The sequence below is a fragment of the Nostoc sp. genome, from assembly GCF_036917455.1.
Taxonomy (GTDB): domain Bacteria; phylum Cyanobacteriota; class Cyanobacteriia; order Cyanobacteriales; family Nostocaceae; genus Nostoc.
On record NZ_JBALDK010000019.1, the window covers coordinates 1 to 57,671 of the forward strand.

Annotated in this window: 40 protein-coding genes and 1 pseudogene (1 of these 41 running past the window's edge); 22 read left to right on the plus strand and 19 right to left on the minus strand. The window is 41.8% G+C overall.

The window, feature by feature from the left end; all coding sequences use genetic code 11:
- From V7K42_RS01200 to V7K42_RS01215, 4 genes and pseudogenes are all read left to right on the plus strand, one after another.
- Positions 1 to 189 (plus strand): annotated as a pseudogene (locus tag V7K42_RS01200) (photosystem II D2 protein (photosystem q(a) protein)); the annotation flags it as partial.
- On the plus strand, positions 173 to 1,564 hold the full coding sequence (psbC, locus tag V7K42_RS01205; RefSeq protein WP_334912766.1) for a photosystem II reaction center protein CP43: 1,392 nt from the start codon (positions 173 to 175) through the stop codon (positions 1,562 to 1,564). The pseudogene V7K42_RS01200 and the gene psbC, both read left to right, overlap by 17 nt.
- A 130-nt stretch (positions 1,565 to 1,694) precedes the next feature.
- Positions 1,695 to 1,880 carry a PCP reductase family protein gene (locus V7K42_RS01210; RefSeq protein WP_334912768.1) on the plus strand — a complete coding sequence of 62 codons (186 nt, stop codon included), beginning with the start codon at positions 1,695 to 1,697 and terminating at the stop codon, positions 1,878 to 1,880.
- A 21-nt stretch (positions 1,881 to 1,901) separates the two neighbouring features.
- Complete coding sequence (locus V7K42_RS01215; protein ID WP_334912770.1) at positions 1,902 to 2,543, plus strand: Uma2 family endonuclease; 642 nt, start codon at positions 1,902 to 1,904, stop codon at positions 2,541 to 2,543.
- 81 nt (positions 2,544 to 2,624) lie between these two features.
- On the opposite strand, the gene V7K42_RS01220 is transcribed toward V7K42_RS01215, so the two are convergent.
- Positions 2,625 to 3,461 (minus strand): SWIM zinc finger family protein, encoded by an 837-nt coding sequence (locus V7K42_RS01220; RefSeq protein WP_334912772.1) that lies wholly within the window; start codon positions 3,459 to 3,461, stop codon positions 2,625 to 2,627.
- A 98-nt stretch (positions 3,462 to 3,559) separates the two neighbouring features.
- Positions 3,560 to 6,823, minus strand: coding sequence for a DEAD/DEAH box helicase (locus V7K42_RS01225; RefSeq protein ID WP_334912774.1), 3,264 nt, complete (start codon positions 6,821 to 6,823; stop codon positions 3,560 to 3,562).
- A gap of 121 nt (positions 6,824 to 6,944) precedes the next feature.
- On the opposite strand from V7K42_RS01225, the gene V7K42_RS01230 reads away from it, so the two are divergent.
- From V7K42_RS01230 to V7K42_RS01245, 4 genes are all read left to right on the plus strand, one after another.
- Positions 6,945 to 7,490 carry a GNAT family N-acetyltransferase gene (locus V7K42_RS01230; RefSeq protein ID WP_334912776.1) on the plus strand — a complete coding sequence of 182 codons (546 nt, stop codon included), beginning with the start codon at positions 6,945 to 6,947 and terminating at the stop codon, positions 7,488 to 7,490.
- Between the two features lie 101 nt (positions 7,491 to 7,591).
- Positions 7,592 to 9,748: a polyribonucleotide nucleotidyltransferase gene (locus V7K42_RS01235; RefSeq protein ID WP_334912778.1), complete on the plus strand. Its 2,157-nt coding sequence runs from the start codon at positions 7,592 to 7,594 to the stop codon at positions 9,746 to 9,748.
- Positions 9,749 to 10,971: 1,223 nt separating this feature from the next.
- Complete coding sequence (gene ovoA, locus V7K42_RS01240; RefSeq protein ID WP_334912780.1) at positions 10,972 to 12,321, plus strand: 5-histidylcysteine sulfoxide synthase; 1,350 nt, start codon at positions 10,972 to 10,974, stop codon at positions 12,319 to 12,321.
- 16 nt (positions 12,322 to 12,337) lie between these two features.
- Positions 12,338 to 12,832, plus strand: coding sequence for a DUF427 domain-containing protein (locus V7K42_RS01245; RefSeq protein WP_334912782.1), 495 nt, complete (start codon positions 12,338 to 12,340; stop codon positions 12,830 to 12,832).
- Between the two features lie 60 nt (positions 12,833 to 12,892).
- On the opposite strand, the gene V7K42_RS01250 is transcribed toward V7K42_RS01245, so the two are convergent.
- Positions 12,893 to 13,732: a sterol desaturase family protein gene (locus V7K42_RS01250; protein WP_334912784.1), complete on the minus strand. Its 840-nt coding sequence runs from the start codon at positions 13,730 to 13,732 to the stop codon at positions 12,893 to 12,895.
- A 994-nt stretch (positions 13,733 to 14,726) separates the two neighbouring features.
- Here V7K42_RS01250 and V7K42_RS01255 point away from each other — a divergent pair.
- Both V7K42_RS01255 and V7K42_RS01260 read left to right on the plus strand, forming a co-directional pair.
- Complete coding sequence (locus V7K42_RS01255; protein ID WP_094346921.1) at positions 14,727 to 15,668, plus strand: N-acetylmuramoyl-L-alanine amidase; 942 nt, start codon at positions 14,727 to 14,729, stop codon at positions 15,666 to 15,668.
- Between the two features lie 292 nt (positions 15,669 to 15,960).
- Positions 15,961 to 16,176, plus strand: a complete 216-nt coding sequence (locus tag V7K42_RS01260; protein ID WP_334912786.1) for a hypothetical protein — start codon at positions 15,961 to 15,963, stop codon at positions 16,174 to 16,176.
- Between the two features lie 2 nt (positions 16,177 to 16,178).
- On the opposite strand, the gene cas6 is transcribed toward V7K42_RS01260, so the two are convergent.
- The 4 genes from cas6 to V7K42_RS01280 form a co-directional block, all read right to left on the minus strand.
- The gene (cas6, locus tag V7K42_RS01265; protein WP_334912788.1) at positions 16,179 to 17,318 is read right to left on the minus strand and encodes a CRISPR-associated endoribonuclease Cas6; all 1,140 of its coding nucleotides are present in this window, start codon (positions 17,316 to 17,318) and stop codon (positions 16,179 to 16,181) included.
- Between the two features lie 729 nt (positions 17,319 to 18,047).
- Positions 18,048 to 20,264, minus strand: coding sequence for an EAL domain-containing protein (locus tag V7K42_RS01270; protein WP_334912790.1), 2,217 nt, complete (start codon positions 20,262 to 20,264; stop codon positions 18,048 to 18,050).
- Positions 20,265 to 20,760: 496 nt separating this feature from the next.
- Positions 20,761 to 25,029 carry an ATP-binding protein gene (locus V7K42_RS01275; RefSeq protein WP_334912792.1) on the minus strand — a complete coding sequence of 1,423 codons (4,269 nt, stop codon included), beginning with the start codon at positions 25,027 to 25,029 and terminating at the stop codon, positions 20,761 to 20,763.
- Positions 25,030 to 25,316: 287 nt separating this feature from the next.
- Positions 25,317 to 25,574 carry a helix-turn-helix domain-containing protein gene (locus tag V7K42_RS01280; RefSeq protein ID WP_334912794.1) on the minus strand — a complete coding sequence of 86 codons (258 nt, stop codon included), beginning with the start codon at positions 25,572 to 25,574 and terminating at the stop codon, positions 25,317 to 25,319.
- Between the two features lie 780 nt (positions 25,575 to 26,354).
- Here V7K42_RS01280 and V7K42_RS01285 point away from each other — a divergent pair.
- Positions 26,355 to 26,711, plus strand: coding sequence for a hypothetical protein (locus V7K42_RS01285; RefSeq protein ID WP_334912796.1), 357 nt, complete (start codon positions 26,355 to 26,357; stop codon positions 26,709 to 26,711).
- 12 nt (positions 26,712 to 26,723) lie between these two features.
- Here the strand turns inward: V7K42_RS01285 and V7K42_RS01290 are convergent, their stop codons facing one another.
- Positions 26,724 to 27,650, minus strand: a complete 927-nt coding sequence (locus tag V7K42_RS01290) for a phosphodiester glycosidase family protein (protein ID WP_334912798.1) — start codon at positions 27,648 to 27,650, stop codon at positions 26,724 to 26,726.
- A gap of 83 nt (positions 27,651 to 27,733) precedes the next feature.
- The gene (locus V7K42_RS01295) at positions 27,734 to 28,999 is read right to left on the minus strand and encodes a DUF4912 domain-containing protein (RefSeq protein ID WP_334912800.1); all 1,266 of its coding nucleotides are present in this window, start codon (positions 28,997 to 28,999) and stop codon (positions 27,734 to 27,736) included.
- A 655-nt stretch (positions 29,000 to 29,654) separates the two neighbouring features.
- Between V7K42_RS01295 and V7K42_RS01300 the strand changes: the two genes are divergently transcribed.
- Positions 29,655 to 30,038 carry a nuclear transport factor 2 family protein gene (locus tag V7K42_RS01300; RefSeq protein ID WP_094343267.1) on the plus strand — a complete coding sequence of 128 codons (384 nt, stop codon included), beginning with the start codon at positions 29,655 to 29,657 and terminating at the stop codon, positions 30,036 to 30,038.
- A gap of 274 nt (positions 30,039 to 30,312) precedes the next feature.
- On the opposite strand, the gene V7K42_RS01305 is transcribed toward V7K42_RS01300, so the two are convergent.
- On the minus strand, positions 30,313 to 31,011 hold the full coding sequence (locus V7K42_RS01305) for a rhomboid family intramembrane serine protease (RefSeq protein WP_334912802.1): 699 nt from the start codon (positions 31,009 to 31,011) through the stop codon (positions 30,313 to 30,315).
- Between the two features lie 96 nt (positions 31,012 to 31,107).
- Here V7K42_RS01305 and V7K42_RS01310 point away from each other — a divergent pair, with 96 nt between their 5' ends.
- The 3 genes from V7K42_RS01310 to V7K42_RS01320 all read left to right on the plus strand — a co-directional run bounded on the left by V7K42_RS01310 (position 31,108) and on the right by V7K42_RS01320 (position 37,473).
- Positions 31,108 to 33,237: a tetratricopeptide repeat protein gene (locus tag V7K42_RS01310; protein WP_334912804.1), complete on the plus strand. Its 2,130-nt coding sequence runs from the start codon at positions 31,108 to 31,110 to the stop codon at positions 33,235 to 33,237.
- Positions 33,238 to 33,754: 517 nt separating this feature from the next.
- Positions 33,755 to 36,181: a hybrid sensor histidine kinase/response regulator gene (locus V7K42_RS01315; protein WP_334912806.1), complete on the plus strand. Its 2,427-nt coding sequence runs from the start codon at positions 33,755 to 33,757 to the stop codon at positions 36,179 to 36,181.
- On the plus strand, positions 36,178 to 37,473 hold the full coding sequence (locus V7K42_RS01320; protein ID WP_334912808.1) for a hybrid sensor histidine kinase/response regulator: 1,296 nt from the start codon (positions 36,178 to 36,180) through the stop codon (positions 37,471 to 37,473). The genes V7K42_RS01315 and V7K42_RS01320 overlap by 4 nt, the downstream gene beginning before the upstream one ends.
- 65 nt (positions 37,474 to 37,538) lie before the next feature.
- Here V7K42_RS01320 and V7K42_RS01325 read toward each other — a convergent pair whose 3' ends face one another.
- Both V7K42_RS01325 and V7K42_RS01330 read right to left on the minus strand, forming a co-directional pair.
- The gene (locus V7K42_RS01325; RefSeq protein WP_334912810.1) at positions 37,539 to 39,302 is read right to left on the minus strand and encodes a serine/threonine-protein kinase; all 1,764 of its coding nucleotides are present in this window, start codon (positions 39,300 to 39,302) and stop codon (positions 37,539 to 37,541) included.
- A 615-nt stretch (positions 39,303 to 39,917) separates the two neighbouring features.
- A complete protein-coding gene (locus V7K42_RS01330) occupies positions 39,918 to 41,471 on the minus strand; it encodes a YcjF family protein (protein WP_334912812.1) in 1,554 nt (517 codons plus the stop codon).
- A 265-nt stretch (positions 41,472 to 41,736) separates the two neighbouring features.
- Here V7K42_RS01330 and V7K42_RS01335 point away from each other — a divergent pair, with 265 nt between their 5' ends.
- The 3 genes from V7K42_RS01335 to V7K42_RS01345 all read left to right on the plus strand — a co-directional run bounded on the left by V7K42_RS01335 (position 41,737) and on the right by V7K42_RS01345 (position 44,846).
- Positions 41,737 to 43,479 (plus strand): sensor histidine kinase, encoded by a 1,743-nt coding sequence (locus tag V7K42_RS01335; RefSeq protein ID WP_334912814.1) that lies wholly within the window; start codon positions 41,737 to 41,739, stop codon positions 43,477 to 43,479.
- 154 nt (positions 43,480 to 43,633) lie between these two features.
- The gene (locus V7K42_RS01340) at positions 43,634 to 44,158 is read left to right on the plus strand and encodes a DUF937 domain-containing protein (protein ID WP_334912816.1); all 525 of its coding nucleotides are present in this window, start codon (positions 43,634 to 43,636) and stop codon (positions 44,156 to 44,158) included.
- Between the two features lie 112 nt (positions 44,159 to 44,270).
- Complete coding sequence (locus V7K42_RS01345; protein WP_334912818.1) at positions 44,271 to 44,846, plus strand: pyridoxamine 5'-phosphate oxidase family protein; 576 nt, start codon at positions 44,271 to 44,273, stop codon at positions 44,844 to 44,846.
- 134 nt (positions 44,847 to 44,980) lie between these two features.
- Here V7K42_RS01345 and V7K42_RS01350 read toward each other — a convergent pair whose 3' ends face one another.
- The 3 genes from V7K42_RS01350 to V7K42_RS01360 form a co-directional block, all read right to left on the minus strand.
- On the minus strand, positions 44,981 to 45,160 hold the full coding sequence (locus V7K42_RS01350) for a hypothetical protein (RefSeq protein WP_334912820.1): 180 nt from the start codon (positions 45,158 to 45,160) through the stop codon (positions 44,981 to 44,983).
- A gap of 819 nt (positions 45,161 to 45,979) precedes the next feature.
- Positions 45,980 to 46,396: an alternative ribosome rescue aminoacyl-tRNA hydrolase ArfB gene (arfB, locus tag V7K42_RS01355; protein WP_334912821.1), complete on the minus strand. Its 417-nt coding sequence runs from the start codon at positions 46,394 to 46,396 to the stop codon at positions 45,980 to 45,982.
- Between the two features lie 47 nt (positions 46,397 to 46,443).
- Complete coding sequence (locus V7K42_RS01360) at positions 46,444 to 46,698, minus strand: RNA-binding S4 domain-containing protein (RefSeq protein WP_334912823.1); 255 nt, start codon at positions 46,696 to 46,698, stop codon at positions 46,444 to 46,446.
- Positions 46,699 to 46,895: 197 nt separating this feature from the next.
- Between V7K42_RS01360 and dpdE the strand changes: the two genes are divergently transcribed.
- Positions 46,896 to 50,207, plus strand: a complete 3,312-nt coding sequence (dpdE, locus tag V7K42_RS01365; RefSeq protein ID WP_334912824.1) for a protein DpdE — start codon at positions 46,896 to 46,898, stop codon at positions 50,205 to 50,207.
- Between the two features lie 225 nt (positions 50,208 to 50,432).
- Here dpdE and V7K42_RS01370 read toward each other — a convergent pair whose 3' ends face one another.
- The gene (locus V7K42_RS01370) at positions 50,433 to 51,305 is read right to left on the minus strand and encodes an S-methyl-5'-thioadenosine phosphorylase (RefSeq protein ID WP_334912825.1); all 873 of its coding nucleotides are present in this window, start codon (positions 51,303 to 51,305) and stop codon (positions 50,433 to 50,435) included.
- Between the two features lie 311 nt (positions 51,306 to 51,616).
- Here V7K42_RS01370 and V7K42_RS01375 point away from each other — a divergent pair, with 311 nt between their 5' ends.
- Positions 51,617 to 52,741: a metallophosphoesterase family protein gene (locus V7K42_RS01375; RefSeq protein WP_334912827.1), complete on the plus strand. Its 1,125-nt coding sequence runs from the start codon at positions 51,617 to 51,619 to the stop codon at positions 52,739 to 52,741.
- 76 nt (positions 52,742 to 52,817) lie between these two features.
- Here V7K42_RS01375 and V7K42_RS01380 read toward each other — a convergent pair whose 3' ends face one another.
- A complete protein-coding gene (locus tag V7K42_RS01380) occupies positions 52,818 to 52,943 on the minus strand; it encodes a hypothetical protein (protein WP_334912829.1) in 126 nt (41 codons plus the stop codon).
- A gap of 86 nt (positions 52,944 to 53,029) precedes the next feature.
- Here V7K42_RS01380 and V7K42_RS01385 point away from each other — a divergent pair, with 86 nt between their 5' ends.
- Complete coding sequence (locus V7K42_RS01385; RefSeq protein ID WP_334912831.1) at positions 53,030 to 55,684, plus strand: PAS domain-containing hybrid sensor histidine kinase/response regulator; 2,655 nt, start codon at positions 53,030 to 53,032, stop codon at positions 55,682 to 55,684.
- A 34-nt stretch (positions 55,685 to 55,718) separates the two neighbouring features.
- Here V7K42_RS01385 and V7K42_RS01390 read toward each other — a convergent pair whose 3' ends face one another.
- Positions 55,719 to 56,018 (minus strand): type II toxin-antitoxin system RelE/ParE family toxin, encoded by a 300-nt coding sequence (locus tag V7K42_RS01390; protein ID WP_334912833.1) that lies wholly within the window; start codon positions 56,016 to 56,018, stop codon positions 55,719 to 55,721.
- Positions 56,015 to 56,272 (minus strand): type II toxin-antitoxin system ParD family antitoxin, encoded by a 258-nt coding sequence (locus V7K42_RS01395; RefSeq protein ID WP_334912835.1) that lies wholly within the window; start codon positions 56,270 to 56,272, stop codon positions 56,015 to 56,017. Before V7K42_RS01395 ends, V7K42_RS01390 begins: the two co-directional genes overlap by 4 nt.
- A gap of 320 nt (positions 56,273 to 56,592) precedes the next feature.
- Between V7K42_RS01395 and V7K42_RS01400 the strand changes: the two genes are divergently transcribed.
- Positions 56,593 to 57,671 carry the 5' portion of a GTPase family protein gene (locus V7K42_RS01400; protein WP_334912837.1) on the plus strand. It continues 256 nt past the right edge of the window, so 1,079 of the gene's 1,335 nt are visible here — the first part of the coding sequence; the start codon lies at positions 56,593 to 56,595; its stop codon lies off the right edge, out of view.

Sequence of the window (57,671 nt, forward strand, 5' to 3'; positions counted from 1 at the left end):
CTCAACCTGCGGGCTTATGATTTCGTTTCCCAAGAATTACGGGCGGCGGAAGACCCTGAGTTTGAAACCTTCTATACCAAAAACATTTTGCTGAACGAGGGTATCCGCGCTTGGATGGCTCCTCAAGATCAACCCCACGAACAATTTGTATTCCCTGAGGAGGTATTACCACGTGGTAACGCTCTCTAATAGACCAAATATATTAGGCGGCACTGGACGCGACCAAGAATCTACTGGCTTTGCCTGGTGGTCTGGTAACGCGCGTTTAATCAATCTATCCGGCAAACTCTTGGGCGCTCACGTTGCCCACGCTGGCTTGATTGTATTCTGGGCTGGAGCGATGACTTTGTTTGAAGTCGCTCACTTTGTTCCTGAAAAACCCATGTATGAACAGGGCTTGATCCTGTTACCTCACCTCGCCGCGCAGGGTTGGGGCGTTGGTGCTGGTGGTGAAGTTATCGACACCTTCCCCTACTTTGTTGTTGGCGTACTCCACCTAATTTCCTCAGCCGTCCTTGGCTTTGGCGGTATCTATCATGCCGTCCGTGGGCCAGAAACCTTAGAAGAATACTCTTCTTTCTTTGGTTACGACTGGAAAGACAAGAACAAGATGACCAACATCATCGGGTTCCACCTGATTATTTTGGGATTCGGTGCGCTACTGTTGGTAGCAAAAGCAATGTTCTTTGGTGGGTTGTATGACACCTGGGCACCAGGCGGTGGTGACGTTCGGATTATTACCAATCCGACATTGAACCCAGCAGTTATCTTCGGTTATGTAATCAAGTCTCCCTTCGGTGGCGAAGGCTGGATTGTTAGCGTTGATAACTTAGAAGATGTGGTCGGCGGTCACATCTGGATTGCCTTTATCTGTATTGCTGGCGGCGTTTTCCACATTCTTACCAAGCCTTTTGCTTGGTCACGTCGTGCATCCATCTGGTCTGGTGAGGCTTACCTCTCCTACAGCTTGGGCGCTCTTTCCTTAATGGGCTTTATTGCTTCGATCTTTGTTTGGTTCAACAACACCGTTTATCCTAGCGAATTCTTTGGCCCTACTGGCCCAGAAGCTTCTCAAGCTCAGGCTTTGACCTTCTTGATTCGTGACCAACGCTTAGGTGCTAACGTCGGTTCTGCTCAAGGCCCTACAGGTCTAGGTAAATACTTGATGCGCTCTCCAACTGGTGAAATCATCTTCGGTGGTGAAACCATGCGCTTCTGGGATTTCCGCGGCCCTTGGTTGGAGCCTCTACGTGGCCCCAATGGTCTTGATTTGGAAAAAATCAAGAACGATATTCAGCCTTGGCAAGCTCGTCGCGCTGCTGAATACATGACCCACGCTCCTCTGGGTTCTTTGAACTCCGTGGGTGGTGTGGCTACCGAAATCAACTCCTTCAACTACGTATCTCCTCGTGCTTGGTTGTCAACTTCTCACTTCGTACTAGGATTCTTCTTCCTAGTTGGTCACTTGTGGCACGCTGGTCGCGCACGGGCTGCGGCTGGTGGTTTTGAGAAAGGAATTAACCGTGATACTGAGCCAGTGATGTTTATGGACGACCTAGATTAGGTTGTAAAGTTTATTTCATCACTGACAACTAAATAATTTAAAAGCTCTTGCGTAAAAGCAAGGGCTTTTTTTATAGGAAAATTAGTAATCGATTGATTAAATTGAGGAACTTACCAAGGTCATTAATACCATGAACGATTCCAATTTTATTGAGACTTTGCGATGGACATCGGAAGCTAAAGAAAAGTTACAAAATATTCCCTTTTTTGTCCGCACTCAAGCTAGAGCTAGAATTGAACAATTGGCTCGTGAAGCTGGCCAAGAGATTGTGACAGCTGATTTGGTAGAACAGGCTAGGCTTGAGTTTGGACAATAAAACATTCTGGAGGTCGTAACAATGACAGTCGCCAAAAATCGAGCAGACCGAGTAATGCTTTATGACATTAGCTGGCAACAGTTTGAAAATCTTCTAAAAGACTTGGGACATCGGGCAGCACGGTTAGCTTACGATCGCACCGCTTTAGAAATTATGACACCTTTACCTGAACACGAGTATTACAAAGAGGTAATTAGTATTGCAGTTCAAGACATCGCTGAAGAGTTGGCTATAGACTATGAAAGTTATGGTTCGACTACCTGGAAACGAGAAAGCCGAATGGCAGGGTTAGAGTCAGATAACTGCTTCTATTTCCAGAATGAAGCTACGGTTCGGGGTAGATTAGATTTGGATTTGAAACAAGATCCACCACCTGATTTGGCACTGGAAATTGATATTACCAATAAATCTCTAAATCGTTTTCCCATTTATGCCCGTCTGGGAGTACCAGAACTCTGGTGTTATGACTCTGGCGAACTCAAGATTTACCACCTGCAAAAGGGCGAATATGTCGAATCAGAGAATACTTTAGTGTTTCCTACTTTAGAAATTCGATATCTGCCAAAACTGATTGAACAAAATCGGGCAGATGGCAGACGGGCAATTCGTCAGGCGGTGCGTGAATGGGTAAGAAAAGGCGGAAAAGGTGAACTACCCAGTTAACCTAATTACGAATTACGTTAGCGTTCGCGCAGCGTCTCGTAGAGAAGCGGGGTATCGCCCATTACGAATTACGAATTATTATCAGCTTCCTCCTACATTCATTGCTGCTAAAAAAGCCTTCTGGCTCACATCTCTGTAAACTGTATTCAAATACTTCATTACCACATCACTCGAAGTTGAATTTACTGCATTTTCTTCTTCCTTAGCTAGGGGGATTGCTCCTAATACATCTAAAACCATTTCGCTAGTAGATGGTGCAATCACTACCAAGGATGACTCTAGTGGTTCATTATATTGCCAGAAAGAATCAATTTTTACCGAGTATTTATTATTAGGAACTGACTGTTGAATATCGGGCGTTTCTATGGTATTGGGTTGAATTTTGGCGCTACGTAATTGGCGTAAATCGCTGATAATTTGCTTTTTAGTGCGTCCGCGTAATTGAAACAATACAAAGGGGTCTTCACTGAAGCGATCGCCTAACTGATAGTACAATGCACCAATATGCTTACAGGGATTTGCCTTATCAGGACAAGAGCATTTACTTTGGACATCACCAAGGGTAAAAGGAAATATAGAAAGACCATTCGCTGTGAACATTTCTTCTATGTTTTGTGGCATTTCTCCTGCTAGTAATTTTGCGGCAAAAATTGCCCTTTGGGACATGGTTTCAATTACATAACCCCACTGTTCATCGCTAAAAGGTTCAAGGGAAAGGGAAACTTTATAAGGTTCTACTTCACTACCTTGCACCCTAGCTAATACTTTTGCACCTTTAAATTCGATGCTCAAAACGTTTCCTTGACGAGCATAGTTTCTCGCACGTTCTAAACGCTTTTTAAAGCGATAGGAATCTAGCAAATCTAGCCATTGTTGTGACCACCATTCTCGGCTTGCTTGTAATGTGTAATTAGTCATAATTAATTTAAAAACTTAGTAGTGTGCCGCACTAGTTTTGAGGGTTTGTAGTGAGCGCTTTAGCGCTCAAATCAAGGACTTTAGTCCTTACTACAAACTTATTCTGCATCATCGTCAATTACTGCACTGCGATCAAGTATTAGTAAGTTGCGAAGTTGGTCTGTATCCAGTTCTGTCAACCATTCTTCACCAGCACCTACAACTTGTTCAGCTAGTTGTTTCTTACTTTCAATCATGTCATGAATTTTTTCTTCTAAAGTGCCAGTGCAAACAAATTTATGTACTTGCACATTCCGGGTTTGACCAATCCGAAATACTCTATCTGTAGCTTGATTTTCCACGGCTGGATTCCACCATCTATCAAAGTGAAATACATGATTGGCGCGTGTTAAATTCAGTCCTACTCCACCCGCTTTCAGAGAAAGAATCATAATTGGGGGACCTTGGGGATCGTGTTGGAAACGGTCGATCATTTCCTCCCGTTGTTTTTTACTGGTGCTACCATATAAAAAGAATATTTCTCGCCCAAGCTGTTTTTCTAAATAGGGTTTAAGTAATTTACCCCACTCAGCAAATTGTGTAAAAATTAAAGCTCTATCGCCTTCAGCTAAAACTTCTTCTAACATTTCTTCTAGCCGCAGAAGTTTGGCTGAATTATGTTGCTCTAATGTCGCTTGTTTCAAATATTGGGCTGGGTGATTACAGATTTGTTTAAGTTTGATTAGTAAAGCCAAAATCATTCCCCGGCGTTGCAATCCTTCAGCAGATTCTATCTCTGCTAAAGATTGTTCTACAATTTGTTGATAAAGTGTGGCTTGGTCGCCAGTTAAACCGCAAAATACAGTCATTTCTTGCTTATCTGGCAAATCTTGAATGATGTCGCGATCGCTTTTCAATCGCCGCAGTATAAATGGCTGAACTAATGAACGTAATTGACCCAATGAAGCCGTGTCTCCATACTTTTCAATTGGCATGGCAAACCGACGCTGGAAAAATTGCTTATTTCCTAAATATCCGGGATTTAAAAAATCTAAAATAGACCAGAGTTCTTGCAGTCTGTTTTCTACAGGTGTACCCGTCAATGCAATGCGAAACGTTGCTTGTAATTGCCGTACTGCTTTTGACTGCTTCGCTTCTGAATTTTTCACATTCTGGGCTTCATCTAAAACAATTATCTGCCAAAATACACTTTCTAATGACTTGATATCTCGATGAAGCAGTGAGTAGCTGGTAACGATTAAATCGTGTTTTTTTACTGCTTCTAAAAATGCTTTACCTTTTGGGCGTTTGTCACCGTGATATTGTAAAATTTTCAGGCTTGGTGCAAATTTATTGACTTCCCTTTCCCAATTGCCTAAAACAGAAGTTGGACAAACTAACAGTGTTGGATTTTCTAGTGTATACTGTTCTTTAAGGTGTAGCAAAAAAGCAATAAACTGAATAGTTTTACCGAGTCCCATATCGTCTGCGAGACACGCGCCTAAGCCCCAACGTTCTAAGAATGACAGCCAAGCAGCACCTCGTTCTTGATACGGTCGCAACTGCCCTTTAAAGCCCGTTGGTGTGGGTAAAGGTGCGATCGCTTGATTATTGCTTAACGCCCCAATCAACTCTTGCAATGCCCCAGATGCCTCAAAGCTGACCACTGGTAATTTTTCAATTACCTGGGTATCCCCTGTACTGAAACGCAGGGCATCTTCCAAGGAAAGCGCCATCTGATCTTTGCGAGTGGTAAAAAAAGTTTGGGCTGTTTTGATATCTTGCGGCCGCAATTCTACCCACTCGCCGTTAATTTCCACTAACGGACTATTTAAAGCCACAAGTCTATCAAACTCGGCTTTGGAAATAGTTTGTCCACCAATTGCCAATTGCCATTGGAAATTTAGCAGACTTTGTAATCCTAAACGTCCCTGCTTTTTCTTTGGGGTTTCGGCAGTAATTTTCAAACCCAAACGGTTCGCCCATCCTTCGCGGTTTGCCAAACTGGGAGGCAAAATTACTCCTAAACCACTGTCTTCCAACCTCCAAGCTACAGCCTTGATAAATTCATAAGCTTGGATAGGAGTGAGATGAGAAGATTGGGGATATTCGGATTCAAAACTGGGTGCGATCGCAAGATACAATCGAGAAGCTACCCCCAAACCTCGCAAAAATGTTTCTTGTGGTTGCTCAATTGTCCGATTTTCATAAACCAATCGTTCAACTGGATTGTTCCAAATAGTTGCTGCATCCACCACAAACTCAGGATCGTCAGCCGCTTGCAGAAAATACGCCAATGTCCAATCTGTTTCGCCTGACTCTGGAGAACGCAGTTGAAAACAGGTACGAAATAGAGTTTTAAGAGTTAATTGGTATTGTAGCGGCATAGTCCAAGCCTTTAGTGCCGCTTCTAATCGTTCTACTTCAATGGTATCTGCATTCACTGCATAAGATTCGCTGGTTAAACCTTGCAACCACTGACGCACCGCAATTGCGATCGCTTTAGCTTCAATTGGAGGTTGAGAACCCACCATTTCTCGCACTTGGGCATCTATCGTACTGTTGAGAAATCCCAAAAGTAATTCTTGAGGTTCTATGGGGAAGTCTACTGCTAAGTACTGAGTGCTGAGTGTTGAGTCTTTTTCTTTCAACTCAGCACTCAGCACTCCTAACTCAGCACTTTCTTGATACGTGCGACAAACCAACGGCATATCCGCAGAAAATTTTTCTAGCCGAGTTCCATCTATAGCACTATCTAGAAGTACTTGCCATTTAGCAGCAAACGCACCATCTGATTGTCGGTCAATTCTTGGTAAAAACTTACACCGCGAGATTAAATCTAAACTCCATCGGGAAACTTGCGACCAAAAACGTAAATCTCCTCCTAAAAAGGCATCTTCACCTTTGGCAGCATTTAGGGGAATAGCAGCAAGAAATTTTACTGCTTCGCTGGGGTTGAGACAAAAACCCTCAACTCGCCACGGTTGCAAATATTGCGGGGAGTCTGTTTCTAATCCCAAGCTGGCAGAATGTACGGGGAAAATCGCAGATGTTCCTTCTGCACTTTCTTCTGGGATATAAGTTGGTAGGGCAATGATTTGCGAATGCGTTGGTAATTTTATCTCAGTCGTACTGGCGGCTTTACGTGTTCGTCCAGTAGTAGCATTCGCAACTTGAGGTTTTTGGATAAAGTTGGTAATCGCCATTTTCTGGGAAACCAACCACTCGCTTAACTCAAACGATGTCATTGCCAATGGATGTACCGGAATATCTTCAGATCCATTAGGCTCAAAATTCGCTCGTGGCGATCGCCATGTTTCTCCCCAAATAAATAAACAACTCTTTTGACTTTTTAATAACCAATTACTGTGTAAAATCGCCATTTGCTAACTACTCAGATTTTCGTAAAATTAAATAATTTAACTCGTAAAAACTCTAGCTATTACATTCTCAATAACATTTATAATATTTTCAACTAATCATTCTGCATAAACATTATTAATAATGGATTTTCCCTTAGTTAAAGTTATAAAAAATAACATAATAGTAGAACTAGATTATATGCATCCTCAAGAACAAGAGGTTGTCAGAGCATTACTTAATGGTGTAATTGTTGAAGGCAAAACTTATCCTCAAAAGCAACCTCTATCTCAGGCAGAATTTTCAACTTACTGGTTAAGCAAGGATGCCTTTGTTGTCAGGACATCTGGTAAGGATGGTACACACAAACCAATAGAAATACTAGGGGCGTTTTATTTAAAACCAAACTTCCCCGGTCGGTGTTGCCATATTTGCAACGCTGGTTTTATTGTACAACCTGGGTTACGCGGTCAGGGGATCGGGCGGTTCATGGGGGAGGCGATGCTCTTGATAGCAGCAAACCTTGGCTACGAGGCAGTAATGTTCAATTTGGTCTTTGAAACTAATATACCTTCAATTACCCTTTGGCAATCGTTAGGATTTGAGATTATTGGACGAATTCCACGTGCGGCGAAGCTGGATAACGAACAGGTGGTAGACGCGCTGATGATGTATCGTGCTTTGGGGTGAAGACAACTCTTATCTTTGTATGTACTAGAAGTCAGCCCTAGTGCATAAATGTTAGGATTGCCACAGAAAGAGAATAGCGAAAGAGAAGGAAAAAGAACTGAATGGCAGAAGTTGATAAGTCTATATCCTTCGATGGAAGGGATATTCGACTGAAAGTAGGCTTACTAGCTCCCCAGGCAGGTGGGTCGGTTTTGATAGAATCAGGGGACACATCCGTTTTAGTGACAGCTACGCGATCGCAAGCCAGAGAAGGCATTGATTTTCTTCCCCTCACAGTAGACTATGAAGAAAGGCTATATGCAGCTGGTAGGATTCCCGGCGGGATCATGCGGCGCGAAGGTCGTCCACCAGAAAAAACAATTCTCACCAGCCGTCTAATAGACCGTCCCATGCGCCCTTTGTTCCCCTCATGGTTACGGGATGACCTGCAAATTATCGCCTTAACGCTATCGATGGACGAGTTAGTTCCACCCGATGTACTAGCAGTTACAGGCGCTTCCATCGCTACCCTGATGGCTCAGATTCCTTTTAATGGGCCAATGGCAGCAGTTCGCGTTGGTTTAGTGGGAGATGATTTCATTATTAACCCCACTTATGCAGAAATTGAAGCCGGAGATTTGGATTTGGTAGTAGCCGGTTCACCAGATGGGGTAATCATGGTGGAAGCGGGAGCCAATCAGTTGCCAGAACGAGATATCATCGAGGCGATTGACTTTGGTTATGAAGCAGTACGGGATTTAATCAAAGCGCAGCAAGATTTAGTCGCAGAACTGGGTCTAGTAATAGTGCAAGGAACGCCACCAAAGGTAGACCAGACGCTAGAAAATTATATCCGCGATCGCGCTAACAGCCAGATTAAGAAAATCCTCTCTCAATTTACCTTCACCAAACCCGAACGCGATGCAGCTTTAGATGTCGTCAAGGATGAAATTGCCACGACGATTAAGGAACTTCCAGAAGAAGATCCAATTCGAGTTGCTGCAACTGCAAATAGCAAGGCACTTGGTAACACTTTTAAAGATATTACTAAGTACTTCATGCGGCGGCAAATCATCGAAGATGACGTTCGTGTTGATGGTCGTAAACTCGATGAAGTGCGTCGTGTTTCTTGTTCAGTTGGTGTCTTACCAAAGCGAGTCCACGGAAGCGGTTTATTTAACCGAGAACTAACTCAGGTATTATCTGCTTGTACCTTGGGTACGCCAGGGGATGCCCAAAACCTCAACGATGATATGCAGTTAGACCAACATAAGCGTTATCTGCATCATTACAACTTCCCGCCCTTCTCAGTCGGGGAAACCAAGCCAATGCGTTCTCCAGGAAGGCGTGAAATCGGTCATGGGGCATTAGCAGAGCGATCGCTCCTACCTGTGTTACCCTCAAAAGAACAGTTTCCCTACGTGATTCGCATCGTATCGGAAGTACTTTCTTCCAACGGTTCCACCTCAATGGGTTCAGTCTGCGGTTCCACCCTCGCCCTCATGGATGCTGGTGTACCAATTCTCAAACCCGTCAGTGGCGCAGCAATGGGTCTGATTAAGGATGGGGACGAAGTGCGAATCCTCACCGACATTCAGGGCATTGAAGACTTTTTGGGCGACATGGACTTTAAAGTTGCGGGGACGGATACCGGAATTACCGCCTTGCAAATGGATATGAAAATCTCCGGTTTATCGTTGGATATTATTTCCCAAGCCGTCCACCAAGCCAAAGCAGCCCGGTTGCACATTCTGGAGAAAATGCTCGCCTGCATCGACACCCCACGGACTGAAACCTCACCTTATGCCCCACGTCTGTTAACAATCAAGATTGATTCAGACATGATTGGTCTGGTTATCGGGCCTGGTGGTAAGACTATTAAGGGGATTACAGAAGAAACTGGTGCGAAAATTGACATCGAAGATGATGGCACCGTGACAATTTCGGCTGTAGATGAGAACAAGGCGAAGAAAGCCAGAAACATCATCCAAGGCATGACCCGCAAGTTACACGAAGGGGATGTCTACGCCGGACGCATTACTCGGATTATACCGATAGGTGCATTTGTGGAATTTCTGCCTGGGAAAGAAGGGATGATCCACATTTCACAACTAGCTGACTACCGCGTTGGCAAAGTTGAAGATGAAGTAGCGGTGGGCGATGAAGTGATTATCAAAGTGCGGGAAATTGATAACAAAGGTCGGATTAATCTCACTCGCTTGGGTATCCACCCAGATCAAGCAGCAGCAGCACGAGAAGCGGCGGCGGTGAATCGATAACTCGATTTGGGATTTTAGATTTGATCTAAAATCCGCGATGCCTATTGTGAAGGCATCGCTGTTTGCTTCTCTAATTAGTTTTCAAACTGTTCTAGATAAATTTACCCGGCTCACAATTGTTAATTTATCTATTAAATACTTGACAGGTTTAAGGTAGTATATTTTACTGTTTATTCAGTGTGTTGAAGTTCATCGACACCACTCCTCAGAACCTTAAAAACCGCATAACTTCGTTGACTGGTGTCGATTACTTGTACAGTAAGGGTTTCCGGCTAAAAAATCCATCTCTTATTGACAATTTGATCGTATTTATTGACATTATTAAAAGTGGTGTCGAATAGGGGGTCTGGAACACTCTCCTAGTAAGGCTTCCAGAAGTGAACTCTTTACATAACCACTTCCCCTAACGGGGATGGAAACTTTAGCTTCATTTAATTCTGCCTGTTTTTTCAACAAGTAACTTTACATAACCACTTCCCCTAACGGGGATGGAAACTTCCCAGTGTAATTATGAGCTGCAACTTCTTGTTTTCCTCTTTACATAACCACTTCCCCTAACGGGGATGGAAACTCGAAGTCAGTTGGAATTCCAAAACCTGCTTTAGTAAAAGCTTTACATAACCACTTCCCCTAACGGGGATGGAAACAATGTATAATCACGATTTTCCAACACTTTGTCTCCTTGCTTTACATAACCACTTCCCCTAACGGGGATGGAAACTCTGCATAAGAGTAGCAGATGTTAGTCGATCCACTTTCCATAACCACTTCCCCTAACGGGGATGGAAACATAATTCCCCCCATGCCGAATCCGGAAAAAAACGATGCTTTCCATAACCACTTCCCCTAACGGGGATGGAAACACTTGTTTCACTAAGATTTTCCGAAGCAAAACCTACAACTTTCCATAACCAATTCCCCTAACGGGGATGGAAACCCAAAGAAGAACAATCGCAAGTGCAGAAACTATGCCCTTTCCATAACCACTTCCCCTAACGGGGATATCATCTGAAACTCAGTAAAGACAACTAATTGAACGCTACATTATTTATATTATTCTGGCAACACGTAGTTTAAGTATTTAAAAATACATTACTTTTCTACTTATAAATTGAGCAAATTACCCGATCGCAGCGATCCAAAAAATGTGATCAAAAACACTTTTTCTTGTAATCAGTCATAATTTATGTAATTTGTGCAATTAATCTCCTGTCAAAAATATCATGGCTTTAGTTTCAACGATAAACAAACTGACATCAACTCAAGTCCCTACACTCAATGATTGCAGTTCACAAAGCCTGCTCAACTACTTCCAAAATTCTTGGGAACTTGAAGAAACACTCATGAAAAGTTTGGTCGGAGAAGAAACTTTTTATCTGAACCCCGATCCTTTAAGAAACCCTCTAATCTTTTATCTAGGTCACTCAGCCGTTTTTTTCATCAACAAGTTAATTAGCGTTGGTTTAATCAAAGCTGGAATTAATTCCCAATACGAAACCCTATTTGAAATGGGAGTCGATCCACAAACACCCACAGAACTCGACGCGGCGATGAAAGGGGTTAGCTGGCCTGATGTAAAAAAAGTTTGGCAATATCGAGACAAAGCACGAGAAGCGATCGCAAATCTAATTCAAAATACTTCCCTGGATCTCCCGATTCATCAACAGCATCCCTTCTGGGCTTTGCTCATGGGAATAGAACATAGTCGCATTCACTTTGAAACCTCTTCGATGCTGGTGCGTCAATTGCCTAGCGATCGCCTTAAATGTCCCCAAGGTTGGGATTATGCACCTAGCAAGGGGAATATTCCCAAGAATGAAATGCGCCGGGTTCCCGGTGGTGTGGTGAAACTAGGAAAACCCAAGAACGATCTTACATTCGGTTGGGATAGCGAATATGGCGATCGCATTGTGGAAGTCAAACCATTTTTAGCTAGTCAATATTTAATCAGTAATGGAGAATATCTGCAATTCGTTCAAGCTGGTGGTTACAACAATCCAGACTACTGGAATGCTGAATCTTGGGATTGGAAGCAACTCTACAACGCCCAACATCCCAAATTCTGGATACCGTCGCACGATGGCTACCGTTATCGAGCCACATTCGACGAGATAGACTTACCCTTAGACTGGCCTGTGGAAGTCAATTACTACGAAGCGATCGCATTTTGTCGTTTTCAAGGCTCAGAAACCCGCTTGATGACTGAAGCTGAATGGAATCAAGCCTTACTTACCTCTGAGGATAACCACTTCTCAAGTAACTATAATCTCAACTTACAATTCATTTCCCCCAGCCCAGTGGGAATGTTCAAACCAGCTAATAGCGCTTCTGGACTTTACGATCTTAGAGGAAACGTCTGGGAATGGTTGGGGGACACATTCAACGCCTTACCAGGATTTGAACCTCATCCGCTTTATGAAGATCAAGCAGCACCCTTTTTTGATGATAAACATCAGATGATGCTCGGTGGTTCTTGGGCTACTAATGGTTCAATGGCATTACCAAGCTATCGTAACTGGTTTCGTCCCTACTTTTATCAACACGCCGGTTTTAGAATTGCTCAAGACATTTAAAAGGAGATTACTGAGAATGAGACCAAATCCAATCGTACCAGAACCCGGTCAAGAGTCAGTTTGGGATTATCCCCGTCCGGCCCGTTTAGAAGATAGCAACAAATCAATTCGGATAATTGTTAATAGTATTGTTTTAGCAGAAACAAGTAAAGCTAAAAGAGTCATAGAAACTAGCCATCCTCCTTCTTATTACCTTCCTTCAGAAGACATTAAACTAGAATATCTGATAGAAACACCTAAAAAAACTTGGTGTGAATGGAAAGGTAAGTGTCAATATTATGATATCAGCGTTGGTGATAAGTATATAAATAACGCTGCTTGGCGATATCTTGAACCCACACCTGATTTTGTAACGATTCAAGAATACTATGCTTTTTATCCTAGTTTAATGGATGCTTGCTATGTAAATGACGAGCTAGTTATGTCTCAACCTGGTGATTTTTACGGGGGATGGATTACTACTGATATTGTCGGGCCATTTAAAGGTAGTCCCGGAACAATGGGGTGGTAATTTATCAAACATAATTCAGTAGTCTGAATTAATTTGACAATAGGATTCGCTATAAGCTACTCAATCCAAATTCTTAGACGACTTCATCGCCATCTGCTCCAAAGAAGCCACAGGAAACATAATTCCTGGCTTCTTTGTCGGAGGATTTAGTGTATTGAATAACCTGTCCCAAAATCCTTGAATTCCATAGTTTCCTTTGAAACAACTGTGGTGAAGATCGTGAAAATCTGATGGGACAAAAAATATTGATAAAGAACTATGACCTTCTAGGTTGTAAGCATTGCCTATAATAGTCCAAGCACATAACTGAGTTATATCATACCCAAATATAAAAATAGGTAAAAGGTCTGTAATAGTAACAATAATATATTCCGTGAAACTCTTATGTCCAGCAACAAAACTTGATGAGTCGGCGAACTCATGATGTTTCAGATGGATTTTCTGCAAGAATTTTCTGTGAAGTAGCGAATGGGAAACGTAAAAACAGAAATCAGCAGCAATTATTCTCATCAAGAACCATCCAAAGTTTAAGAGTAAACTATTTCCTCTATTTACCTCTGGCGCTAAATAGAGAATAATTAAAGCTGCTATGAGACTTTTGATTTCTCCAGTAATAATGCCTTTGGCAGTCAAGGAAGGAAATGGTTGTTTTTTAACTTTCTTAACTCTGGCAGTTAGTTTCTCTCTCAAATTATCATTTTTTTTAATTACCTTTTCGATGAAAAGACCAATGCTATAAAATGAGACAGAACCAACAAGCCAGTATAACAAAACCTGAGCGATAAAGTTGAGTTCTATATTGTGTAATAGCCAATAAAATACTTGCTGAACAATTGTGCAACTAATAGCGATTTTTAGATAAAATTCAACCTCGAAACAGAAATTAAAAATTTTTTTCATCCCTGTGTCCTTGTAATAAGGCTTTAACCGTCTTGTTCTGTGCAACCTCACAGCTAAGTAAGTGGGTTAAATTAAATATAAAACCTCACCCTACCTCCGGCTTCCCTCTTCTTAGTAAGGAGAGGGATTGAAGGTGAGGTTCGATCTTATATTTGATTACGCCTACCTACTTAATTAGTATAATTTACAGCTATAGGATGACTGTTTGATTTTTGAAAAGATACCTATGGTGCGTTACGCTATCGCTAACGCACTAAACCCTTGATAATGGTGCGTTATGAACTTCGTTTTAACACAAGGCCAGTTGCTACAAGCGTCTCGTAGAGAGCGTCTTGATTCTGACAGGAGTTGACAGGAAACGTCTCCGGCTCCGCTCCTGTTAGCGGATAGGTAAGGTTTAGCCCATTCTGATTTCTGAATTCTTCTTAAAGAATTTGGCAGACTACTAAGCTATCGCGCCTACAAGTTGCCTCATAATCTTTTAGGTAAAACCTGTAAACCCTCTCCTCTGCTCCTCTGCTCCTCTGCTCCCCTGCTGTCTCAATGTGCAAATTAAAAACACAACAGCTTAGTACAGTACGGCGTAAATCCAGCTACCATCGCGATTAACAAGATAAAGGTGGCAAACTTGCGCCACAGTGTGTTAAATACATTTGTCATGGCTTTCTACTTTTACAAAGGGTTATTATCTGAATAATGGATGTAATTGCTGCATTTCAATTTATTGCAAAAATTAATAGGTTATTCTCGATCTTGATAAATTATAATAGTTGTGTTTTTTGTGACGATATACCTTTGAATTAGTGGATTTTATCACATACAAGTTGCTGTCCAGGTTCGCACAAAAACTTATTTTGTCTGCCAGCGTAGTAATGCTTAAAATAGTGCCGACATTGCGAACAAGTACTTCAACAGATTTGTTAACAAAACTTTATCTATATAATTAGAAGAGTTTTGAAGTAGTGTAAAAAGTAAGTAAATTGAGGATGAAATCATGAAATTTGGAATTGATAGTGGGCACAATTGTCCACCAGATACAGGAGCGAGTGGGATTAAATTTGAGGATAATTTAACTCTTGATGTCGGCAATAGAGTGATAGCCAAGTTAAGAGCTTTAGGCAATGAAGTCGTAGTCTGTAGACCGAGTAGTGCTAGGACAGTAACTGAATCACTCTCAAAAAGATGTTCTACAGCGAATGGCAGTAAAGTAGATATTTACGTCTCGATTCATTTTAACTGTTTTAATGGACAAGCTAATGGCACAGAAGTATATGCAACTAGCGATACAGGGAGAAAAATCGCTAAACCTGTATTAGATGAAATCATCAAGTTGGGATTTTTCAATCGCGGTGTTAAGAGTGGTTCCCACTTATATGTTCTAAAAAATACAGATATGCCTGCAATTCTTGTAGAAGGTTGCTTCATCGATTCCCAAAAAGATATGAATCTTTTTAATCCCGAAGCAATGGCTAATGCGATCGTTAAAGGCTTAACAGGGAAAGTGCCTACTACTCCTGTTAACCCCGTACCAGATGAAGAGGAAAATGTAGATGCCACTATTCTCAGACTGCAAAAATCCTTAAATCGACTCAAAATAACCGATAAAAATGGTAAGGCATTAGTAGAAGATGGCTTTACTGGGGCTAGCACCAAATCTGCTGTAGAAAAATTTCAGACTATTATTGGAGTTCAGACGACTGGAATTGCTGACGAAACTACATGGAATGCCATAAATCTAATTTTGGCCAAACGAATCATCAGACCAAATCATGCTGGTGGTGCGGTTGTGAGATATTTGCAATACCGTTTAGGTGTTGATAACGATGGTGTTTACGGGCCGCAAACAGAGGTTGTAGTTAAGAACTTTCAAAAGCAAAATGGTTTAGATGCTGATGGGATTATCGGGCCTAGTAGTTGGCAGAAATTAATTGGTTAGATTGAGGAGTAGGTATTGTTCATAGTTGGTACTTTAGCGAAGACAGCGCCAACTATGAACTCATGAAACTCAACTTGATAGACTACTCAGCTTTGAGTTCATAAACCTGGTTTATTTTGGTGAAATCGATAGTGGGTAAAGGGTTGTACAAAAATAGGATTTACTTACAAGAGATCCCCCAACTCATTTAAAAATGGGATCTCTTGGTTCTGCTCCTTTATAATTAAAAGAAATAACCAGAGCGTAGGAAGTCACATCTGTTGCCGACAAAATATGTTCAACTTAACCATGTTTGCGTTTGATAACTGTCAATCGCAGTTGGTCACAGATAATTTCCTATCGCTCTGGTGCTTTTTTGGCGGTGAAGTTTCGCCAAAAGTATAAAAGTAAATGGCTTTCCAAGCCTATAGTAATTGTTACTACTTTGTTGTATAGGTGGACACAATTTTTCGATCGCCTCTGGCTCAATGCAACAACATTTCAGGAATTTCAGTGCGATCGCCGCTAAAATCAAAGTGTCAATGTTCTGAGCATCCGACGCGCCAATTTTACGTAAGTTTTCACAGTAGCGTAAGGCATTTCTAAATCTTGAGATATAACCTGTAATGATTCTCCCATTTCCCGGCGTGCTAAGATTGTTGCCCAAGTAGAAGCAATTTTATCAGTGCGATCGCCTCCTGTACGTTTTCGCTGTGCGGTGAATAGGGCTGTCAATTCATCAATGCGTTCTCCCAGCAGATTTGTTAGCACCTGAGTCGGTGAGCTTACCTCTGGTTCCACCCAATCTAAGCGAGTTTGTCCCAATCCAAAAGTAGTTTTGTGTCCCGTACCGCAGTAGGGAGCCAGTCGAGCCAAAGCATAAAACAACCGAGTAAACTCAGAGTTAGCCAAAGCAGACTTACTCAAACCACAGGACATTACCCCTGTGAATCCAGTTACCGAACCTCGTTTACCAGCTGCTACCTTCATCGATTCCAAACGATGCTGATGGATAATTACCCCTTCATCTATCCAGTCGAGAAAAGGTTCTGGTTCAATAGGCATTCCCGAAAAGTCATTCCAGCGTCGCAGGTAGCTATGAAAGAGATTAACTGGCACCGGGAGGGGGAAATGATGACCCTTGCGGCGAAAGCTGGTAGGGGAGACAAAACTGAAATTGACGTTAGAGGGTTTCTCTGGTGATAACTGCAATAGTTGCGCGTAGGTAGCCGATGGATGGACAATACTCACCTGTTTTATTTGCAGGAGAGCATCTCTTAAGTCCAGGATTTGGGGCAGTTCGGTTAACCATTGCTTGAGAAACTGCACGACTCTTGGAGACAAAGCATTAACGTGCCAGCGATAAATTTGCTTGGCTTCTAGTTGTAATTGTCTACCACTGGCAAGAAGTTGACCTGACAGCGCCGAAATATTGAAGGGCTTTTCCGATTCTCCATCGTGCAGATATGCAGAAAGTTCTGGATTGAGTTGCCGTACTTGGTCAAGAAACCAGGCATGGAGTCCAATTGTGTATTGGGAATAGAGAGAAGTGGAAGTGGTTGGCTCAAGGTCAAACACCAATCCCACTAGTTCAGTGTCATCTGCCCATGTGGGAAGAGACTCTGACTTGGGCTTGGCTTTTTGCCTAGTAGATGTAGCTGGTTTTGACATCACTGATTGCTATGCAAATGATGTCAAATATTCTACTCAATTTCCATCCCCTATGGGGGAAATGTTTATCTGCTTTTGTCTCCTTGCGGGGATTAGTTAAGTAGTCACAAGATTATTTAGCTGCAATTCACACTGTTGAAATACGTAATTGACAGCAGCAAATAATTTATTTAGCTCTTGAATGTATATATGGAAGATGGTCGATTAGATAGAAGTCAAAGGATGTTTGAAAAGTCCTATTATCGGTATCAAAAGTTTTAGATCCCCCTAAATCCACGCCACTTGCTTCATTTGGGGAGACCCCAAGACCGCAGTGGCTCCCCTTTTTAAGGGGGACTTTGATTCCGTTTAAGGCAGGGCTGATTCATTCCCTAAAAAGCGCTAAATATCAAGGATTATAGCGATTTAAAATTTATGATTTTGTTACCAGCGTGTCAAGAAAATGAACAATTTTACTGTTGTTCAAGTGCTTAAAAGTTCATCTTCTCGTCACCCTCACTTACAATTTTCTCGCTAACCATCTTGACAAATCCTGTTTGAGATGGAATGAAACAGCCCTGCCTTTTTAAGGGGAGCCAGCGCGGTCTTGGGGGTTTCCCCCATGAGCGACTGGCGTGGGTTAGGGGGGATCAATAAGTGCCTAAAATCACAGCCAAAGACTTGTTCATTCAACCTCTCAGACAGGAACTTTTATTGGGGAAGATGCGGTACAAAACGTGGTAAGGTGATTCAATGTTCAACATCCTCACAGTCCATCTGCACCACACAATTTCTTCCTTGGGCTTTTGCCTGGTAGAGTCCCTGATCGGCAGCAGCAACTAAGGTTGCGGGAGATAATTGGCGATGAGGAGTGATGGTTGCCACACCAAGACTGAGGGTGATGAATTCACTAACATGAGAATGGGGATGAGGCATTTTTAATACACTAACATTTGTCTGAATATTTCTTGCAACTGCAATCGCCCCTTCCATATCAGTATTCGGCAAAATGACTGCAAACTCTTCTCCACCGTAACGAGCAACTAAATCAGCAGGGCATTTAACTGTCTGAGAGATTGCCTTGGCTACCTGTCTGAGTGCATCATCTCCTGCCAGATGTCCATGCGTGTCGTTGTAAAGTTTAAAGTAATCGACATCACACAAAATTAAAGATAGCGAACCTTGCTCTCGTGCCAACCTTTGCCACTGTGCGTTGAATGTGTCATCAAAGCAGCGTCGATTTCCCACTTGAGTCAGCCCATCCGAACAGGCAAGGCGCTGTAATTCTTGGTTTGCTTGTTGTAATTGGTGGTAAAGTTCTGATTGCTGAATAGCGATCGCAGTTTGTCCCGCTAACTGGTTAAATAAGTTAATCTCCGATTGCTGCCATTGTCTGGGATGACGGCATTGGTGAGCAATCAATAGTCCCCACAACCGCTCTTTCTGCAAGATAGGCACAACAAGGTTTGCCCGGATTTGTAAACTCCGCAGGAGGTCAAGATGACACGGCGATAATCCTGCATTTTCAACGTCTTTGATCGCTCTAGTGTTACCTTGTTGAAAGTAAGCTGCACGGGTAGATTGAAAGCACGTGTCCATAACGTTAAATCCCAGAATGGACATACACTCTTCTGCTAAAGATTCTACAGCTACTAACCCACTCCAGTCTGGCTTAAATTGGTAAATTATTACTCGGTCTACCTCAAACAGTTGCCGCACTTCGGCTACTGTGGTTTTCAAAATCTCGTCTAACTCTAATGATTGTCGAATTCGCTGCGTCACAGCTGCGACAATTCGCTCGGACTCATTTTGGTGTTGAACGTGCTGCTCAACTAGTTTACAATCTGCCAATGCTACATTTGATGCGATCGCCTCAAAGTGAGGGGTTGTGGTGACAGGCACTGCACTAGGTTTAGCAATCAAATAGCCTTGGGCAAGAGTTGCACCTCTTTCTCGCAGCCAGTTCAGTTCTTCGATGCACTCAATTCCTTCAGCAACAGTCTGGATGTTTAACTTTTGCGTAATCTCTAAAAGCTTCTCAGTAATCGAGGCTTTGTACAGGTTTTGATGCACATCTCGAATTAACTCCATGTCCAGCTTGATAAAATCTGGACGTAACTGATGCAGCAAGTTTAGGCTGGAATAGCCAGAGCCAAGATCGTCGAGGGCGATTAAAAACCCAGCATCTCGGTAATATTGGAGGACAGCTTTCAGGTGAGCTAAATCTTGAGGATTGTCTGATTCTACGACTTCAAAAACAATCCTATCGTGGGAGATACCTGCTTGGTCAATTGCCTCTACTGTACTACGTAGGCAAAAAACTGGGTCATAAAGTGAGGTTGGTGCAAAATTGATGAAGATGTGCCCACTTACTTGATGGCGGCTGATTTGAGCGATTGTGCTGAGGCGAGCAATTTGGTCGAGTTGGGGTATTAATCCGGCTTCGGTTGCTAACTCCATAATTGACCCTGGTAGTACTAAATTGCCTTGTTCATCCAGCCCGCGCAAGAGCGATTCATATCCATAAATCTGCGATGTATCTTGAATTGAGACAATTGCTTGAAAGTAACTGGTGAATCGTTCAGTTACTAACATTTCAACCAGCCAGTCGGATTGGTTAAATTTAATGAAGCGTTGTAATGAGGTTATATCACTAAAATCGTGGATTTGAGGTTGGATAGCACCTCGAATGAAAAGGACTTGCGTCTCTTTTAATTCTCTCGGTGCTAGTAGTTGGGCCAGGTTACGGGCAATTTCTTGAGACTGTCCAGGTCTACAGTCCAAACTCAAACCTGGACGCTCGTGCATTAATTCATACTTTAGGGCAAACTTATTTAGGTAGGAGGTGACTTTTTTTAGGGTATGTGGAACGGGAAACCAGAGAAAGAGCCTGCCTGCTTCCTTAGTCTGGCAGCGTGCAACATTGCGACAAGCACAGGTTTTGGAGATAGAACATATTTGGCTCATAGCTAACTACTTTTTTAATCTGATTTGTTCTATTATTCCCACTATTTTTACTACAAAAGATAAACTATGCTTCAGATACATGAAGATTTGATGATTTCTGGAAATTGAATAATTTAGTCTATCAATTAACTCAACAGTATATCTATATTTTTATCCTAAATCCTCAACTAATTGCCTAGTTTTTGGTGAAATGAAGCAAATTAATCAATAGTTAGATTAAGAATTTAAGTTATGAAATAAAGGGGAAAATCAGCTAGGGATTTATATCATGTCCGGTTAATTAGTTATGATTCCCACATCTGTGCAAAAATCGGAAAACCCTCTTTCCCCCAGCAAGAACTGCGGTCTTCATGATAAGTCCTTAAACGGAGATGATATTATCTCTATCGCCAGATAAAAAATCGGAAACTATAATTTTTAATAATTTTTATGAATATACCTGATAATGCCAAAACACTCTCAATCGTCAAGGTGTTTTTTGAATGGTTTTTGGAACTCAGGCATTCCCATTCCTGCCAATCAGAGTTGCAATTGCGTTGACTAACTCCTCTGGTTCAACGGGTTTAGACAAATGCTTTTGAAATCCTGATTCAAGTGCTTGTTGTTGGTTGATTTCTCCAGCATAAGCAGTTAAAGCGATCGCGGGAATCTGTTTAGCTTGCTTTGCCTGCAATGCTCTAACTTGGCGGATCAGCATATAACCATCTGTCTCTGGCATACCAATATCACTGAGCAAAATATCTGGTTCTGACTCAGCCAATACTTGCAGTGCTTCTTTTGCTGATACCACAGCAATTACCCTTGCTCCCTCTTGTTCTAGCACAAATGAGTGGAATTCACGGGTATCATCGTCATCGTCCACAACTAAGATTTCGATACCTGTAAGGATTTCAGTTGTAGAAGAGTCATTTAAACGATCGATATCGATCTGTTCTTTTGGAGCTAATTCTTTTTTTATCAGGGGTAATCTGACCGTGAAAATAGCTCCTTGCCCTTCCCCTAAACTTTCTGCCCAAATCGTCCCACCATGTAATTCTATCAAATGACGGACAATTGCTAACCCTAACCCCAGCCCACCAAACCTTCGGGTTGTGGTGCTATCAGCCTGACGAAAATATTCAAATACATAAGGGATAAATTCCGGGTTGATCCCCTTACCTGTATCGCTGACGGTAATCTGAGCTTGAGTATCAATGCGCTCCAGTCGAATAGCAATTTTTCCACCTTCAGGAGTGAATTTGACAGCATTCGATAACAAATTCCAGATTACTTGTTGTAAACGACCGGAATCACCCAAAACGTGCGTTAAAGAAGCATCCAGCATTGTTTGAATTTGAATATTTTTAGCCTCTGCTGCCAAACGCACTGTCTCCAATCCCGCCTCAATTACCAGCACTATGTTGACAGGAAACATATTAAGGTTGAGCTTGCCTTGTAAGATCCGAGAGACATCGAGCAAATCTTCAATTAGTTGCGCTTGTAATTTAGCATTCCGCTCGATGGTTGCAATCGCTTTCTTGATCTCTGCTTGGTGAAATTCTCGGGTTTGCAAGAGTCTAGCCCAACCAAGAATGGGATTGAGAGGCGATCGCAATTCATGAGAAAGTACTGCCAAAAACTCATCTTTAATCCGGTTTGCTGTTTCAGCTTCAGTTCTAGCAGCTTGCTCAAGTAGCAGGAGGCGATCGCGTTCGGCTTCTGCTACTTTGCGTTCTGTAATGTCAATGACTGAGCCAATGTAACCTTTCAATTGACCGTCCACCCCAAACCAAGGATTAGCAGCATCGATTGTCCAGCGATACACACCATCTTTGCGCCGTAAGCGGTACTCCATACGAAAGGCCGAACAGTAACTGTTAGCTTCCAGAAAAATATTCTTAGCCTCTTCGTAATCTTCTGGGTGGACGGCGTTCAACCAGCCAAATCCCAGACCCATTTCCTCAGTTTGACCGGTAAAGTCGTACCAGCTCTTACTGAGATAGGTGCAGTAGCCAGCGATATCTGTTACCCAAACCATGAAAGGGGCATTGTCAGCCATGTTGCGGAACTGTTCTTCGCTTTCACGAAGTGCTTTCTCTGCCTGTTTGCGATCGCTAATCTCTGTAACAAAGATGCTTATTCCTTCACCAAAGGGGTAAAGGCGATTCTCAAACCAGCGTTGCCAAGGAGCATGAAAGTATTCAAACCGAACAACTATCTGTTGGGCGATTGCCCGATGAACCTGAGTATAAAACTCGGTTTTAACTAGATCGGGAAACACTTCCCAAAGGCTCCTACCTAGTAAATCTTTCTTTTGGATACCCACAACATCTGCTAGGCGATCGTTGACAAAGGTATAACGCCACTCCCGATCCAACACATAAAACTGGTCTTGAATGCCAGCTAGGACAGTCTCTAAGTGGGCTTTTGCGACCTCAGCTTCAATCCGTAACCCTTGCTCTCGTTGCATTGCCTCCTCGCGGAGCCGAGCCATTTTTAGGGCTGCCTCCACCCGCGCCAACAATTCCCGAGCTGAGAACGGTTTAATTAAATAATCATCGGCTCCCGCTTCTAACCCTTCCACCCGTGCTTCTTCGCCCGCCCGCGCTGACAGCAGAATGATTGGAACTTTTCTCGTTTGCGGATCGGCCCGTAATTCTTGCAGCAGTCCAAAGCCATCTAATTCAGGCATCATTACGTCAGTCAGTACCAAGTCTGGGACACGCCCACGAGCAGAATGCAAAGCAGCTAAACCATCTGCAACTGATTCCACGTCATATTGCTGACCTAACAGGCGCTTGACGTAATCACGCATATCTGCGTTATCATCAGCCAGGAGAATTCGGGGGGAGGAGTGGAGAATTCGGGCGGTAGGGGAAGAATCTATATATGTGTCGTCTTCTTGAACAATTTCTTCTCCCCCTGCTTCTCTTCTCCCCCTGCTTCCCCTGCTCTCTTCTGGTAGCCAACGCTGGACTTCTTCTAAATAAAGTGTTGCACCTAATGCAGTTGAAGCTAAGGTTCGAGGCGCACTAATCCGGTCTGGAGGCAAATGAGCATATCCCGTTGGAATTGATATAGTAAAGCAACTACCTGCTTCTAGAACACTGGTGACTTTGACTGTTCCGCCATGCATTTGCACTAATTCTTGTACCAGTGATAATCCAATTCCTGACCCTTCAAAAGTTCGTCCTTGCGCCCCTTTAACGCGGTGAAATCGTTCAAAAAGGTGGGGAATTTCTTCTGCTGGGATGCCGATTCCTGTATCTTGGATTGCTAACTCAATGCGATCGTTTGCCCACTGCAAGCTGACCGCGATTTTTCCAACCATTGTGAACTTGAATGCGTTAGAGAGCAGGTTAAGAACAATTTTTTCCCACATCTCCCGATCTACATAGACTGGTGCTGGAAGGGAAGGACAATTGACTGATAATTGCATCCCTGCGCGTTCTACTGCTGAACGAAATACACTAGCGAGTTCTGCGGTGAAAGTGGCCAGATCGGTGGGTTCATAAGAGGCTTGAACTCGTCCAGCTTCGATGCGTGAGAAATCTAATAGGCTGTTGACTAGTTTTAGCAGGCGGAGTCCATTCCGTTGCACCATTTTTAACTGCTCTTGTTCTTTAGCTGGAAGCAGGGTGGCACAATTGGCTAAGGTTTCCTCTAATGGCCCCAACATTAGGGTCAGGGGAGTACGGAACTCGTGGCTGACGTTGCTGAAAAAGACTGTTTTAGCGCGATCTATTTCTGCCAATGCTTGGGCGCGTTTGCGTTCTTCCTCGTAGGCTTGGGCGTTAGCGATGCTGGCTGCAATTTGAGCTGCAACTAAATCAATGAATCTTTTATAATTATCGTCGAATAGCCTGAAGGGATTTAAGCCGACAATTAATATACCAGCTTTTCCTGTCTGACCGGATGGTGCAATTGGGACTGCGATCGCTTGATGGGGCGATCGCTGCCAAACACCACAAGGTAAGCTACTAAAAGATACTTCCAAATCAGAAATCAGTTTTGGCTGATGGGTTCTGATAACTTCCGCAAAGGGCCAAACTGAATCAGAATCGAGATCGACTGTTTCAGGAACCGCTACATGATTCTGCCCGATACGGCACGTTCCTGCCAGAAAAACTTGCTGCCGATCTGGATCGACTAAATAAATCATTGCGAAAGGCAAATCGTAAGGGTTGCTCTCTAGACAATTCGCACTCAGTGTACAGGCTTCATCGAATGTCCGTGCATCTGCCGTTCTAGCCGCTAATTCGCGCAAAAGTGCCAACTGACGTTCACCAATGATGCGCTGGGTGTCGTCTGTATTGGCGCAGATAATCCCACCCGTGTTTCCCTGGTCATTAGGAACCGGGCTATATGAAAAAGTATAATAAGTTTCCTCCGGGTAGCCGTTACGCTCCATAATTAGCAGTAGCGCTTCGTCGTAAGTGCCCTCGTTCTTCACCATCGCTGATTCGGCGCGAGGCCTAACCTGATCCCATATTTCCCGCCACACATCAGAAGCTGGCTGCCCTAGTGCTTCTGGATGTTTGCCGCCAATGATCGCTTTGTAAGCGTCATTATAAAGGTTTATGAGTTCTTCGCCCCACCAGACAAACATCGCTTGGCGGCAAGTTAGCATAATCCGCACGGCAGTCTTTAAACTCTGTGGCCACTGTTGTGTTGCACCAAGAGAGGTTTTTGACCAGTCCCGTTCTCGCATCCTAGCACCCATTTCACCTCCGCCGAGAAGGAAATTTATGTCGGTGTTGCTTGCTGACGTTGACTCGTTCTTCATTAATTCCTCTCGATTGGTCATGCGTCGGTTAAAGGATAAATCTGTGATCGTTTTTAGTCAAAATATCCTCTACTTTAGACGTTTATGCTGCCAAACAGTCATTTTGGAAGATATTTAAGGTCATATACAGCGTTGAAATCTCAACTCTGCCCTGACTTTTTAAAGGTTAGAGACCGTCTTTTAAAGGCAAGTTGCTAGTTTTGACTATTTTCTCATTGTCACCTATATATCATCCATATTCCCAGGTGACAAGGCAAATTCTCATTCCGAACTCACAAAGGTTACTCTTACTCTTGTTCTCGGAAGTATGTTGCCTTGATAATTTGCCCGCGTTCGCCTAACTCATTGAGTAAACTACTGATTCGCTGTATTGCTAAAGGAGAAGGTGTTACATGCCCATTTTCCCAACGGTTAATTGTTGGGAAAGTAACACCAAACTCGGCGGCAAATTTTTCTTGAGACAGATTTAACTCTTGCCGCAGGACACGAATTAGTATGCCAATATTAGGTTGCTTTGCCACAAATAGGCTTCTAATGTGAGCCATAGAGATTAAAATTCATAAAGCACCATATATTACCAATTCTTACGATAAAGTGTTCTTTTGCGTCTATTACTCCTGAGATAGAGATTGCGATCGCAAATCAGAGCATCACAAACAATTTTATCAAACAGAATTAAGGAGTCAGGAGTCAGAATTTAGTTGGACATTCGGTGCAGGCTTTGCTCGGAAATTTTGACTGGAATCCGGTCAAGCATAAATTTAATTTATCCTTTTAACAAACAAGACTATTTGATTTTATTCTATAAGTTACTTTATCCTGAAATTAGTAGAGATTTGAACTTTAAACAAATACAAACTTGCCTTGTGATTAATACAAGCTTTTGCCTAAGTAATTAACTCCGCTAATCTCTAGTGCTATCAAAACTAAAATTTATTAGTGAGATAAAAGTAGGTGTTTTGTCAGGATTCCAAGACCAAACTAATGCTAAGTTGCCTAAACCCGGATTTCTCACCACATGTCGATTAAGCCTGCGCTTGAGCAGGGGAGCAGGGGAGCAGGGGAGCAGGGGGAGCAGGGGGAGCAGAGGAGCAGAGGAGCAGAGGAGCAGAGGAGAGTTCAAATACCAAGTTCTTTCCCCTCTGCCCATCCTTCGCCTCAAGCTTGTGAGAAATGCGAGTATTAGTTTTTTCTTCCCTTGCTTCCCTTGCTTCCCCTGCCTCCCCTGCCTCCCCTTCCCCTCAATCTTGTGAGAAATGGGGGCTAAAGTAGTTTTAGTGTACCTACCTTTTAACCTTGATAAAACAAAGAAGGAGAATAGTTAAATGTTAGATCGGCAAATTGACTGCCCCAGCAGACTCAAGACAAGTGCAACAAGCATAAAACTTTTACAAATTACTCTAGTGGTCTTAATACTTTTAATTAATTTAGCAGTCGCTTTCCCCTCTTGGGCAGAAAAAGCACCTTCTTTAACTAGCAATTCTGACTACTTTAAAGTAGGGCAAAAAGTAATTTGGCTTTACAAGTCTCGTGCAGATTCTAAAGATATCCAAAGAATTCCTGCCGAAGTAGTCCAGTTAAGTTCTAAGCAAGTGCAAATTAAGGTCTACAAACATAACCACGAATTTGTCAATCGTTGGGTAAATCCAAACAAACTTGAGAATTTGCAAAAATTCAAATAGTCATCAACTATTTTATTTTTTGTAAATCAAAAAAACTGAACCAATTGGCCCAAGATTTTCTACATAAGTTTTCTGATTATAATCCAATCCTGGAGACATACCTCCATCAAATAAAATTCCTTCTTGAATTTTACCTAAACAATTATTGCTCGCAATGCCTTCTAGGACATTATCAAACATATCTGGCAGTAATTCTTGATTAAGTTGAGATGATTCAATATCAGAATTAGCTTTCAAGTCATTAACTATTAAGATTACATAGCCTCGATCGGTAATCGCTGCCAGAGAGCGATTAGTAGCATTTTTACAAGCAAATTCTCCCAAATCTTGACAAATATCTTTAAACTTACCCTGACGATAGAATCTGCCGTTACCACCCACTAAATTGTAATTGAGAATATCGCTTTTTCTTCTACCAGTTTGGATAGTGGCTTGTCGCTGGTTGGGTGTACCTCCTGATATTCCAAAGGAAGAACGCTTATTTTTAAATATTCCTGAATATTCTACGCCACGAGAAATATTTAAGCCTTGTGGTTTATTATCAGTACCTATATAGTCGGCATTAATTGCGGCAATTGGTAGTTGTCCATTTAGTTTGGCATTTTCATCACTAATGAGTTCATGAAACTGTTTTGGGATGTATTCTTTACGAAGTTTACCTTTAGCGTCTTTGGCGTAGAGTTTATGAGATAGACCAACATTCACTTTGAAATCTAGTTCTGCTGATTTGGGATTAAAAATAATTACATTGTTAATACCTCTGAGATTTTTTTTACCTTGATTATTGGTTTTGAAAAAATCAATACTGAATTTAGCATCTTTGCCAGGGCAAGTTTTAGATGCTTTGGGGACTGAATTTGCTTCAATCTCTTGACAACCTGATAACAAGCTTGTACCAATTATCAAGATCAATAACAAAAATAATTTTTTGGTTGACATATAATACAAAAAAACCGCTACAGAATTACTATAGCGGGGAATAATTTAAAATTTCAGTTTGGAGTTAATCTGATAACCAAAGCTTAAGAGAACCATTCTACAACAGCTTGTTCTTTGGTGTTAGTATTTCGAGATGGTGTCTCACGGTTAAATTTCATCTGAATTGACCGGGTTTGCTCGCCATCAGCAGCTACAGCCAAAATTGGATAGTCAATTAAACCATCTTGGAAGGACATTTGGAAGCGGAATGTCCCATCTGGATTTAGCTGAATTGGACGACCGCCAATGGTTACGGTAGCGTCGGGTTCAGTTGCACCGTAAACTATCAATTCAGCATCGGCAATCAACCAGAACTGGCGCGGACGCACTGGAACGGCGGAAGCCGAGAAGCCAACACCTGACATTCCGGCACCGGAGGCTGTTAAGCCAGACACGGTGGGAACTGCCCACATACCCACACCAGATGGGAAAATGTAAGAGCTAAGGGCTTGTTCTGCACTTGGTACTTGGTGTTGCGAACCGAAGATAGAACCAGCAACCCGTAGCGCTTCGACAGATTCGGCTAAACCAAAGATTTGGTCGTAGATGGGGTTGCCATTGGCATTCACAGCATTACCATTACTACCATTGGCGGTAGCTGTAGCTGCAATCTTCTTGGCAGGGGGAACTAGTTCGTACTGAGTCTTGGCACGCAAATCTTCTTCAAAGTTGACAGCGATGAATACATCTTCAATCCAATCAGAAGGATAGACGGGAGGAATATGTACTCTCTCAGAACGAGCCAGTACTAACCAGCGACCATCAGCAGCACGATAGCCGATATCAATCGCATAATCGCGATCGCTAACTGGAACTGGTAGATACCATTCTCTAGCTAGTTCATCGGCAGGATATTCTTGAATACTGTGGGGGCTTTGGTATTCAATATTGATGTCGCTGACATCATAAATCCGCAGTGCAAGTTGTTGTCCCCCTTGTCGGCGGAGTTCCTGTTTATGTTCATTGGGAATATCCCAGTAAGTGTAAGCCCACTGAGGATCGCGCGGTAAGAGGACAATCCGGCTTTCACCATAGCCAGAGGGCAAATCTGCAAGTCCTTCATCAACATCAGCTAAAGATCCACCTGTACGATCTTCTTGACCTAATTCAAACTTAGCTGCTTCCACGGTTTCTTGTGCCTCCAATGAACGAGATGGACTGAGCAAAGCTTTGCTGCGCTGAACTTCTAAAATTGATGTCAGCAATTGTGATTTACGCATTCGGCTATAGCGAGAGATGCTATATTCGCTAGCAACTCTTCGTAGTTGGCGTAAGGTCATCTCCTCTAGTGGCGGGCGTTCTTTTGCCATTTATTTGGCCTCCAGTAGTGTAAGCGGTAAATGATTTCCCCTGGTTAAAGAATGCTATGTAAAATCTCATCCACTCCAGATGAATTTCTTATTCCTGACTCCTGGTTTTGCCCAGTTTTAAGTTTTTTAATCTGTTTTTAAATTCAGGTAACTTTCAACCAATTCCTAGTTTTGCCTAAATTAGCATTTCTTTGGGATCGGAGAAGTTCTGTTTGTTAAGTCAATATTAACCACTAAGCATATCTAGGGATCAAGGGGTTTCAATAGGTTTTCTGCCTGTGTGACGAATTTATAAGCCTTTTCGGGATCGCATTATCATGGTTTCATCACATTTTTGGCTAGGCAGCCATTGATCAATGGCTATTATGTCAAATTTTCATGACATTTATCCTTGGGCTTTGGATATTAGGCATTGGTAATTACTAATTTGTCAAATTTGAGAGTTATAATTTAGCAACTCATAAGTAAATTGGCGATAAAAGTTCAATGTATATAAAGAAAGATAAATTATCAGTCGGGTGTGTTATGCCGTAGGCTAACGCACCTGGAATTGTTAACAGTGAGTTGCGCTGCGCGACAATGCACCCTACATTTAAACTTCTTAATATAGCTACGCCAAATTACTTAACTCCTAACTTTTAATATTTGATTACCTATGACGAAGGATGAAGTCTTAGCGGCTAATGCAGCTTTTTATCGAGCTTTTGAAAGAAAAGACATTGAGATAATGAGTGCAGTATGGTCACAAGGAACTGGTAGTTTTTGTATTCATCCTGGAAGTAATATACTGCGAGGTTGGAAAGAGATTCGCATCTCTTGGGAACAAATATTTAAAAACACCGCTTATATCGAAATAAACACAGATATAATTGCTACAGAATTAAGTGATAATATTGCTTATGTTGTGCTGAGGGAAAATGTGTTCCAAGTAGTCGCAGGGAGAAGACTTGAAGCACAATCAACAGCTACAAATATATTTCACTTTCTTGGTGGAAAGTGGTATTTAGTTCATCATCATGGCAGTCCAATTATGCGGTAATAAGAGAAGCAGTTGAGAGGATGTCTGAAAAGTCCTCTTATGGGGATCAAAAGTTCTAGATTCCTTGAAATTACCCGATAAATTTAGGGACTTTGATTTCGGTTCCCCCCTTAAAAAGGGCAGGGCTGTTTAATTCTCTAAAAGGCTATAAAAATCAAGGGTTATAGCAATTTAAATTTGATTATTTTGCTACCTGCGTGTCGAGAGAACAGACAATTACACTGTTGTTTATGTGCTTAAAAGTCGATTCAGTCGCTACCCATACCTGAATAAATCATCTTTTAAATCGCATGAAGGCTGCACCAATCCCTAAACCTAAAACCTGTCCCCAAAAAATAACACCCGATTGATTTACACCAGAGGGGGGAATATTTAAACTGCCGACACCATAAAATAATTGTTGCACAAACCACCAAAATATATAGAAAAAGGCTGGAAGTTCGATTGGAAGATACACAATAATTAACGGCAAAATACTGTCAATTTTAGCTTTAGGAAACTTCATAACGTATGCCCCTAAAATAGCTGCGATCGCACCATTTGCCCCAATTAATGGTACTGTCAAACTTGGTTCAGCCAGAATTTGTAAAACTTCTGTTATAATACCAGTTGTCAGATAAAATCCGAGATAGCGTCTACGCCCCAGAATATTTTCTACAGTCTTGCCAAAAACCCACAAAAATAGCATATTTCCCAATATTTGACTAAAACTGCCGTGTAGAAATATTCCAAAAATTAGCGAACATGCCCGCCAAATTACAATTATCCAAGCAGCAGAGTTGAAAAAGAGAGCATTTGTAATTGCTGCACTAATCTGGGCTGGAATCACACCCCAACTATTGACAAAATACCCCAATGTCTCACTAAATTCTAGTTGGAGTTCCCATAAAAATATGGCAATATTAATGCCAATTAGCCAATAGGTAATAATTGGCTTATTCCAACAACGAATATTATCACTAATAGGAATCATATAAATTTGTCATTGGTCATTAGTTATTCTCCCTATCCCCCTTAACCTGTGGCAAGATTGAAATCAGATCGCATCGCACTTAACTAGGCAAACGAGATGCTGGGAAACATACTTGTTGGAAGATACCAAATTATTAGTAACTTGGGAGGAGGGGGTTTTGGTGAAACCTTTGTTGCTTATGATACTCAATTACCTGGTTCACCTCAATGTGTCGTCAAGAAACTCAAACCGCAGGCAAACGATCCTGTAACTTTGGAGACGGCTAGGCGTTTATTTGATACAGAAGCACAAGTTCTATATAAATTAGGAACTCACGATCGCATTCCTCAACTTTTAGCTTATTTTGAGGAAAATGCCGAATTTTATCTCGTACAGGAATTAATTGAAGGTCATGACCTGAGTCAAGAATTAATACTAGGTAAAACCCTCAGTCAAGAACAAGTAATTTCACTTTTACAAGAACTTTTGACAATTCTAGAATTTGTCCATCGACAGAATGTAATTCACCGTGATGTTAATCCCCGAAATATCCTCAGACGACACCCAGATGGCAAATTAATCTTAATTGATTTTGGTGCGGTTAAACAAATTACTACCCAAGTGATTACTCCCGAAGGTTCAGCTAAAGGTACTGTTGCTATAGGTACGCCTGGATATATTCCTGGGGAACAAGCTCATGGTACGCCAAAATTAAGCAGTGATATCTATGCTACGGGAATAATTGCTATTCAAGCTCTCACTGGATTATCACCAGAGGAAATAGTAAAAGATGCTGAGACTAATGAAATTATCTGGCGCGATAAAGCCACGGTAACGCCAGAATTCGCTCAATTATTAGATAAAATGGTGTGCTACGACTTTCGACAACGCTATCCTTCAGCAACGATAGCATTAGAAGGGCTGAAAGAGTTAACACTACCACCGGCTGAAACAATAGCGTTAACTCCTATTTCTCCAGCCAAAAATATAACTAGGCCTCAACTGAAAAAAGGGATTTTAGGGAAAGTTTTACTAACAATATTTTTAGTTGCAGTAAGTGGAATAGCATCAATATTTATTTTGAATTACATTAATTCAAATAACGCTATAGAATTATCTAAACAAGGAAATACACTTTTTGATTTGCAACGCTATCAAGACGCATTAGAAGTATATGAAAAAGCTGTTAATATTAGACCAGATTATGCTCAAGGCTGGAATGGTCAAGGCAAAACGCTGTATAAATTAAAAAAATCTAAAGAAGCCCTAATTGCCTATGATAAAGCAATTCAAATTAAGCCAGATTATTTTGAAGCTTGGAGTGGACGGGGCTTTGTATTGGCAAATCTACAGCGATATCAAGAAGCGATCGCATCTTTTGACAAAGCCTTACAATTAAATAATGAAAACTCAGAAGTCTGGAATGCTAAGGGTGAAGCTTTTAGTAACCTAAACCAATATGACCAAGCAATTAAAGCTTATGAAAAAGCGATTGAATTAAAATCAGATAATTATGAAGCTTGGTATAAAAAAGGATTAGCTTTACAGAATTCTAACCGATATGAAGAAGCGATCGCAGCCTACCAAAAAGTCGTTGATTTAAAACCAGATTACGACCAAGCTTGGTATAATTTAGGAAATGTGCTAATTAATCTGCAACGCTACCAAGATGCATTTGCAGCTTATGATAAAGCAGTACAATACAAATCAAATTATTATCAAGCCTGGTTTTCGAGAGGTAATACCCTACTAAATTTACGACGTTATCCAGATGCAATTGAATCTTTTAATCAAGTAATTAAATACAATCCTAGCAACTATCAAGCATGGTATAATTTGGGCTGGTCGCTGCATCAAAATCAACGCTATGAAGAAGCAGTAAAAGCTTATAATAAGGCCGCAATCCTTCAGCCAAGAAACTATCAACTCTGGTATAACCTGGGGAACTCACAATACAGTTTGCAAAAATACGAAGATGCGATCGCGTCTTATAATAAGGCCGTTCGTTATAAACCAGACCATTCTGAAAGCTGGTATAGCAGAGGGAATGCCCTCTTAAATTTAAAACGGTTTCAAGATGCGATCGCATCTTACGATCGAGCAATAAAATACAAGCCCAATTACCAACAAGCAATAGACGGGCGCAATCAAGCCCAGATTCAACTACAAGCCGAGAAACCAAAGCCTATAATCGTGCCAATTATCCCAGTTCCTAATCCTACTAATCCATCGCCCCCAACACCATAAATAATTCGTAATTATGCTCTCTACGCATCGCGTCTCGTAGCTTGCTTCCCCGTAGGGGTACGCGGACTCGCTATCAGTCGGGGATTCAGACCCGCGACTGATTGATGACCATTAAATTTCCAATTTGGTGGGGGTCTTAAACCCATTTATTCATCCGCCAGTCGTACAGAATACACAACTGAATTCTGTTTCGATAAAAAGTTATAATTCCTGGCATTCCGATAAATTTATTGTTTATTTTACCAAAAGCTGTGAGCATCGATAATTTCTTGGGCAATCTAAAGATAACCGGGAGCAACGCGAAAAAGTGAGATCCTCGTGAAAAGAGCTCTTGAGGCAGGGGGAGCAGGGGGAGTGAAGAGAAAACTTTAGTATTTTTTACGACCTTTATAGCTATAAATACACTTATTTCTTTCTCTTCCCCTGCCTCCCCTGCTCCCCCTGCTCACAAAATCGCATTGCTCCCAGATAACCTAGAATCTTTTTTTACCGAACTATCCGATTAAGGAGTTAACCCTTGATACCAGCAAACTCCAGGGTATCTGTAGCTAATAGAGGAAATCGTCCCTCGCGAAATTTACTGATTCGATTTATTCTTGGCAGCACTACCCTTGTAGTTAGCATTTCGGCTTATTTCAGCTATCAAGCCACTAGAAATATGATGCTCAAAGATTTGAGACAGAGCGCTTTTTTAGAGGTAAAGAGAGGGGTTGCTGAAATTGAGGAGTGGCTACATGTTCGCCAAGTGGAGGTACAAACCCTGGCTAATACTTCAACTGTACGCTCCTTAAACTGGCCTGTGGCAGAACCATATTTAAAAGCAGAAGTCAAGCGGATCAATGAATTTTTCCTTTTCCAAATAGCTAACCCTGATGCCTCATATTCCAATACAAAAGTTGGTCGATCAAATAAGAATATTCGGGATCGAGACTACTTTAAAAAGGCAATTGCGGGAAAGAGCAACATTTCTGATCCCTTTATTAGTCGTTCTACAGGAATTCCTTTAATTGCGATCTCTACCCCAATTTGGTCAAACTATGCTAGCAGTAGTTCACCGATCGGGGCCTTCCAAGGCAATGTGAGAGTTGATCGCATTACAGAGGTTGTTAACTCCCTGCAATACGGTACGAACAGCTATGCTTTTGCGCTTAATTCTCAAGGACAAGCGATCGCTCATCCTAACTCAGCGTTGATGTCAACCCTAGAAAAACCTGCACCCAGCCTGCTGAAAATGAGCGATCGTAATTTAAATGCGATCGCCCAGAGGATGGTAAACAAGCAACAGGGAATTGAGTTAATGGAAATTGACGGCACTAAAAAGTATGTGGCTTATCTGCCGTTGCAAGCCGCTAATTGGTCTGTAGCTTTGGTAATTCCCCGCCAAAATATCGAATCTCGATTGCAATTCCTCGATGCGATCGCCTTAATTGTCGGTGGACTAACAGTCACGATGATTACCGTCTTGTGGCAAGTGCAAGCATTTGAACAACGCGAACTAAAAAAATCTAAAGCTGCGGCTGATACAGCTAACCACGCTAAAAGTGAATTTTTAGCCAACATGAGCCATGAACTGCGAACACCCTTGAATGGCATTCTCGGTTGTGCCCAAATTTTGCTGCGTTCTCCAGCTTTACCGAATCAAGAGCAATATCACGTCAATATTATTGAACAATGCGGTTCTCATCTGTTGACTTTAATTAATGATATTTTGGATCTCTCCAAAATTGAAGCGAAAAAGCTAGAACTGTATCCTTATGATGTGCATTTACCCGGATTTCTCCAAGGAATTGTCGAAATATGCCACATTCGGGCAAAACAAAAGGGCATTTTGTTTGTCTATAAACCCGCGATCGACTTGCCTACAGGGGTTCATATTGATGTCAAAAGATTACGTCAAGTGCTATTAAATCTGCTGGGAAATGCCATCAAATTTACAGATGAAGGTGAGGTTACTTTCAATATTGAAGTAATCCATCGACCTCCCAGTGATGGACAGACGCTGAAACATCGCCTTCGCTTTATCGTAGAAGATACGGGAATTGGTATAACTCCCGCAGAATTGAGCAAAATTTTCTTGCCATTTGAACAAGTAGGTGAGAAAAAGCGCCAAGCTGAAGGTACTGGTCTGGGTTTAGCGATTACTCGGCAGTTAGTAGAGATGATGGGTAGCGATATCCATGTTCAGAGTCAGATTGGTCAGGGGAGTAGCTTCTGGTTTGAATTGGAGATTCCCGAAGCGACTGACTGGGTACAATCTGCGATCGCTGCATCAGAGAAACAAATCATTGGCTTTGAGGGTAGCGCCTACACCATCCTGATGGTTGACGATCGCTGGGAGAATCGCATAGTGATTACAAACTTACTGCAACCACTGGGTTTTGATGTAGTTGAAGCCAGCAACGGTAAAGAAGGTTTAGAAAAAGCGATCGCCCTCAAGCCAGACTTGATCGTTACAGATTTGCTGATGCCAGAAATGGATGGGTTTGAATTAATTAAACGCCTCCGTCAGACTCCAGAAATTAAAGATGTATTCATTATTGTTTCTTCCGCTAGTGTCTTTGAAGCCGACCAAAGCCGCAGCCTGCAAGCTGGAGGTAATGCCTTCTTAACCAAACCTATACAGGTAGATGAATTATTGCATCAACTAGAACAATACTTAAATTTGGTATGGATTTACAGTCAGTCTCAGCCGGATGGGGAAAAAGCTAAAGAAGCAACAATAGTAACTGCTCAATTAACCCCTCCTTCCCCCCAAGTGTTGCAAGAAATAGTCACCTTAGCCACTAAAGGTAACTTCAATGCCATTCTCAAGTGGGCCGATCAACTTGAGGAAACAGACATAACCTTCGCACCATTTGCTAACGAACTACGGCAACTAGCAAGGCAATTTGATGAAGATTTAATTCTAACTTTCTTGACTAAATATGCGGTAAAAACAGTATGAAAACAATTATTGAAAACCAAAATAATTCTATCAATTATGCTCCTTCTAGAGGAATTATTTTAGTCGTTGATGATAACCCTGCAAATTTACAAGTTTTATCCAGCTTTTTGGATCAATCTAGCTTTGAAGTTTGGGCAGCACGCAGTGGAGAAAAAGCCCTTCAGCGATTAGAGAATGATGATTTACCTGATTTAATCTTGCTGGATGTGATGATGCCGGGTATAGATGGTTTTGAAACCTGTAAACAGCTAAAAAGCAATCCTCGTGTCCAAGATATTCCAGTCATTTTTATGACAGCCCTTTCAGAAACGGCTGATAAAGTCAAAGGTTTGCAATTGGGGGCTGTAGACTACATTACCAAACCTTTTCAGCATGAAGAAGTCTTAGTGCGGATTGAAAATCACCTCAAGCTGAGAAATTTGACGAAAACCTTGATTGCCAAAAACGCCGAGTTACAACAGACTCAAACTCAACTTATTCAAGCAGAAAAGGTAGCAGCTTTAGGGCAACTGACAGCCGGAATTGCTCATGAGGTTAATAATCCCATCAATTTTATAGCTGGCAACTTGAATTTTGTTGAACAATATGTACAAGAGGTAATTAGTTTACTGTATCTCTATCAAAAATATCTGCCTGAACCCCCAGATGAAATTCAAACCGCAATTCAAAAAACCGATCTTAACTTTTTGTTAGATGATTTATTAAAAATTATTAAATCGATGCAACTTGGTACAGATCGCGTCACAGAAATTGTGTCATATTTGAACAACTTCTCGCGCCACAGAGAAGCTGGTAAGAAACTAGCTAACTTGCATGAAGGGTTAGAAAGTACATTACTCATTCTTGGACATCGCTTTAAACGAAATGCTCATCACCCAGCCATCCAATTAATTAAACAATATGGAGATTTGCCACTTATTGAGTGTTTTCCTGGTGAAATAAATCAGGTTTTTATGAATTTAGTTTGTAATGCAATCGATGCAATTGAAGAGTCACATAAAACTAAAAATATTGATACTATTTATCAAAATCCTGGTGTAATTAAAATTAAAACTGAGGCAATTGGAGAGCAAGTTATTTTAAGAGTTGCCGACAATGGTTCAGGTATAGAAAACGCAGATAAAATAAAAATATTTGATGCCTTTTACACAACAAAACCCGTCGGTAAAGGGACAGGGCTTGGTCTATCGATTGCTTACCAAATTGTGGTTAATAATCATCATGGCAAAATTACATACCATTCCAAACCTGGTGAAGGTATAGAGTTTATCGTTGAACTACCTATCCGATAAACGATAATTTGCAAACTAAAAAATAGCTGTATATAAGAAGTCTATACATCTAATAATTACTATTACTACCGAATATTAACTTCTTGCAGGTAATTTCCTACCTGAAGATATTCAATTTTATTAGCTGACTTTTTAGAGATAAATGAATTTGTTCTTTTTGCCGAAGCTACCTTTTGATTGTCAGCTAACAGACGTTGCTTTTGAGTATACTCATTTAATTTGACTTGAGCTTGAGCATAAACTAGAGTGTCTTGTGGGATGTTTCGGAGAAATTTTACAGCCCGGTCGAAATCACCAATGGATGCTTTTTTGTAAGCATTCTGTAAAAAGTAAGCTGCTCTAATCTGGCGCTTTCGGTTGTACTCAGCCAATTTTTCTTGAACTAAAGCACCCGCACGACTTTCTTTAGGAATTTGTCGCAGATATTGTAATGCACTAGAAAAATCTTTTATCTGGGCACTTTCGTAAGCTTTTGCTAACAAATCTTGTGTCTGTGCTTCAATATTGATGTATGCTTGCTGAACTAGTTTATCTGTTTTAGATTGCCAATACGAAATATTTGGAATTTGAGAAACAGCATCAAGAACATCTGACCATCGGCTCTCATGAAAAGCTAGTTGAGCCATTTGATATTGTTGGGCAGCAACTTGCCATTGCTCTTGCCATTGTTCAATTGTGGCTTGCGCTTCTGGATAAACATTGCTGTGGGAGGGAATTGATTTAGCAAGTGCGATCGCTTCTTGCAAATCCCCGGCTTGATATTCTTGTGTAGCTTTAGATAAAGTTTCTGTTTCTGAGTATGCAGGAGAAGTATTAATTAAAGAATATACACCAAATCCCATCAACAAAGAATTAGCCGCCAGTCCGATTTTCATTCCTGTGAATAACGGGGATAATTTGCCAGATGTAGGGTTATCATCTTCAATCGCCGCTTCTAGGAAAAATTGATTGTCTGCTTCTAATATTTCTGATGGTTGATCCCATGTCATTTGTTTGAGTACCTGCAACACCTCAGCCGCAGACTGGAAGCGGTTTTGAGAATCGTAGCGGATCATTTGGCTGAGAACAGCAGCTAGATAATCATTAACTGGCGTATTTTGAGAACGCCAAAAAATTTCATTAGTATAAGGATCGACTTTTAATTGCAGTGGTTCTAACCCAGTTAAAGCCTGGATAGCAATCATACCTAGAGCATAAATATCACTGTTGGGCTGGGTTTGACCAATAAATTGCTCTGGTGGTATGTATCCCAATGAGGTGACGGGAATTCTATAAATCGGCAATTCGGCACCGATGCCAAAATCGATAGACTGGATTGAGCCAAAGTCAATCAAAACTAACTTGCGTAGGGCATCGCTATTACGTCTAATCAAGTTTTCCGGTTTGATGTCACAATGGATTACGCCTTGAGAGTGAACAAATTCTAGAATACCTAAGACATCGATCAGGAATTCTACAACTTCTTTTTCACTCCACAGACACCCCCACTGTTGATCGATGGGCAATTCCGCAGTCAGTGCATATCCTTCAATTAGCTCTTGGACTAAATAAAACTGGTTGTTTTCTTCAAAACAGGCGATAAATTCAGGAATTTGTGGATGGCTTCCCAGAAGTTTGAGGGTTTCAGTTTCAGTTAGAAACATTAACCTCAGCATCTCTAAGTAGCCAGGTTCGCAACTGCTAACTTTAATTTGCTTAATAACGCATTTGGGATTCTCTGGATAATCTACGTCTATAGCAATGTATGTTTGTCCAAATACCCCTGCACCGAGGGTTTGGACAATTTGGTAACGTCCTTGTAGTAATTTACCGATTATGTGGTTGGTCATGACCTGGTTACTCAGTAAGTCCTTATTATTTAGTTTTTCTGACATTACCTCCTGTTTCCGGAATGCTTTAGAAATAAATAAACGGAGTTTTGATACCTTAAATATAAGTTTATTTTTTTAAGTATTATTACGTAAAAAAATATAGTTTTTTATTAATATTTATATTTTTAGTAAATAATCGGCATAGATATACTTAAGTGTTGATAATTAATATATAGGACTCATATTTGATTTTTGAACGAAATTAGGTATTTTAGAGTAACGCACTATTATCAAGGGTTTGATGCGTTACGCTGTCGCTAAGAGGTTGTTTGAAAAGTATTTGGCTGTGATTTTAGGCACTTAGAGATCCCCCCTAGCCCCCCTTAAAAAGGGGGGAACTGGAATCAAAGTCCCCCTTTTTAAGGGGGATTTAGGGGGATCTGAAATGTTTTGCTACCAACGAGAGGACTTTTCAAACATCCTCTAACACATCCTACGTATATTTTCTCCAAATCAAACCGAATTCCTATAGGTTTAGTAATTATCAGACTTAATTTCTGGAAGAATTAGCTAAAACTTGAAGTTGTATTAAAATTAGATTTTATAAAGAATTAAGCATGAAATTTTGAATTTCTAACTATTAATTTCTTCGTCGTGTTCAACAACTTCAGCTTTATCTTGTAACGGCTTCACAACTCGCGCGATCGCTTCTTGAATAAAAGCTTTAATAAATTCATCTCTGCGATTAATTTGAAACTGTTTCTGCACAACTTCCGTCATTCCCCCATCACCCCAATCTTGGTCATGACGAAAATATTCAATAAAACTTTTGCCGGCAATTCGCGTTAAATAAGCTGCCGTCACGCCTTGAATTGCCCTACCAACCAGAAAGGTAGCAATATTGAGTTGCAACGCTGTAGATAATAATTGAATTGCTCCTTTGACAATCCCCAAACTGGCGATAGTTTTCGCTAAAGAAAGGGCTAACTCTCTTCCCCGTTCCATATTCAATTCACAGCCGTAAACTCTGCCAATTTCCACAACCATTTGAGCGTTGACTGCGGCTGTCGCTAATAAATCCACAACTGGTATGGGCGTGACTGAGACTACACCAGCACCAATCCATTGGAACCGTTCTACAATTTTGTCAGCTTGACGGCGGCGCTGGCCATCGATGAGTTTTCGCGCCTCGTCTCCCAATCGCAGAGATTGTAAAAGAATGTTATCTGCTACCAAATCTTCACCTTCGGCGCGTAAAACAGCAGCCGTGCGCCGCAGTAAAGGGACAATATCGGGTTCCGGCTGGAAGGTTTCACCAGTTTCTAGTTGTGCAGATTGGGGATTAGCTGCGATCGCCACCACATCACTAGTAGCAATAAATCCCCGTACCCGTTGACGCAATCTCGCAAGGATCGCTTCTTTATCTTCATCTGTATATAAATCGGTTTTGTTAAGCACCAAAAGCGATCGCTTGCCAATTTCGGCTAACCCTCGCAACGGCTCATATTCTGAACGTCGTAAGTCATTATCCACCACAAACAACAGTAAATCTGCTTCCGTCGCCAGTTCTCGCGCCATTTGTTCGCGTTCCGTTCCCGCCACCCCCGCTTCTAAAATCCCTGGCGTATCTGTAATTAAAATCTTGCGTTCTAATCCCTTCAACCGCAGACAATAGGTTTCTCCAACCTGGGTTGTACCCATCGGTGCATCTACTTGGCCCACCATGCGTCCCATAATCGCATTCACTAGGGAAGTTTTGCCAGCACTCCCCGTACCAAATACCACTACTTGAATTTCACCCCGGGCTAAGTTCGCTTCAATTTCCCGCGATCGGCTTAATAAAGCTTGGCGTGTGACTTCATCTTGAATTTGTGCTACCTGTTGGCGCACAGCTTGGAGAGTTGTAGAAGCCGCGTCAGATTTAGCAGCAGGAATTTGGGCCGCAGTGACTCGCTTGGGGTTGCGGCGCGATCGCTTTTCCCCAGATTGAATTACCAATACATAATAGACAAAAGCAGCAACCAAGGCTCCGATAAGGACAATCAGCAGCAACAGCAGCAAATTGCCGAGCAACGGCGAATAGGACAATTGCCAATAGAGGCGCGATAGGGAATCAATTAGCCAGAGGGCTAGCCCCAAAATGACGATTAGACCAACAATTAGCGTTACTATGCGCGACAGAGGCATGGTTGGGAAAGATTAGTGGGTATTTAGTAGGCAGATGCTTCTGATCTTAATAGTTTCATGATTTTTTGAGATCAAATTCAGATTGTTATATCTCAGTAGACAGATACTTTTATCTTCATAGTTTCAGTATTTTTGACCAGGGTAGAAAAAAGCCCCTTTTGATAAACTAAGAGCGCATTTTGGATTCAATGTGTTCTTATTTGCGTCTGAATTTCTTGTTTTTGATGAAAAACCGCCTAGTAAAAAATTCAACAGCGAGTGATACATGACTGCAACACCTCAATTAAAATACTTTAACTGGGTTCAACAAAGATTCCATCGCCTGAGTATTCGGCAAAAAATTTTTTATGGATACGGTTTGGCTTTGGGAGTTGCAGTTTTAGGGACAACAGCAGGGTTGGTAATAGGCGATCGCTATTTCCAACAAGCCAGACAACAGATGAGCTTGGTAGATGAAGAAGGAACTTTGTTAAGTAGTTTGCAGGGCGAATTGTTGAAAATACAGATATATCAGCAAGAGATAGTGCCTTTTTTACAACAGCCGCAAGCGTTGCAAAGGAGAATTTCTGATTTTAAAACCGATCTGGCGGAAACTGAAACATTGGTTTCTCAAGCACAAGAATTTAGTCAAACCAATTCCCAAGCGGATTTACAAACTCTACTCGCAAAGCATAACAGTACTACAGCGGGATATTTTGAACAACTCAGGGCGCTGATTCGGCAAATTTTGCCATTAAGTTCACAGCCAGAGGGAGCGATAAAAGCACAGCAATTAATCTTGAAATTCAGCCAAAGTCAAGATGCTCTAAAGTTTTATCAATTTTCCCATGAGTTAACCGGCTTTGCCCAAACCCTTCAAGAACGCCAACAGGAAGCTGATATAGCTCAAAAACAAGCGGGGCTTATCCAAGCTCAAATTATGATTAGTGGTATGGTGCTGTCAGTAGCGATCGCTGCTATCTTGGCTTACTACACCAGTACAATCATTGCCTATCCGATAAAAGCGGTGACAGATATCGCCCAAAGAGTTAGCCAAGAAGCCAATTTTGACTTGCAAGCACCCATAATTACCCAAGATGAAGTTGGGGCTTTAACTGCTTCTCTTAACCAGCTAATCCAGCAGGTAAAGCACCTTTTAGAAGAACAACAAGCTGAGGCCCAAGTCCGACTAATTCAAAGTGAAAAAATGTCTAGTTTAGGACGGATGTTAGCTGGTGTGGCTCACGAAATTAATAATCCTGTAAATTTCATTTCTGGCAATCTCGTACACGCGAAAACCTATACTGACGATTTATTAGCATTATTACAAACATACAAAGCCGAAGTTCCTCACCCTTCCACTGCCGTGCAAACTCTAGCAGAAGAAATTGATTTGGAGTTTCTCGAAGTAGATTTACCAAAACTCTTCAATTCAATGAAAGTTGGCGCTGAACGCACGCGAGAGATTGTCCGAAGTTTAAAAGATTTCTCTCGTTTAGACGATGGCGAAGCGCAGTTAGTGGAGCTACACGCTTGTCTGGATAGTACATTATTAATTCTAAATAATCGCCTGAAAAATGGGATTAACCTTGTTCGCAATTATGGAGAGATTCCAGCGATTCCAGGCTATACAGGTTTACTTTATCAAGTATTTATGAATCTTCTCAGCAATGCACTTGATGCTGTGGAGGAAAAATCGGCTGATAATTCGGAATTTATCCCTAAAATCACTATTGTTACAGAACGTTGCCCGAATGATTTGGTGATAGTGCGAATTGCCGACAACGGCCCTGGTATTCCACCAGAAAATCAGAAAAAGATATTTGAAACATTTTTTACAACCAAACCGCGAGGTATTGGTACTGGTTTGGGGCTAGCGATCGCATATCAGATTGTGGTAGAAAAACACAAAGGCAAGATTAGTTGTCAGTCTGAGTTAAATCAAGGTACAGAATTTGCGATTGCTTTACCGACCGCAGGTATCGCTTCACCCACCGCAGGTATCACTTTACCGATTTCTCATCCTTAAGCTAGTGGGTTTCCAAAGTTAATTTTTTCACAATAACCAACAGCAAGTATCAGCTTGCGTGTTTAAATTTTTTAGTGGACTGACGAAAGTTTGCCTACACACGAACACTTCAAGCCAGTTTTGGCAAGCTTTTTGAGAACAAAGGGAGAAATTTATGGGACTTTTCGATCAAATTCTTGGGGCCGTCGCTAATCCCAATCAACAGGGCAGCTTAGGGCAACTGGGAGGAATTATTAACACTGTACAACAGTTGAGCGATCGCACTGGCGCAGACCCTTCTACCATTCAATCAGTCTTGTCTATTGTCGGTGGGCAAGTGCGTTCTGCTTTACAAGACAAGCAAGCTACAGACGGAAATGAAGCCACACAAACTCTAGTGAATCAATATGCTGGTACTTCACCTAACCCCGAAGCCGTCGATTCGCTGTTTTCTCCTGAAATACAACAGCAAGTAGCTGAGGTTGCTGCCCAGCGCACTGGGTTGGATGCTGGTATAGTTCAACAATTGCTCCCTTCAGCAATACCTTTGGTACTACATTTTTTACAATCAGGTGCAGATGCTCAAAATCCCCAAGCTGGCGGGAATCCTGTACTAAATTCCTTTTTGGATGCTGACGGTGATGGTGATGTTGATATCGCTGATGCCATCCAAATGGCAAGTCGGTATATGAGACAGTAATATTTTCCCAACTCCCCACTTCTTTAGATATGAGCAATTGGCCCTTGCTAGATATTTAGCTAAGACATAGGCTGAGAAGATGGGGAATTTCCAAATATAAATCAGACAGTCTATGGCTAAAGTTTTTGACTGTATTACTGACGAACAGCAAGAGTTTATTGCAGCCCAACATCTTTTCTTTGTTGGCTCTGCACCCTTGAGTCCTACGGGTCATGTTAACCTTTCTCCTAAAGGTTTAGGCTGCTTTCGCGTCCTCTCTCCTAGCCGAGTAGGTTATTTAGACCTTACAGGCAGTGGTAACGAAACCTCAGCCCATTTACAAGAAAATGGGCGGATAACCTTCATGTTTTGCGCTTTTGAAGAACCTGCGCGTATCCTGCGTCTTTACGGTCAAGGAAACACGATTTTACCGAGTTCTCCAGATTGGGACTCTCTATATTCTTTGTTTGTACCGATGCCTGGAACTCGTCAAATTATCGTCGCCGACATTGAAAAAATACAGATTTCCTGTGGTTTTGGCGTACCACTCTATGAATATCGAGGTGAGCGGCAGACTTTAGTCAACTGGGCTAGCAAAAAAGGCGAAGAGGGAGTTAGAGAATATCAACAAAAGAAAAATCTTGTCAGTATTGACGGTTTAGCGACACCATTAAGTAAATTACCCTCTGAATTGTCTCAAAAGCCGTAGCTTTATACTTCATGCAAAAGAAAATTGCTGTGTGGATTATTCTATCCGTCCACTCACACAAAAAGATGAGCCTTTTCTGTGGACAATGTTTTATGAAGCAGCACATCTGGAAATCTTCATTTGGAATTGTGCTTTTATGACCCTTTTGGGTTGGTATCACCACCACCAATTATTACTTGGAACAAGTTTCCTAGTAAAGATAAAAATGCCGAAGCTAACACTATCAACATTAAACTAGCAAGGGCAGCAAAGGGAGAGATGATGAATAAGATTAACAAGGCAAACATCAAAATTGTTAGTAATGTCTTATTCATTTTTTTTCACTTTTAATAGTTATTATTCTCAAGATAACCAACTAAGTCATGCACTTGACCACAGTCAATAGAAAGAATTATAGCGGTTCCCTGGTAAGATTTTGCGGGGCAGAGGGGCAGAGGGGCAGAGGAGCAGAGGAGCAGAGGAGCAGAGGAGCAGAGGGGCAGAGGGGCAGAGGGGCAGAGGGGCAGAGGGGAAAGAATTTGTACAATAACTCTCCTCTGCTCCCCTGCACAAGGTTTTGAGAGATGTGGTGAGAAATCCGGGTATAGGTTTCAATTCTAGTAGTTTTCGTAGGGTGCGTTATGGGTACGCCGAAATAACAAATGAGTATGCCGAAATAACAAATGGGTTCGCCGAAATAACAAATGGGTTCGCCGAAATAACAAATGGGTACGCCGAAATAACAAATGGGTTCGCCGAAATAACAAATGAGTTCGCCGAAATAACAAATGGGTACGCCGAAATAACAAATGGGTACGCCGAAATAACAAATGCGTTGGCGTAGCCCTCCGCAGGTATCGCCATGATTGCAACAATTTAGCTTGGTCACGCCGTTGATTCGCACCCTTCTACTATCGGAGACGCTACGCGTAGCTTCCCGAAGGATACGGGTGACGCTCCTGCGTCGCTAACAGCAGTCGCCTGCGGAGGGAAACCCTCCCGCAGTGCTGCTTCACCGCAAATCTTTGGTGAATGAAGTTTTTCAGACTTGTGTGTACACTGTTGCCGTAGGTGGGGTGGGGTTCTTCGGGTTTAATAAGTAATCAAGCGAACATGATATAAATCCCAGTTGCATTATTTAATTACGAATTACTTTAATAATCTGTCACTTCCCCTCTGTTAGACTTAACGTGTCCGCGCTTAGTTTTGTAGTCAAGGCGCTTTCTTTGAGAACTGCGAGTTGGTTTCGTAGGTTTGCGCTTTATGGTTACTACAACTGCGCTTTGAATCAGTTCTTGAAGTCGTCTCAAAGCTGACTCTCGATTGTTTTCTTGGCTTCGGTGTTCTTGCGCTTTAATTACAACAACTCCATCCTGGGTGATGCGTCGATCGTTCAGTTTTAAAAGCTGCTCTTTATAATAATCCGGTAATGATGAAGCGACAATATCGAAGCGCAAGTGAATCGCAGTGGAAACCTTATTGACATTTTGGCCTCCTGCTCCTTGGGAGCGAATCGCACTAATTTCAATATCACTCTGCGGGATGATAACTTTATTGGAAATTTGCAGCATTAATCACAAGACAAAAGAGAAACTTTTCAATTTGGGATAAAAATCCTTTACTCGGTTTGTTCGGAAAAATCTATCACTACATGTTGGTCTTCATTATTGTCCAAATTCACCTCTAAAGTTTTTCCTTCTACTGTCACTTTATCACCCGGTACTAGTCGCCGCCCTCGTCGGGTTTCCAGCATCCCGTTTACTTGGACATCGCCACCTTGAATCATCAGCTTGGCTTGTCCTCCAGTTGGCACTATGCCCATCAACTTTAAATATTGATTTAACTTAATTGTGTTGTCTCGGATTTTCTTCATAGTCAATAAAGGTACACGATCTTAATTCTATCGGCGTTAGCGAGTGTTCGTTCGCTTTTAGCCTCTCCTAGACATCGCCATAACAAAAACTGTAATGCCAGTTTATTATCTATAATGTTGATCGACAAAATTTCCAGATATTTAGGTGAACAAACTAGTCTGGAAAGTTCTTTTAGTGTGTTCAGGGGACTGGATCTATGATTAAGCTCGGTTTATTGGTACAGTCCCAGAATAACTCTTTGGGTATCGGAAAAATTACGGAAATCTCTGATGCCAATGCAAATGTTGAGTATTTCTGCTCAATAGGGCAACGTCTTCAAAAAACTTTACCTTTAAGTTCGCTCTCTGAGGTCAGGCTTGAACCCCAAGCTCGATGCTATATTAAGTCTCAAACTCAGGATAAATGGATAGTTGGCAGAGTTTTCATTTGGGATGAAGATACAGAAATGTATCAAATTGATTTACCAGATAAGAAAACTGCGATCGCTACTGAAGAAGACATTTACGTTCGTTGTAATCTCCCAAACACAGACCCCATCGAAACTCTAGCGATGAAGGGTCACGAAACGCCCTACTTCCACGACAAAAGATTGGCTTTCGTCAAATCCTTGATTAAGCAACGCGCTGTCAGTCGCGGGATGACAGGACTGATTTCGGCAAATATTAATCTTTATCCTCACCAAGTTGAAGTAGTTAGGCGGGTACTGGAAGACCCAATTCAGCGTTACTTGTTAGCAGACGAGGTGGGACTCGGAAAAACCATCGAAGCGGGTGCGATTCTCCGTCAATTCCTCTTGGATGAGCCGAAAAAAGGGGCGGTGGTATTAGTTCCACAATATTTGCTCAAACAATGGCGGACTGAGTTAGAAAACAAATTTTACATCTCCCATTTTGGCAAACGGGTAGCGGTGCTGGCGGTTGAAGATATTCATAAAATCAACCTGAAAGCGAGGATAGGCTGCTTAATTTTAGATGAAGCTCATCACATCGCAGCAATGGCAACCTCCAAGGATGCAACAGTCCGCCAGCGTTTTCAGACTTGCAAAGAACTGGCTCATAAAAGCGATCGCTTACTTTTATTATCTGCCACTCCTGTCCTGAATCACGAGCAAGATTTTCTCGCCATGTTGCACTTGCTCGACCCAACAACCTATAAAATTGGTGATTTAGCAGGTTTCCGCGCCAAAGTTGAAAGCCGTCAACAAATTGGTAGACTTCTGCTTTCTTTTAAAGAAGGTGCGGAACCTGCTGTACTCAAAAGCAACTTGCAGCAACTACGAACCCTCTTAGCTGAGGATGAGTATTTACTGAAGCTGGCGGATGATTTAGAAAATTGTTTACAAGCAAATTCTACCGACCAAGATCAAATAGTCCAAGCGATTCGGACTCACGTTAGCGATATCTATCGACTACACCGCCGAATGCTTCGCAACCGTCGCGCGGCAGTAGAAGATGTAATCTTTGACCGCAATTTTACGCCCAAAGAAGAGTATGATTTAGACGAGCGATCGCCTGATATCCACGAACTACTCAATCAATGGCGTAGTGTTGCTTCTAATGAAAAGCCATATCAGCGAATTTTTATGCTGTTATTCCTAGCTGCTGGTACTTGGTTAGGCATTTTAGAGCAGGTAATTACCGCCCGTTTAACTGGTAAGCCTCATGCTAAACTCATCCAGGAGTTTAAAGAAGATGATATTCGCCTATTAACTACAACCCCCAAATTCTCAGGGGAAGAAGAGATTCTGCAATCCTTCCTCAAAATTATTCGTCAACCCCAAGAGGACGGAGGACGGACAGAAAATTTGAAAACAGTAGTGCTGAATCAGTTAGGTACATACTTTAAAATTCCTGCAAACGTTCGGAAGAATCAAAAAGAATTCATCACGAGAATACAGCAGAGAATCAAGAGACCAATTTCTGGCGATATTCTGCCCAAATTTATCGTATTCACCAGCTTTGTGCAAACTTGTGGCGAAATAGTCCAGTATTTGTCTGATACCTTTGGTGCAGAGACAATAGCCAAACATCAATTTGGAGAATCACCAGACAAAGTTGAGGAAGGATTAAGTAAATTTAGGAATAACCCAAACTGCTTTATTCTAGTATGCGATCGCTCTGGAGAAGAAGGACTTAACCTCCAATTTGCCGATTGGTTAATTCATTTTGACCTTCCTTGGTCGCCGAATCAATTAGAGCAAAGACTTGGCAGACTTGACCGCATTGGCAGCAAAATTGGAGTCCAATCTTGTGTTTTGATTGGCCCTTATTTGGAAGATAGCCCCCACAATGCTTGGTATCAAGTATTAAAAGATGGCTTTGGTATTTTCCAACAATCAATTGCCAGTTTGCAGTTTTATGTGGATGATAAACTTGCAGAATTAGAAACAGCTTTGTTTCAATCAAGTGCTGCTGGATTATTAGAGATGATTTCGCCAATTCAAGAGCAAATTGAAAACGAAATTGCCAAAATTAGCGAACAAAATGCTCTAGATGAAATTGATGCTAACGATGAAATTGCCACAGAGTATTTTCAAGAGCTAGATAATTACGATGCTTGTCATCTAGAAATGAAACGAGCAATTGAAGGCTGGATTTGCGAGGCGCTGGGATTCAGAGGACTCAATAACCCCGACTCATCAGAGATGCGACGTTATCAACCGTCAACGCGGACATTAGTTCCCATAAATGAGTTAAAAAATCGCTTTGCTGATAGTAGCCTCGACCAATTTGGTACTTATAATCGCAGAGTAGCAAACCAGAATCCTGGGATTAAACTCTTTCGAGTTGGGGAAGGATTTGTCGAAGCACTTTGGAACTATATAAACTGGGATGACCGAGGTGAAGCCTTTGCTTTGTGGCGCACTGATTCATCTTGGGATGCCAAAGAAGGGAAAGAGTGGTTCGGTTTCCAATGCAATTATGTAGTGGAGGCAAATTTAAGAATTGCCAAACAAGTTTTACTAGATAACAAACTAGATAGTTCTCAATTCAAACACTTGCAGCGACGTGTTGATGCTCTATTTCCACCAATTATAGAAACTATCTATGTTGATGGTCGCAAGGAGCCAATCCGCGTTGTTGAGGATAAAGCCCTCTTAAGTATTCTACAACGTCCATATAAAGATAAAAACAATAATCAAGGACGAGATTACAATCTGGCAAAAGAGCGCTTAGGAATTATTGACGATTTTGTTGACCCTAGTAAATGGCAAAATTTCTGTTATCAAGTGCGGAATACTTCTTCAGAATTACTCTCAAATCGTCCAGATTTTATTGACTTATGTCAAAGTTGTGCTAGAGTCGCCGAAAATAAATTAACCAATCGAGTTGAACAATTACGTCTGCGTCTGAACCAGCAAAGCTGGGATAATGCGTTAGCTGAAGAATTGAAGATAGAAACTGCTTTAAATGCAGCCATTCTCGAAGGAATTCGCCAACCCCAAATTAGGCTTGATTCTGTCGGCTTTATTGTTGTATCAGGGCGATCGCTTGTGCAATTTGAGTGATATCATTTATGTGTAGTTAAATAGCCTTAGTAAGTATACTAATCCCGCCCATCTAAGAGGTGGGGTTTTTTAAGACTTGAAAATACCATCAGAGAATGGTTTTTTCAATAATTTGCACTGCTGTTGCAACACCATTTTCTGAGCGGATTGTTTCGCCAAGTAGCGATCGAAAATGAAACGTTCAAATCGCCTTGCTTGGATAGGAGCGATCGCTCCTATCCAATACTATAAATACTTCTGCAACAATAATCCTAACTTTTCCTTTGTTGCTACTGGTGCTTTATCCAACTGAGTTAAAATCGCATATTGCAATGCGGAATGCGCCTCACTCGGCGGCGGATTTTCACTCAATCGCCGCACAGTTTCTTGAATCACTTTTTGAGCGTTGGCAGCATTTCGCAGCAAATTACCAATTACCAATTCCACCGTCACGCTGTCATGATCTGGATGCCAACAATCATAATCTGTTACCAGCGCTAAGGTTGCATAAGCAATTTCCGCTTCCCTCGCCAGCTTTGCCTCTGGTAAATTCGTCATCCCAATGATTGTTGCACCCCAACTGCGGTAAAGATTCGATTCCGCCTTGGTAGAAAAAGCTGGCCCTTCCATGCACACATAAGTACCACCGCGATGGAGAGTAACTTCTGGTAAATTGAGAGATGCGATCGCATCTGCCAACACAACAGCCAAGTTCTTACAAATCGGATCGCCAAAGGCAATGTGAGCCACAATTCCCTCACCAAAAAACGTCGAAATCCGATTTTTCGTTCTGTCAATAAACTGATCTGGCACTACCATATCTAATGGTTTCGCCTCTTCCTTCAAGGAACCGACAGCACTAGCTGAAATTAAATACTGCACTCCCAATTGCTTCATCGCATAGATATTAGCGCGAAATGGTAATTCAGAGGGTAACAGCGTGTGATTGCGGCCATGACGCGCTAAAAAAGCTACTCGTGTACTATCCAATGTCCCCAGAATCAAAGCGTCTGATGGTGAACCAAAAGGGGTTTGGATATGTATCTCTTCTACGTCTTTGAGTGCGTCCATTTTATACAGACCACTGCCACCAATAATCCCAATACTAGCTTGAGCCATAATTCTGAACCTGTTCCTTAGCAATCTGCTAAGTCATTTTACCGAAAAGGGGAGTAGCAGAGAAGCCAGGTTCTAGCTTGGGCAAATTTCTGAGTAAATGTTGGCTCTAGATGTCTTGCCAAACTATTCTTTACTCAACACTTAGAATTGAGCAAAGTCCATTGATTCTATTAATTTGCGATCGCGCTACTCCTGAACAAAATGTATATAAATGTTAAGTAAATGCACTCCTGAGCAAGGAAAGAAAGTTATGGTTATACTTTTGGGAAAAGGCTTATTTTAATCCCTGTTTTTAACGTTTTCATAAATCAATGACTCTCAATTTTCGTTTTGCGGTAGTCAGTGACTTACACCTGGCACTTCCCCACACAATCTGGGATCATCCTAGTCGGTTTCATCTGGTAGAAGTTAGTATCTCGGCGTTTAAAAGTGTACTCGAACATTTAACACAACTCGATTTAGATTTCTTATTGTTGCCAGGAGATTTAACTCAGCACGGCGAACCAGAAAACCACGCCTGGTTACAACAATGTTTAGCCCAGCTATCTTTTCCCGTCTACGTTGTTCCTGGGAATCATGACGTTCCTGTGCTGTTGGCCGATCGCCAATCAATCGCTTTTGCGGATTTTCCCTACTATTACACCAACTTTGGCTATGAAGATCCGCAGCAGATGTACTACATTCGTCAATTGCTACCTGGAGTTAAGCTGATTGGACTGAATTCTAACTCCTTTAATGAGCAGGGTGAGCAGGTGGGGTGTTTGGATACCAAACAGCTACGGTGGTTAGAAGAAGTGCTGGCGGCATCTGTTGATGACTTAGTTTTGGTGATGGTGCATCATAATGTGGTGGAGCATTTGCCCGATCAATCAAACCACCCACTGGCAAATCGCTATATGTTGGCGAATTCCACAGAATTGTTGCAGTTACTAAGGCGCTACGGAGTCAAGCTAGTATTTACCGGGCATTTGCACGTTCAGGATATTGCTTACTCAGATGGAGTATATGATATTACCACTGGGTCGTTAGTTAGCTATCCTCACCCTTATCGAGTGCTAGAGTTTCATCGGGATAACCAAGGTAAAGAATCATTGCAAATTGTATCTCATCGGGTAGAGTCAGTGCCTGAGTTTCCCGATTTGCAAGAGTCATCACGGCAATGGGTGGGCGATCGCTCTTTCCCCTTCCTAATCAAGCTACTAACTCACTCTCCATTAAACTTACCACTATCACAGGCTAGAAAATTAGCTCCGAGTTTGCGAGACTTCTGGTCAACAATTGCCGATGGCGATGCGGTATTAGACTATCCCCAGTTTCCATTAGAAGTGCGTCGCTACATTGAGACTTATAATGCATCCGCACAACCCAATTCAGGTATGACCACTGGTGGAACTCTGACGCTAATTGATAACAACAGCACGCTTTTGCTGCATTAGGAGTGATGGGTGTCTGTGTGAAGGTAAATTTTTGTCTGGACTGAAAGCTTAGTGGTTTATTCTCCACTGTTTCTTTTTAGATAGCGATCGCTCCTGCCATAATTCTCCGATAAAAAGTCACCTTGGCAGGGCTAAAGATCGCTCTTAAATCCAAAGGATATCTTTTGGCTAAGACTCCTATGTGCCTTTTGATGGATGGCATTTTGGAGCTGAAAAATCCATACTAATATAACTAGGGGATTCCTACTCTTCAAGTCTATATTATCTAGTTATAGGCAGTGTATGCAAATGCCAAATGTTGATAAAATTAACTCTATATTTACTGATGAATTAGCGGTTTTGCGGCAGCGTGTAGCTGAGTTAGAGCAATCAGAAATATTTTATCAGCAAAGGCAAGCAGCACTTGAGGAGCAATTAACAAAAACAAGAACTCAACTAGCAATAGCTGCACAAAATTCCCAGAATCCAGTGGTAGATGATGACATTGAATTCCATCTTGAACCGGAAAAATCCACAGGCTTGAATGTGCCACAAAACGTGGTGGAGACTTTACAGCAACTCCAACAAGAAATTGCAGAGCGGCAGCAACTGGAAATAATTTTCAAAGAGAGTGAAGAACGGCTAAAGTTAGCTTTAGAAGTTTCTCAGATGGGCTTGTGGGATTGGAACATTATTACCAATCAAGTCACCTGGTCGGAAAATTATGAGATGCTTTTTGGTTTAATTCCAAGTAGTTTGGATGGCCCTTATGAGACGTTTCAAAAGTGCGTTTATTCTGAAGATAAGCAATCTGTAATGCAAGGGATCGGCCACGCATTGGCACAAAAAACGGACTACAATGATGAATTTCGGATAGTTCGGTCAGACCAAAGTGTACATTGGATTTCTGCTAAGGGAAAATTTATCTATAACGATGGCGGGCAAGCGGTACGGATGATCGGTGTTTGTATGGAAACGACTGTGTGCAAACAGGCAGAAGAAAGTACTCGTGAACTAACGACACAAGTTCAAGAACAGGCAAATATTTTAAATGCCATCCTCACCGCCTCTGTCGATCATATTTACATCTTTAATCGCAAAGGTTGCTATCAGTATGTCAGTCGTGATGCTGCTACTATATTAGGTTTTCAACCCCAGGATATTATTGGAAAAACTTTGCAAGAACTGGATTTACCTACAGACCTTGCACAACATGTAGATAATCAACGACAAGCTGTGATGAAAACTGGGCAGCCAATCAAAGATGAGTGTAAATATGTAACTCCTGATGGAGTGCATTATTATGAATACATTCTTACCGCATTACGGAATTTCGACCAAAGTATTGAAGGCGTAATTACTGTTTCTCGTGATATTACTGAACACAAACGGGCAGAAAAATTATTACGTGAAAGTGAAGGGCGATTTCGGCGTTTGTTTGAGTCTAACCTAATGGGGGTCGCTTTTTGGAATGTGGATGGTTTTGTGATTGATGCTAATGATGCTTTTCTTCAATTAGCTGGTTACACTCGTGACGAGTTGGCTACTTTAGGTAGAATTAATTGGCAAGAACTCACTCCTCTTGATTATCAGCATTTAGACGATCGCGCCCTCTTGGAGGTGCAAACTACTGGAGTTTCCAAAATTTACGAGAAAGAGTTCATCCACCGCAACGGTAAGCGAGTACCAATTGTTTTGGGGATAGCTTTTCTGCATGATTCCCAACACAACGGTGTTGCTTTTGTCCTAGATATTACCGATCGCAAATTGGCTGAAAAAGAATGCGATCGCCTCCTCGAATGCGAAAGAACAGCACGCCAACAAGCAGAGATCGCCAACACAATTAAAGATGAATTTTTAGCGGTTCTCTCCCATGAACTGCGAACTCCGCTAAACTCCGTTCTGGGATGGTCGAAAATGTTGCGGACTCGCAAGTTTGATGAACACACCACTAGTCGCGCCTTGGAAACCATTGAACGCAACGCCAAGTTACAAACCCAGCTAATTGAAGATTTGTTGGATGTGTCTCGCATCCTCCAAGGGAAATTAAACTTGAATATATGTCCAGTGAGCTTGGTAATGGTAGTTGAAGCAGCACTAGAAACGGTACGACTGGCAGCAGAAGCCAATTCAATTCAAATTCAGACCATCTTTGATCCCAATTTAGGGCAAGTTATGGGCGATCCCAATCGCCTCCAGCAAGTTATGTGGAACCTGCTTTCCAATGCGGTAAAATTTACACCAGCAGGAGGATGGGTAGAAATTAGACTCATGGAAGCTGGTAATCAGATTCAAATTCAAGTCAGGGATACAGGTAAGGGAATTAGCCCAGACTTTTTGCCTTATGTCTTTGATTACTTTCGCCAAGCTGATGGCACAACTACACGGACATTTGGTGGACTAGGTTTAGGATTAGCGATCGTGCGGAAGGTGGTAGAAATGCATGGAGGAAAAGTTCAAGCCGAAAGTCTTGGAGAAGGATTAGGTGCAACCTTCAGTGTTGAGTTACCGCTTTTGGTGAGAAGCGAACAGGTTCGGTGGCAAGAGAATGAGTATTTAGATTGTGAACCGGAATCTTCACTCCTTTCAAACACTCAAGTTTTAGTGGTGGATGATGAACCAGATATCCGCGACTTAGTGAGCTTCATTTTGCAAGACTACGGTGTAGAAGTAACCGCCGTATCGTCAGCACAAGAGGCATTACAAGCGCTGTCTGAGTCGATACCAGACATTTTAATTAGTGATATTGGAATGCCCAAGACAGATGGTTATATGCTGATGCGGGAAGTGCGATCGCGATCGCCCCAACAAGGAGGACGCGTACCAGCGATCGCTCTGACAGCCTATGCTGGTGAAATGAATCAGCAGCAAGCACTAGCAGCCGGATTTCAAATGCATATTTCTAAACCAGTAGATCCAGATGTATTGGTGAAAGCGATCGTCAATTTGATTGAACCAAAATGATATAGGTAAACATCCAAGGAGCAAAGTCAAAAATTTATTCCTCATCTTCAAACAAAGATTCTAAATCTCTATAACCATTGAAAACACGATTCACAAGAATTCCATCCTCGCTGGGATAGTAAAATATAATGTAATCATCTACAACAAAACCGCGCAAATTTGCTACAATTTTTCCGTAACTTTTCCCCATACTAGGAAAACCTGCTACTAATTTACACTTATTACGAATATCATCAAAAAGCTTACTGGCTGCTTTTGGGTTACTGCGAGCAATATATTCACAAATTTCATCTAAATCTTGAATTGCCTCATCTGAAAATGAATAACTACTCATTCTTCAGACTCCTCAGCAATTTTGCGGATTTTTTCTTGAAATCTAGCGAAAACAACTTCACCATCAGTTAATTGCCGATTAGCGATTTGTTTAGTTCCCACTGCAATTTTTTGGCGTAATTCTTCAATTCGCTGTTCTCTTTCTTGAAGCAACTTAAAAGCTTCATTTATCACATCCTCTGCACTAGCAAATCTACCACTTGCAATTTGCGCTTGAATAAATTGCTCTATTTCTGACTTGAGTGTGATATTCATAACTTGTACCTCAAAAAAATGAATGCATTAACTTTGTTTTAACAACAGCACCACATTGTCTGCAATTCTCTGGTTATGTTGATTAAGGAAAGCAAGCCGAACATTAGAATAACATCTCTCTCACTCATGGTTGACGATCTGTGATGATAAATACTTTTGAGTCAGTGTATTATATAAAATATGGGTAGAGTAAGAAGCCAAGACGGTAAAGGTAATCAAAAAACGCGATCGCCCAGGCTCATAACACTACTAACGGTACTAGTTATCCATTTGATAATCACTATAAGATTAGTGAGAGGGTTTTCTACGTTTGGATGGAAATGACTGAGCAACGTGATGCTGACTTGCCGTTAACTGATTCTCAGAAATTGAGTAAACCGACTGATGGAGCAACTACCAAGTCGGTTGATAATTCTTGGACAAACCGTCTTGGTGGTGTCTGGAACAAAGCAACAACACATCTAACCCAACTGCTACCCGTAGAACAAGTGGCACAGACAGTTGTTGAATGGTTTAGTGTGAGCGAAACTCAAGTTGCAGAGATTTTAGAGAAAATCCGAGCCGAATTGCCAACCACAGAAGCACTGCTGATTGGTAAACCTCAAGCTGGAAAAAGTTCCATTGTCCGGGGATTGACAGGAGTTTCTCCTGAGATTATTGGTCAAGGATTTCGTCCCCACACACAACACACCCAGCGCTATGCCTATCCTTCCAATGACCTGCCTTTACTAGTTTTTACTGATACGGTGGGACTAGGTGATGTCAACCAAGATACTGGATTAATCATTCAGGAGTTAGTTAGCGATTTACAAAAGGAAACTCGTTCCGCCAGAATCCTCCTGTTGACGGTCAAAATCAATGATTTTGCAACTGACACACTCCGACAAATTGCTCAACAGTTGCGCCAGAAGTATCCAAATATTCCCTGCTTGCTAGTAGTTACCTGCTTGCATGAGGTTTATCCTGCCGATATCGTCGATCATCCTGCCTATCCGCCAGATTATGAGGAAATCAACCGCGCATTCGCCGCAATGCAGCAAGCCTTCGTAGGGATAACTGAGCGCTCGGTACTCATTGACTTTACCTTAGAAGAAGATGGCTATAATCCGGTATTTTATGGCTTAGAAGCACTTAGAGATTCCTTGGCAGAAGTACTCCCACAAGCAGAAGCACAGGCGATTTATCAGCTATTAGATCGAGAAGAAACTGGGAAACAACTTGGTAATCTTTATCGAGATGCTGCACGCCGTTATATTTTGCCATTTGCGATTATGTCTGCCACCCTTGCGGCTGTACCTTTGCCCTTTGCCACAATGCCTGTACTCACCGCTTTGCAAGTATCAATGGTGGGTCTGTTGGGTAAATTATATGGACAGACAATTACACCATCACAGGCGGG

Bases quoted from the DNA above. Each gene is read 5' to 3' on its own strand.
- V7K42_RS01270 (WP_334912790.1), bottom strand. From the start codon at position 20,264: ATGAGCCAAATATGTTCTATCTCCAAAACCTGTGCTTGTCGCAATGTT.
- V7K42_RS01385 (WP_334912831.1), top strand. From the start codon at position 53,030: ATGCCAAATGTTGATAAAATTAACTCTATATTTACTGATGAATTAGCG.
- V7K42_RS01345 (WP_334912818.1), top strand. From the start codon at position 44,271: ATGGCTAAAGTTTTTGACTGTATTACTGACGAACAGCAAGAGTTTATT.
- V7K42_RS01340 (WP_334912816.1), top strand. From the start codon at position 43,634: ATGGGACTTTTCGATCAAATTCTTGGGGCCGTCGCTAATCCCAATCAA.
- V7K42_RS01215 (WP_334912770.1), top strand. From the start codon at position 1,902: ATGACAGTCGCCAAAAATCGAGCAGACCGAGTAATGCTTTATGACATT.
- V7K42_RS01235 (WP_334912778.1), top strand. From the start codon at position 7,592: ATGGCAGAAGTTGATAAGTCTATATCCTTCGATGGAAGGGATATTCGA.
- V7K42_RS01210 (WP_334912768.1), top strand. From the start codon at position 1,695: ATGAACGATTCCAATTTTATTGAGACTTTGCGATGGACATCGGAAGCT.
- V7K42_RS01395 (WP_334912835.1), bottom strand. From the start codon at position 56,272: ATGAATATCACACTCAAGTCAGAAATAGAGCAATTTATTCAAGCGCAA.
- V7K42_RS01305 (WP_334912802.1), bottom strand. From the start codon at position 31,011: ATGATTCCTATTAGTGATAATATTCGTTGTTGGAATAAGCCAATTATT.
- cas6 (WP_334912788.1), bottom strand. From the start codon at position 17,318: ATGTCAAAACCAGCTACATCTACTAGGCAAAAAGCCAAGCCCAAGTCA.
- V7K42_RS01310 (WP_334912804.1), top strand. From the start codon at position 31,108: ATGCTGGGAAACATACTTGTTGGAAGATACCAAATTATTAGTAACTTG.
- V7K42_RS01245 (WP_334912782.1), top strand. From the start codon at position 12,338: ATGAGACCAAATCCAATCGTACCAGAACCCGGTCAAGAGTCAGTTTGG.
- V7K42_RS01300 (WP_094343267.1), top strand. From the start codon at position 29,655: ATGACGAAGGATGAAGTCTTAGCGGCTAATGCAGCTTTTTATCGAGCT.
- V7K42_RS01220 (WP_334912772.1), bottom strand. From the start codon at position 3,461: ATGACTAATTACACATTACAAGCAAGCCGAGAATGGTGGTCACAACAA.
- V7K42_RS01285 (WP_334912796.1), top strand. From the start codon at position 26,355: ATGTTAGATCGGCAAATTGACTGCCCCAGCAGACTCAAGACAAGTGCA.
- V7K42_RS01390 (WP_334912833.1), bottom strand. From the start codon at position 56,018: ATGAGTAGTTATTCATTTTCAGATGAGGCAATTCAAGATTTAGATGAA.
- dpdE (WP_334912824.1), top strand. From the start codon at position 46,896: ATGATTAAGCTCGGTTTATTGGTACAGTCCCAGAATAACTCTTTGGGT.
- V7K42_RS01230 (WP_334912776.1), top strand. From the start codon at position 6,945: ATGGATTTTCCCTTAGTTAAAGTTATAAAAAATAACATAATAGTAGAA.
- V7K42_RS01370 (WP_334912825.1), bottom strand. From the start codon at position 51,305: ATGGCTCAAGCTAGTATTGGGATTATTGGTGGCAGTGGTCTGTATAAA.
- V7K42_RS01295 (WP_334912800.1), bottom strand. From the start codon at position 28,999: ATGGCAAAAGAACGCCCGCCACTAGAGGAGATGACCTTACGCCAACTA.
- V7K42_RS01325 (WP_334912810.1), bottom strand. From the start codon at position 39,302: ATGACCAACCACATAATCGGTAAATTACTACAAGGACGTTACCAAATT.
- V7K42_RS01255 (WP_094346921.1), top strand. From the start codon at position 14,727: ATGAAATTTGGAATTGATAGTGGGCACAATTGTCCACCAGATACAGGA.
- V7K42_RS01330 (WP_334912812.1), bottom strand. From the start codon at position 41,471: ATGCCTCTGTCGCGCATAGTAACGCTAATTGTTGGTCTAATCGTCATT.
- V7K42_RS01350 (WP_334912820.1), bottom strand. From the start codon at position 45,160: ATGAATAAGACATTACTAACAATTTTGATGTTTGCCTTGTTAATCTTA.
- V7K42_RS01360 (WP_334912823.1), bottom strand. From the start codon at position 46,698: ATGAAGAAAATCCGAGACAACACAATTAAGTTAAATCAATATTTAAAG.
- V7K42_RS01320 (WP_334912808.1), top strand. From the start codon at position 36,178: ATGAAAACAATTATTGAAAACCAAAATAATTCTATCAATTATGCTCCT.
- V7K42_RS01280 (WP_334912794.1), bottom strand. From the start codon at position 25,574: ATGGCTCACATTAGAAGCCTATTTGTGGCAAAGCAACCTAATATTGGC.
- V7K42_RS01250 (WP_334912784.1), bottom strand. From the start codon at position 13,732: ATGAAAAAAATTTTTAATTTCTGTTTCGAGGTTGAATTTTATCTAAAA.
- V7K42_RS01335 (WP_334912814.1), top strand. From the start codon at position 41,737: ATGACTGCAACACCTCAATTAAAATACTTTAACTGGGTTCAACAAAGA.
- V7K42_RS01290 (WP_334912798.1), bottom strand. From the start codon at position 27,650: ATGTCAACCAAAAAATTATTTTTGTTATTGATCTTGATAATTGGTACA.
- V7K42_RS01225 (WP_334912774.1), bottom strand. From the start codon at position 6,823: ATGGCGATTTTACACAGTAATTGGTTATTAAAAAGTCAAAAGAGTTGT.
- V7K42_RS01375 (WP_334912827.1), top strand. From the start codon at position 51,617: ATGACTCTCAATTTTCGTTTTGCGGTAGTCAGTGACTTACACCTGGCA.
- V7K42_RS01275 (WP_334912792.1), bottom strand. From the start codon at position 25,029: ATGAAGAACGAGTCAACGTCAGCAAGCAACACCGACATAAATTTCCTT.
- V7K42_RS01380 (WP_334912829.1), bottom strand. From the start codon at position 52,943: ATGCCATCCATCAAAAGGCACATAGGAGTCTTAGCCAAAAGATATCCT.
- arfB (WP_334912821.1), bottom strand. From the start codon at position 46,396: ATGCTGCAAATTTCCAATAAAGTTATCATCCCGCAGAGTGATATTGAA.
- ovoA (WP_334912780.1), top strand. From the start codon at position 10,972: ATGGCTTTAGTTTCAACGATAAACAAACTGACATCAACTCAAGTCCCT.